This is a genomic window from Nonomuraea sp. ZG12, from assembly GCF_052068115.1.
GTDB lineage: Bacteria > Actinomycetota > Actinomycetes > Streptosporangiales > Streptosporangiaceae > Nonomuraea.
This window is the reverse complement of the sequence record NZ_JBQHCW010000006.1, coordinates 115,344-169,060: the sequence shown is the minus strand read 5'-3', so window position 1 is coordinate 169,060 and position 53,717 is coordinate 115,344. Positions and strand designations below refer to the sequence as shown.

Annotated in this window: 59 protein-coding genes and 1 pseudogene (2 of these 60 cut by a window edge); 24 read left to right on the top strand and 36 right to left on the bottom strand. The window is 70.3% G+C overall.

The window, feature by feature from the left end:
- Positions 1 to 982: the 3' portion of a family 43 glycosylhydrolase gene (locus tag ACTMTF_RS19395; RefSeq protein ID WP_441111940.1), read on the top strand. 359 nt of this gene lie to the left of the window's left edge; the window shows 982 of its 1,341 coding nt (coding positions 360-1,341); its start codon lies beyond the left edge, outside the window; the stop codon is at positions 980 to 982.
- Positions 983 to 1,011: 29 nt separating this feature from the next.
- Here ACTMTF_RS19395 and ACTMTF_RS19390 read toward each other — a convergent pair whose 3' ends face one another.
- From ACTMTF_RS19390 to ACTMTF_RS19380, 3 genes are all read right to left on the bottom strand, one after another.
- Positions 1,012 to 1,980 (bottom strand): endonuclease/exonuclease/phosphatase family protein, encoded by a 969-nt coding sequence (locus ACTMTF_RS19390; protein WP_441111939.1) that lies wholly within the window; start codon positions 1,978 to 1,980, stop codon positions 1,012 to 1,014.
- 72 nt (positions 1,981 to 2,052) lie between these two features.
- The gene (locus tag ACTMTF_RS19385; RefSeq protein WP_441111938.1) at positions 2,053 to 2,694 is read right to left on the bottom strand and encodes an HNH endonuclease family protein; all 642 of its coding nucleotides are present in this window, start codon (positions 2,692 to 2,694) and stop codon (positions 2,053 to 2,055) included.
- A 33-nt stretch (positions 2,695 to 2,727) separates the two neighbouring features.
- On the bottom strand, positions 2,728 to 3,381 hold the full coding sequence (locus tag ACTMTF_RS19380) for a TetR/AcrR family transcriptional regulator (RefSeq protein ID WP_441111937.1): 654 nt from the start codon (positions 3,379 to 3,381) through the stop codon (positions 2,728 to 2,730).
- A 92-nt stretch (positions 3,382 to 3,473) separates the two neighbouring features.
- On the opposite strand from ACTMTF_RS19380, the gene ACTMTF_RS19375 reads away from it, so the two are divergent.
- The 4 genes and pseudogenes from ACTMTF_RS19375 to ACTMTF_RS19360 form a co-directional block, all read left to right on the top strand.
- The gene (locus ACTMTF_RS19375; protein ID WP_441111936.1) at positions 3,474 to 4,865 is read left to right on the top strand and encodes an MFS transporter; all 1,392 of its coding nucleotides are present in this window, start codon (positions 3,474 to 3,476) and stop codon (positions 4,863 to 4,865) included.
- The gene (locus ACTMTF_RS19370; protein ID WP_441111935.1) at positions 4,862 to 5,503 is read left to right on the top strand and encodes an NAD(P)-dependent oxidoreductase; all 642 of its coding nucleotides are present in this window, start codon (positions 4,862 to 4,864) and stop codon (positions 5,501 to 5,503) included. The genes ACTMTF_RS19375 and ACTMTF_RS19370 overlap by 4 nt, the downstream gene beginning before the upstream one ends.
- A 106-nt stretch (positions 5,504 to 5,609) precedes the next feature.
- A complete protein-coding gene (locus ACTMTF_RS19365) occupies positions 5,610 to 6,086 on the top strand; it encodes a hypothetical protein (protein ID WP_441111934.1) in 477 nt (158 codons plus the stop codon).
- A 42-nt stretch (positions 6,087 to 6,128) separates the two neighbouring features.
- Positions 6,129 to 6,239 (top strand): annotated as a pseudogene (locus ACTMTF_RS19360) (YxiG-like protein); the annotation flags it as partial.
- An 18-nt stretch (positions 6,240 to 6,257) separates the two neighbouring features.
- On the opposite strand, the gene ACTMTF_RS19355 reads toward ACTMTF_RS19360, so the two are convergent.
- On the bottom strand, positions 6,258 to 6,737 hold the full coding sequence (locus ACTMTF_RS19355) for an Rrf2 family transcriptional regulator (RefSeq protein WP_441111933.1): 480 nt from the start codon (positions 6,735 to 6,737) through the stop codon (positions 6,258 to 6,260).
- Positions 6,738 to 6,865: 128 nt separating this feature from the next.
- Between ACTMTF_RS19355 and ACTMTF_RS19350 the strand changes: the two genes are divergently transcribed.
- A complete protein-coding gene (locus ACTMTF_RS19350) occupies positions 6,866 to 7,618 on the top strand; it encodes an SDR family NAD(P)-dependent oxidoreductase (protein ID WP_441111932.1) in 753 nt (250 codons plus the stop codon).
- Between the two features lie 176 nt (positions 7,619 to 7,794).
- On the opposite strand, the gene ACTMTF_RS19345 is transcribed toward ACTMTF_RS19350, so the two are convergent.
- Positions 7,795 to 8,646: a helix-turn-helix transcriptional regulator gene (locus ACTMTF_RS19345; RefSeq protein ID WP_441111931.1), complete on the bottom strand. Its 852-nt coding sequence runs from the start codon at positions 8,644 to 8,646 to the stop codon at positions 7,795 to 7,797.
- 86 nt (positions 8,647 to 8,732) lie between these two features.
- Between ACTMTF_RS19345 and ACTMTF_RS19340 the strand changes: the two genes are divergently transcribed.
- The gene (locus tag ACTMTF_RS19340) at positions 8,733 to 9,515 is read left to right on the top strand and encodes an SDR family NAD(P)-dependent oxidoreductase (RefSeq protein WP_441111930.1); all 783 of its coding nucleotides are present in this window, start codon (positions 8,733 to 8,735) and stop codon (positions 9,513 to 9,515) included.
- 14 nt (positions 9,516 to 9,529) lie between these two features.
- Here the strand turns inward: ACTMTF_RS19340 and ACTMTF_RS19335 are convergent, their stop codons facing one another.
- Complete coding sequence (locus ACTMTF_RS19335) at positions 9,530 to 10,525, bottom strand: aldo/keto reductase (RefSeq protein ID WP_441111929.1); 996 nt, start codon at positions 10,523 to 10,525, stop codon at positions 9,530 to 9,532.
- 132 nt (positions 10,526 to 10,657) lie between these two features.
- Between ACTMTF_RS19335 and ACTMTF_RS19330 the strand changes: the two genes are divergently transcribed.
- The 3 genes from ACTMTF_RS19330 (at position 10,658) to ACTMTF_RS19320 (ending at position 13,096) form a co-directional block, all read left to right on the top strand.
- Positions 10,658 to 11,518 carry a helix-turn-helix transcriptional regulator gene (locus ACTMTF_RS19330; RefSeq protein WP_441111928.1) on the top strand — a complete coding sequence of 287 codons (861 nt, stop codon included), beginning with the start codon at positions 10,658 to 10,660 and terminating at the stop codon, positions 11,516 to 11,518.
- Positions 11,519 to 11,608: 90 nt separating this feature from the next.
- The gene (locus ACTMTF_RS19325) at positions 11,609 to 12,448 is read left to right on the top strand and encodes a helix-turn-helix domain-containing protein (protein ID WP_441111927.1); all 840 of its coding nucleotides are present in this window, start codon (positions 11,609 to 11,611) and stop codon (positions 12,446 to 12,448) included.
- A 66-nt stretch (positions 12,449 to 12,514) separates the two neighbouring features.
- Complete coding sequence (locus ACTMTF_RS19320; RefSeq protein WP_441111926.1) at positions 12,515 to 13,096, top strand: dihydrofolate reductase family protein; 582 nt, start codon at positions 12,515 to 12,517, stop codon at positions 13,094 to 13,096.
- An 89-nt stretch (positions 13,097 to 13,185) separates the two neighbouring features.
- On the opposite strand, the gene ACTMTF_RS19315 is transcribed toward ACTMTF_RS19320, so the two are convergent.
- The gene (locus ACTMTF_RS19315) at positions 13,186 to 14,076 is read right to left on the bottom strand and encodes a pirin family protein (protein ID WP_441111925.1); all 891 of its coding nucleotides are present in this window, start codon (positions 14,074 to 14,076) and stop codon (positions 13,186 to 13,188) included.
- An 88-nt stretch (positions 14,077 to 14,164) separates the two neighbouring features.
- Here ACTMTF_RS19315 and ACTMTF_RS19310 point away from each other — a divergent pair, with 88 nt between their 5' ends.
- Positions 14,165 to 14,509: a winged helix-turn-helix transcriptional regulator gene (locus tag ACTMTF_RS19310; RefSeq protein ID WP_397008373.1), complete on the top strand. Its 345-nt coding sequence runs from the start codon at positions 14,165 to 14,167 to the stop codon at positions 14,507 to 14,509.
- Between the two features lie 619 nt (positions 14,510 to 15,128).
- Here ACTMTF_RS19310 and ACTMTF_RS19305 read toward each other — a convergent pair.
- The gene (locus ACTMTF_RS19305; RefSeq protein WP_441111924.1) at positions 15,129 to 15,521 is read right to left on the bottom strand and encodes a MiAMP1 family antimicrobial peptide; all 393 of its coding nucleotides are present in this window, start codon (positions 15,519 to 15,521) and stop codon (positions 15,129 to 15,131) included.
- Between the two features lie 25 nt (positions 15,522 to 15,546).
- Here ACTMTF_RS19305 and ACTMTF_RS19300 point away from each other — a divergent pair, with 25 nt between their 5' ends.
- Positions 15,547 to 15,999: a tyrosine-type recombinase/integrase gene (locus ACTMTF_RS19300; RefSeq protein WP_441111923.1), complete on the top strand. Its 453-nt coding sequence runs from the start codon at positions 15,547 to 15,549 to the stop codon at positions 15,997 to 15,999.
- Between the two features lie 102 nt (positions 16,000 to 16,101).
- Here the strand turns inward: ACTMTF_RS19300 and ACTMTF_RS19295 are convergent, their stop codons facing one another.
- On the bottom strand, positions 16,102 to 17,013 hold the full coding sequence (locus ACTMTF_RS19295; RefSeq protein ID WP_441111922.1) for a hypothetical protein: 912 nt from the start codon (positions 17,011 to 17,013) through the stop codon (positions 16,102 to 16,104).
- A gap of 358 nt (positions 17,014 to 17,371) precedes the next feature.
- On the opposite strand from ACTMTF_RS19295, the gene ACTMTF_RS19290 reads away from it, so the two are divergent.
- A complete protein-coding gene (locus ACTMTF_RS19290; RefSeq protein WP_441111921.1) occupies positions 17,372 to 17,572 on the top strand; it encodes a hypothetical protein in 201 nt (66 codons plus the stop codon).
- Positions 17,573 to 17,734: 162 nt separating this feature from the next.
- Here the strand turns inward: ACTMTF_RS19290 and ACTMTF_RS19285 are convergent, their stop codons facing one another.
- Positions 17,735 to 18,898: an acyl-CoA dehydrogenase family protein gene (locus ACTMTF_RS19285; RefSeq protein ID WP_441111920.1), complete on the bottom strand. Its 1,164-nt coding sequence runs from the start codon at positions 18,896 to 18,898 to the stop codon at positions 17,735 to 17,737.
- A gap of 123 nt (positions 18,899 to 19,021) precedes the next feature.
- Here ACTMTF_RS19285 and ACTMTF_RS19280 point away from each other — a divergent pair, with 123 nt between their 5' ends.
- A complete protein-coding gene (locus ACTMTF_RS19280) occupies positions 19,022 to 20,335 on the top strand; it encodes a UDP-glucose dehydrogenase family protein (RefSeq protein WP_397008367.1) in 1,314 nt (437 codons plus the stop codon).
- A gap of 60 nt (positions 20,336 to 20,395) precedes the next feature.
- On the opposite strand, the gene ACTMTF_RS19275 is transcribed toward ACTMTF_RS19280, so the two are convergent.
- From ACTMTF_RS19275 to ACTMTF_RS19265, 3 genes are read right to left on the bottom strand one after another with little or no spacing between them, the layout of a single operon-like run.
- Positions 20,396 to 21,319 carry a GNAT family N-acetyltransferase gene (locus ACTMTF_RS19275; protein ID WP_441111919.1) on the bottom strand — a complete coding sequence of 308 codons (924 nt, stop codon included), beginning with the start codon at positions 21,317 to 21,319 and terminating at the stop codon, positions 20,396 to 20,398.
- 34 nt (positions 21,320 to 21,353) lie between these two features.
- On the bottom strand, positions 21,354 to 21,860 hold the full coding sequence (purE, locus tag ACTMTF_RS19270) for a 5-(carboxyamino)imidazole ribonucleotide mutase (protein ID WP_397008363.1): 507 nt from the start codon (positions 21,858 to 21,860) through the stop codon (positions 21,354 to 21,356).
- Positions 21,857 to 23,005 (bottom strand): 5-(carboxyamino)imidazole ribonucleotide synthase, encoded by a 1,149-nt coding sequence (locus ACTMTF_RS19265; protein ID WP_441111918.1) that lies wholly within the window; start codon positions 23,003 to 23,005, stop codon positions 21,857 to 21,859. The genes purE and ACTMTF_RS19265 overlap by 4 nt, the downstream gene beginning before the upstream one ends.
- Positions 23,006 to 23,138: 133 nt before the next feature.
- Here ACTMTF_RS19265 and ACTMTF_RS19260 point away from each other — a divergent pair, with 133 nt between their 5' ends.
- Positions 23,139 to 23,621 carry a GtrA family protein gene (locus ACTMTF_RS19260; protein WP_441111917.1) on the top strand — a complete coding sequence of 161 codons (483 nt, stop codon included), beginning with the start codon at positions 23,139 to 23,141 and terminating at the stop codon, positions 23,619 to 23,621.
- Here the strand turns inward: ACTMTF_RS19260 and ACTMTF_RS19255 are convergent.
- From ACTMTF_RS19255 to ACTMTF_RS19220, 8 genes are all read right to left on the bottom strand, one after another.
- Entirely contained in the window at positions 23,605 to 24,882 is a 1,278-nt protein-coding gene (locus tag ACTMTF_RS19255; RefSeq protein ID WP_441111916.1) for an ATP-binding protein, read from the bottom strand. The two genes, ACTMTF_RS19260 and ACTMTF_RS19255, sit on opposite strands and share 17 nt — an antisense overlap.
- Positions 24,883 to 24,884: 2 nt before the next feature.
- Positions 24,885 to 25,553 (bottom strand): response regulator transcription factor, encoded by a 669-nt coding sequence (locus ACTMTF_RS19250; protein WP_043620820.1) that lies wholly within the window; start codon positions 25,551 to 25,553, stop codon positions 24,885 to 24,887.
- A gap of 280 nt (positions 25,554 to 25,833) precedes the next feature.
- A complete protein-coding gene (gene bfr, locus ACTMTF_RS19245; RefSeq protein ID WP_397008355.1) occupies positions 25,834 to 26,316 on the bottom strand; it encodes a bacterioferritin in 483 nt (160 codons plus the stop codon).
- 16 nt (positions 26,317 to 26,332) lie between these two features.
- A complete protein-coding gene (locus ACTMTF_RS19240) occupies positions 26,333 to 26,509 on the bottom strand; it encodes a bacterioferritin-associated ferredoxin (RefSeq protein WP_397008353.1) in 177 nt (58 codons plus the stop codon).
- 112 nt (positions 26,510 to 26,621) lie between these two features.
- Positions 26,622 to 27,242, bottom strand: a complete 621-nt coding sequence (locus ACTMTF_RS19235; RefSeq protein ID WP_441111915.1) for an MBL fold metallo-hydrolase — start codon at positions 27,240 to 27,242, stop codon at positions 26,622 to 26,624.
- On the bottom strand, positions 27,242 to 28,327 hold the full coding sequence (locus ACTMTF_RS19230; protein ID WP_441111914.1) for an S-(hydroxymethyl)mycothiol dehydrogenase: 1,086 nt from the start codon (positions 28,325 to 28,327) through the stop codon (positions 27,242 to 27,244). Before ACTMTF_RS19230 ends, ACTMTF_RS19235 begins: the two co-directional genes overlap by 1 nt.
- A gap of 63 nt (positions 28,328 to 28,390) precedes the next feature.
- On the bottom strand, positions 28,391 to 28,903 hold the full coding sequence (locus tag ACTMTF_RS19225; protein WP_441111913.1) for a PH domain-containing protein: 513 nt from the start codon (positions 28,901 to 28,903) through the stop codon (positions 28,391 to 28,393).
- Between the two features lie 33 nt (positions 28,904 to 28,936).
- On the bottom strand, positions 28,937 to 29,758 hold the full coding sequence (locus tag ACTMTF_RS19220) for a biotin--[acetyl-CoA-carboxylase] ligase (RefSeq protein WP_441111912.1): 822 nt from the start codon (positions 29,756 to 29,758) through the stop codon (positions 28,937 to 28,939).
- 66 nt (positions 29,759 to 29,824) lie between these two features.
- On the opposite strand from ACTMTF_RS19220, the gene fdhD reads away from it, so the two are divergent.
- From fdhD to ACTMTF_RS19200, 4 genes are all read left to right on the top strand, one after another.
- A complete protein-coding gene (gene fdhD, locus ACTMTF_RS19215) occupies positions 29,825 to 30,679 on the top strand; it encodes a formate dehydrogenase accessory sulfurtransferase FdhD (RefSeq protein WP_441111911.1) in 855 nt (284 codons plus the stop codon).
- Between the two features lie 57 nt (positions 30,680 to 30,736).
- Positions 30,737 to 31,813 carry an epoxide hydrolase family protein gene (locus ACTMTF_RS19210; protein ID WP_441111910.1) on the top strand — a complete coding sequence of 359 codons (1,077 nt, stop codon included), beginning with the start codon at positions 30,737 to 30,739 and terminating at the stop codon, positions 31,811 to 31,813.
- Between the two features lie 53 nt (positions 31,814 to 31,866).
- Complete coding sequence (locus ACTMTF_RS19205; protein ID WP_441111909.1) at positions 31,867 to 32,163, top strand: hypothetical protein; 297 nt, start codon at positions 31,867 to 31,869, stop codon at positions 32,161 to 32,163.
- Between the two features lie 112 nt (positions 32,164 to 32,275).
- Positions 32,276 to 33,424, top strand: a complete 1,149-nt coding sequence (locus ACTMTF_RS19200; protein WP_441111908.1) for a DUF418 domain-containing protein — start codon at positions 32,276 to 32,278, stop codon at positions 33,422 to 33,424.
- 20 nt (positions 33,425 to 33,444) lie between these two features.
- On the opposite strand, the gene ACTMTF_RS19195 is transcribed toward ACTMTF_RS19200, so the two are convergent.
- The 3 genes from ACTMTF_RS19195 to ACTMTF_RS19185 all read right to left on the bottom strand — a co-directional run bounded on the left by ACTMTF_RS19195 (position 33,445) and on the right by ACTMTF_RS19185 (position 38,479).
- Entirely contained in the window at positions 33,445 to 36,066 is a 2,622-nt protein-coding gene (locus ACTMTF_RS19195; protein ID WP_441111907.1) for a phosphoenolpyruvate carboxylase, read from the bottom strand.
- Positions 36,067 to 36,134: 68 nt separating this feature from the next.
- Entirely contained in the window at positions 36,135 to 37,712 is a 1,578-nt protein-coding gene (locus ACTMTF_RS19190; protein ID WP_441111906.1) for a hypothetical protein, read from the bottom strand.
- Positions 37,709 to 38,479: an ABC transporter ATP-binding protein gene (locus ACTMTF_RS19185; protein WP_397008331.1), complete on the bottom strand. Its 771-nt coding sequence runs from the start codon at positions 38,477 to 38,479 to the stop codon at positions 37,709 to 37,711. The genes ACTMTF_RS19190 and ACTMTF_RS19185 overlap by 4 nt, the downstream gene beginning before the upstream one ends.
- Before the next feature lie 37 nt (positions 38,480 to 38,516).
- Between ACTMTF_RS19185 and ACTMTF_RS19180 the strand changes: the two genes are divergently transcribed.
- The 5 genes from ACTMTF_RS19180 to ACTMTF_RS19160 all read left to right on the top strand — a co-directional run bounded on the left by ACTMTF_RS19180 (position 38,517) and on the right by ACTMTF_RS19160 (position 43,546).
- Entirely contained in the window at positions 38,517 to 40,103 is a 1,587-nt protein-coding gene (locus tag ACTMTF_RS19180; RefSeq protein ID WP_397008329.1) for an acyl-CoA carboxylase subunit beta, read from the top strand.
- Positions 40,100 to 40,300 carry an acyl-CoA carboxylase subunit epsilon gene (locus ACTMTF_RS19175; protein ID WP_441111905.1) on the top strand — a complete coding sequence of 67 codons (201 nt, stop codon included), beginning with the start codon at positions 40,100 to 40,102 and terminating at the stop codon, positions 40,298 to 40,300. The genes ACTMTF_RS19180 and ACTMTF_RS19175 overlap by 4 nt, the downstream gene beginning before the upstream one ends.
- A 107-nt stretch (positions 40,301 to 40,407) precedes the next feature.
- On the top strand, positions 40,408 to 41,349 hold the full coding sequence (locus ACTMTF_RS19170) for an NYN domain-containing protein (protein ID WP_189144546.1): 942 nt from the start codon (positions 40,408 to 40,410) through the stop codon (positions 41,347 to 41,349).
- A 161-nt stretch (positions 41,350 to 41,510) separates the two neighbouring features.
- Positions 41,511 to 43,049: a DNA-3-methyladenine glycosylase 2 family protein gene (locus tag ACTMTF_RS19165; RefSeq protein WP_441111904.1), complete on the top strand. Its 1,539-nt coding sequence runs from the start codon at positions 41,511 to 41,513 to the stop codon at positions 43,047 to 43,049.
- On the top strand, positions 43,046 to 43,546 hold the full coding sequence (locus tag ACTMTF_RS19160) for a methylated-DNA--[protein]-cysteine S-methyltransferase (RefSeq protein ID WP_441111903.1): 501 nt from the start codon (positions 43,046 to 43,048) through the stop codon (positions 43,544 to 43,546). The genes ACTMTF_RS19165 and ACTMTF_RS19160 overlap by 4 nt, the downstream gene beginning before the upstream one ends.
- A 48-nt stretch (positions 43,547 to 43,594) precedes the next feature.
- Here ACTMTF_RS19160 and ACTMTF_RS19155 read toward each other — a convergent pair whose 3' ends face one another.
- The 12 genes from ACTMTF_RS19155 to ACTMTF_RS19100 all read right to left on the bottom strand — a co-directional run.
- Entirely contained in the window at positions 43,595 to 44,554 is a 960-nt protein-coding gene (locus ACTMTF_RS19155) for a hypothetical protein (protein ID WP_441111902.1), read from the bottom strand.
- A complete protein-coding gene (locus ACTMTF_RS19150) occupies positions 44,554 to 45,153 on the bottom strand; it encodes a hypothetical protein (protein WP_441111901.1) in 600 nt (199 codons plus the stop codon). The genes ACTMTF_RS19155 and ACTMTF_RS19150 overlap by 1 nt, the downstream gene beginning before the upstream one ends.
- A complete protein-coding gene (locus tag ACTMTF_RS19145; RefSeq protein ID WP_441111900.1) occupies positions 45,150 to 47,879 on the bottom strand; it encodes a BTAD domain-containing putative transcriptional regulator in 2,730 nt (909 codons plus the stop codon). Before ACTMTF_RS19145 ends, ACTMTF_RS19150 begins: the two co-directional genes overlap by 4 nt.
- Before the next feature lie 114 nt (positions 47,880 to 47,993).
- The gene (locus tag ACTMTF_RS19140) at positions 47,994 to 48,386 is read right to left on the bottom strand and encodes a flp pilus-assembly TadE/G-like family protein (protein ID WP_441111899.1); all 393 of its coding nucleotides are present in this window, start codon (positions 48,384 to 48,386) and stop codon (positions 47,994 to 47,996) included.
- Positions 48,387 to 48,406: 20 nt separating this feature from the next.
- On the bottom strand, positions 48,407 to 48,808 hold the full coding sequence (locus tag ACTMTF_RS19135; protein WP_397008313.1) for a TadE/TadG family type IV pilus assembly protein: 402 nt from the start codon (positions 48,806 to 48,808) through the stop codon (positions 48,407 to 48,409).
- Positions 48,805 to 49,233, bottom strand: a complete 429-nt coding sequence (locus ACTMTF_RS19130) for a TadE/TadG family type IV pilus assembly protein (protein WP_397008311.1) — start codon at positions 49,231 to 49,233, stop codon at positions 48,805 to 48,807. Before ACTMTF_RS19130 ends, ACTMTF_RS19135 begins: the two co-directional genes overlap by 4 nt.
- Positions 49,230 to 49,457, bottom strand: coding sequence for a hypothetical protein (locus tag ACTMTF_RS19125; RefSeq protein WP_397008309.1), 228 nt, complete (start codon positions 49,455 to 49,457; stop codon positions 49,230 to 49,232). Before ACTMTF_RS19125 ends, ACTMTF_RS19130 begins: the two co-directional genes overlap by 4 nt.
- Complete coding sequence (locus ACTMTF_RS19120; protein ID WP_441111898.1) at positions 49,457 to 50,374, bottom strand: type II secretion system F family protein; 918 nt, start codon at positions 50,372 to 50,374, stop codon at positions 49,457 to 49,459. Before ACTMTF_RS19120 ends, ACTMTF_RS19125 begins: the two co-directional genes overlap by 1 nt.
- Positions 50,367 to 51,209, bottom strand: a complete 843-nt coding sequence (locus ACTMTF_RS19115) for a type II secretion system F family protein (RefSeq protein ID WP_441111897.1) — start codon at positions 51,207 to 51,209, stop codon at positions 50,367 to 50,369. The genes ACTMTF_RS19120 and ACTMTF_RS19115 overlap by 8 nt, the downstream gene beginning before the upstream one ends.
- Before the next feature lies 1 nt (position 51,210).
- Complete coding sequence (locus ACTMTF_RS19110; protein ID WP_441111896.1) at positions 51,211 to 52,506, bottom strand: CpaF family protein; 1,296 nt, start codon at positions 52,504 to 52,506, stop codon at positions 51,211 to 51,213.
- Complete coding sequence (locus ACTMTF_RS19105) at positions 52,503 to 53,219, bottom strand: hypothetical protein (RefSeq protein ID WP_397008301.1); 717 nt, start codon at positions 53,217 to 53,219, stop codon at positions 52,503 to 52,505. Before ACTMTF_RS19105 ends, ACTMTF_RS19110 begins: the two co-directional genes overlap by 4 nt.
- 1 nt (position 53,220) lies before the next feature.
- Positions 53,221 to 53,717, bottom strand: the 3' portion of a protein-coding gene (locus ACTMTF_RS19100) for a hypothetical protein (RefSeq protein ID WP_441111895.1). It continues 172 nt past the right edge of the window; the window shows 497 of its 669 coding nt (coding positions 173-669); the start codon falls outside the window, past its right edge — the gene reads right to left on this strand; it ends in the stop codon at positions 53,221 to 53,223.

Genomic DNA, 53,717 nt, shown 5'->3' with positions numbered 1-53,717 from the left:
CGGCCCGTGGAACGACGGCATCTTCGTGTGGGTATCCCCCTCTTTGCGGGGGCCGTGGAAGCTGGTCGACACCACGGGCATCCGGCCCGACGCCGAGAAGGGCAAGGTGTGGTCACCCGAGTTCGCCGGCGAGAACCGGCCCGGGCGCATGGTCGTCGCCCCCTGGCAGGAGTACTGGCACGACGAGCGGTTCGGCAAGCGGGGTCAGGCCTGGGCCCCGGAGGTGCACTACTTCCGTGGCAGGTGGCACATCGTCGCGTGCATGGGCGACCATTCCCGGAAGGTCGGCTCGTTCATGCTCGTGAGCGAGGGCGGAATCGAGGGCCCGTACCGGCTCGTCGAAGGCAACCACGAAAAGCCGTTCGGCGACCCGGTCATCGGCGGCCCCAAGTTCATCGAGCCCGGCGCCTACCACCATATTGACGGCAGCCTCTTCACCGAGGGCGACGATGCGTGGCTGGTGCTGCACAACGACCTGTACGCGAAATTCCGGGATGACATGGAGGACATCATCCCGACGACCGGCCTGCCGAGGTTCCAGCAGAAGCCGTACTCGCCGGAGCCGTATCTCGAAGGCGCCTACATGTTCAAGCACGGAGGCAAGTACTACCTCCTGCACGCCGCATGGAACCGGACGTCGGACAATTCCGACGGCAGCAAGCGATACGCCTACGACCCGCCGGGCCCCGGCCGCACGCAGTATCAGTACGACGCGATCGTCGCCGTCTCGGACAATTTCGAAGGCCCGTATTCCGAGCGGTGGACCGCCGGGGTCGGCGCCGGCCACAACAACTTCTTCGTGGATCACGGTGGCCATCTGTGGGCGACGTTCTTCCGTAACCCGAACTTCGGCTACTGGTCCGACCCGTCGCGGATCGATGACACGGCCGTGCCCGGTGTCGTACGCCTGGAATGGACCGGCCCGCGAGGCAATCGCCTGTACGTCGAGCGCCGGAAGCGTGGGCACGCGATCCGCGACTGACCGCCTACCGGCAAGCTGACCGGCGGAGGTCACCGGGAGGGGCCGAGGTCCAGGCCGACCGCGATCGGCAGGTGGTCGCTGCCGGTGGCGGGCAGAGGCCAGGTGGCGGCAGGGGTCGCGGCGCGGGTCATGACGTGGTCGATCCGGGCGAGAGGGAACTCGGCGGGCCAGCTGAAGCCTCCCTCCGCCGGGGTCAGCCGGGAGGTGACCGGGGCCAGGCCCCGGTCATCGAGGGTGCCGTTGAGATCGCCCAGCAGGATGACCCTGTCCAGCCGCTCCGCGGCGAGGGCCGCGCCCAGCGCGGCGGCGCTCTCGTCCCGCCTGCCGGAGGTGAGGCCGTCCGGCAGGCCGAGGCGGATCGAGGGCAGGTGCGCGACGTACACGGCCACGTCACCGGACGGCATCCGCACGGTGGACCGTAACCCGCGGTTCCAGTCGGCCTTGAGGTCCGCGGGTTTGATGTCCACCGGCCGGGTGTCCGTGATGGGGTGTTCGGACCACAGCCCTACGGTGCCCACGACAGCATGGTGCGGGTAGCCGGACGCCAGGACGGCCTGGTAGGCGGGCAGGGCGTCAGGGGTCAGCTCTTCGAGGGCGATCAGGTCGGCTCCGGCCGTGGCCAGGGCTCGCGCGGTGCCCGCCGGGTCGGGGTTCTCGTCGTCGACGTTGTGCTGAAGCACCGTCAGGTCGTGTGCCGCCCCCGGGCCGGCGGGCAGCAGCAGCCCGCCGAAAACAACGGCCCAGACCGTCGCGGGCAGCGCCACGGCCACCGCCCCCAGGGCTGAGCGCCGTAACAGTGACAGGCCGAGCAGCACGGGAACGGCCAGGCCGAGCCAGGGCAGGAACGTCTCCAGCAGGCTGCCGAGATTGCCCACCGCGTTGGGCACCAGACCGTGGAACAGCAGCAGGACGGCGACCAGCACGGCGAGCGCCGCGAGGAGCCGCCCCCGCGCCCAGCTCCCCTCGACGGCCGCCGCACGGCTGTCCACGTGTTCCATCACGCTCCTTACGCCGGCTGATCACGGGTCGCGTGTCAGTCTGACGTCCGGAACATCAGGATTGTTCGCCTATCAGCAGGTGCGCAGCATGTTGAGCAAGGCCACCTTCTCCTTCCGGGTCACGAAGAGCCGGTAGTGGCGTTTCACGGTGATCCATGAGCTCGCGTACCGGCACCAGTGGGCGCGCCGCTGCGGACGCCAGCTCTGCGGGCCCTGGCCGCCTTTGGCGATGTTGGCGGAGTGGCTGACGGTGAGCAGTTCGGGACGGGTGAGGTCGTTGGCGAAGGCACGCCGCTTGGCCTGGCTCCACCGCTTGGCGCCCGACCGCCACGCGTACGCGAGCGGCACCACGTGGTCGACGTCCACACGCTTCTCGCTCTTCAGCCGCTTGCCGTCGTACGGGCTGTACCAGCTCCCCTTGACCGGGTGGCAGGCCGCGTTCCGGCGCACGCGCCGCCCGTCGCGAGCCAGGACCGTCTCCCGCGTGTCGCAGGTGCCCTTGTACGGTGCCCACCGGGGCTGGAACCTCTTGCGGCTGTAGCCCCGGATGGACAACGCCCTGGCGACCTTGAGCTGCGCCAGCGTGCGCCGCGCCTCGGCCTGCGAGCGCTTACGAGGCTCGGCCGCCGCCGGTGGGGCGGCGATGGCCGCGGTGATCGGGATGACCACGAGCGTGAGTAAGCCGATGTGCGCTGCCCGTCTCAGGAGGATCATGCCCAGCGTCATCCCCATCCGCGACGGCGATATTCAGACCGCTTGGAGCTCGCCCGATGGGGGCTGGGCCAGAATCCCGTCGACCAGGACCCGCAGTTTCCAGGCCGCCCTGGCCGCGGGGTCACCGCTGGTCAGCAGGGGCGCGAGGGCACGCATGGTCGGGTGGTCGGCGGCGGAGACTCCGTGGTGCGGCGGTGCGGCGCGGGACCGCCTGCCGCCCTCCAGCGCCGATGAGGCGATGTACTGCCCGAACAGGTCGACGGCCCAGGCGCACGCCTTGTCGTCGACGCCGCCCATCCGCAGCAGTCGCAGGATCTCCTCGATGATGCGCAGGGAGTGGGGGCCGGGGGCGAGATCCGTCAGGCCGACGGCGGCGATGTCCGCGTGGGCCGCCAGCGCGTCCACCGTCCGCTGGACGAGCAGCTCAAGGCGGGTCCGCCAAGGACCGTCGGCGTCGGTGGGCAGCTCCACGTCGGCCACCGCGCGATCGTGCACGAGCGCCATCAGCTCACGGCGGTCGGAGACGTAGACGTAGAGCGCCCCGGGCGATGTGTCCACGGCCGTCGCGACCCGACGCATGGTCACGGCGTCCGACCCGAACTCGTCGACCAGGTCGAGAGCCGCGGCGATGATCGAATCCCGGCTCAGAGCCGGCTTCGCGGGACGCGTTCTTGGACTTCCTCGCATGCGCCCACCCTACCTTGACGAACAAAGTTCGCTAAGAACGCTGTTCTTGGCGTACGGTGTTCGCTACGAACGCTGTTCACCAGGAGGTAGGCGTGATCGACGTACGACAACCTGTGGCGCACCGCCGGCGGTGGCGGGTGCTGGCCATCGTCCTGCTCGCGGGGGTGATGGACCTGCTCGACGCCACCGTCATGCACGTCGCGGCGCCTTCCGTGCGGGCCGGCCTGGGCGGCAGCGAGACCACCCTGCAGTGGTACGCCGCCGGCTACACCCTCGCCTTCGGCGTGCTGCTCGTGGTCGGCGGACGGCTCGGCGACCGCTGGGGCCGAAGAAGGCTGTTCCTCATCGGAGCCTGCGGATTCACCCTCGCGTCGGCCGCGTGCGCGCTGGCCGTGGATCCGTCCATGCTGGTCATGGCCAGGATCGCGCAGGGCGCTCTGGGCGCCCTGATGATCCCGCAGGGTTTCGGCATCCTCACCTCCGTCTTCGCGGAACCGGAGCGCGGTCGCGCCTTCGCCCTGTTCGGGCCGGTGATGGGCCTGGCCGGGATAGGCGGGCCGATCCTGGCGGGCGGCTTGATCAGCCTGAACCTGGGCGGGCTGGACTGGCGGCTGATCTTCCTGATCAATGTGCCGCTCGGCCTGCTGACCGTGGCCGGCGCGCTGCGCTGGATGCCCGCGGATCCGGGCAGTCCTGACGCCCGGATCGACCCCGTGGGCGTCACACTGGTGACCGCGGGATCGGCCCTCCTGGTCCATCCGCTCATCCAGGGGCGCGAGGCCGGTTGGCCGTGGTGGAGTTTCGTCCTGCTCGCCGCGGGCGTACTCGCGTTCGTCATGCTCGGCCGGCGTCAGCGGACGAGTCCCGCACCGATCCTGGTCCCGAGCCTGCTGGCCAAGCGGCCCTTCGTCGGCGGGCTGACCGTGGCGGTCGTGTTCTTCACCGGCCTGGGCGGACTGCTGCTGGTCCTCTCCCTGCACCTGCAGATCGGGCTCGGCCACACCGCGCTGAAGGCGGCCTTGGCGCTGTCGCCGGTCGCCGCCGGCATCATGCTCGGCTCACTCGCCGCCCCGGCCCTGAAGGCGAAGATGGGACGGTCGAGTCTGCACCTGGGACTCGCGGTCGAAACCCTCGGACTGCTCGCCATGCTCGTCATCGCTCAGCCGTCCGCTCCGGCCTGGGCGTCCGCGCCGCCGCTGCTCGTGGTCGGCCTGGGTCTCGGCCTGCTCTTCGGCCCTCTCATCCAGGTGATTCTCACCACCGCCGACCCCCACGAGATCGGCAGCGCCTCCGGCAGTCTCAACGCCGTACAGCAGCTCGCCACGGCCCTGGGAGTGGCCGCGGCCGGAACCCTCTACTTCGCACTCGGCGACAGCGGCGGCCTGACCGCCGGCCTCCTCCTCGCGGTCGCCTCCTGCCTCGTCTCCGCCGCTCTCGTGCCCCTCATCCCACGCTCGCCCATCGCGGAAGGAAACAACCGATGAGCTCCCTCGTCGTGTTCGGCGCCAACGGCGCGACAGGCCACCTGATCGTCCAGGAGGCGCTGCGCGCGGGGCACGGCGTCACCGCCGCCGTGCGCGACCCCAGCGCCTTCCGTGCGGTCCCCGGCGAGCTGCGCGACGCACCGCTCGCCGTCACCCGGGCGGACATCCGCGACCTCGGCGCCGTACGCTCCGCCGTCACCGGCCACGACTCCGTCATCTCCGCCATCGGCCCTCGCGGCCGGCACGCCGACAAGCTGTACTCCGAAGGCGCCCGTACCCTCGTCACCGCCATGCGCGCCTGCGGCGTCCGACGGCTCGTCGCCCTCTCCTCCAGCGGCGCACGCCGAGACGACCCGAACCACCCGCTGTGGTACCGCGTCGTGGCCCGTACCGTGATGAACGAGCTGTACGGCGACATGCGCCTCATGGAGGACATCGTGCGTGACAGCCCACTGGACTGGACCTTCGTGCGGCCGGGCCGCATCGTCGACGAGCCTCCGGCCGGGACCTACCGGGTCCTGGACGGCGCGAACCCGGAGGGAGGCACCAGCATCCCCAGGATCGACCTCGCTCGGTTCGTCATCCGAGCGACAGGCGACAAGCGCTGGTCACACCGCCTCCCGACCATCGTCCGATAGCCAGTGGGCCGGCCGCGCCCGCGCCGGCGAAAACGGTTCGATCATCGTGCTGAGCAGGGGCTACGCTTCTCGCTGATTCTGTACGTCCACCAGCTCGGAGGCGACCGTGGCGATGCCCAAGAAGGGCTCCCGGCTCATCACCGTCGACGGCGCCGCCTTCCGCTGGCGTGTCAGCCACCGGCCGACCTACAGCGAGGACCGCAGCTGGAGCCCGCTCACCTTCGTCGCCGAGCGGGCCGAGGAGCCGGCGAGCGCCCTCGTGGTGTCGCTCCCCTGCGCCCGGCCGGACAACTGGCTGGGAAAGCGAACGATCGCGGTCCGTCCCGTCCTCGTCGCCGGATGCATCCGGCAAGCCCTGGCACAGGGCTGGCGGTCGAGCCGCCGGGGCCCCGGATTCACCCTCACCATCACCGAGGACGAACTGGCCGACCTCCTGGACGGACCACCTGAGTACCTGATCCCCTTCCTCTGGGGCATGATCCCGGAAGGCGGCGACATCAGAGACCTCCCACGAGCCACCCAGATCTGGAGCCGGGACAAGCCGGGCACCGGTCACGGAGAACCAGGCTCATGGACCCGGTGAAGCTGCAACAGGCCCTCGACGACATCTTCGACCTTCCACGAAGTCCGGATCGAAACGAACGCGCACGACCTCACCCTCGTCTTCTCCGACCTGCGGATCGAAGAAGTCCCGTCCCGATCCCAGGGCCCAGACCACAAGTTCCCGATTCGCTAGGCACCGGTCGCGTACGGCTCACACCCGCTCCTGCTCGCCGGCCTCTTGTGGTGAGGTGTCGGGCCGGCGAGGCGCCGCGAGGACGTCGCTGAGCACGTCCTCCAGCGTGACGCGGGCGAGCTCGCGCCTCAGGGTCTCCTCGATGCCCTGGTAGATGCCCTGCATCGCCGGCTGGATGCCGTACCCCACCACGCACCCCTGGTCGGGGGTGGCGCGGTGCATCGCGAACAGCGGGCCGGGTTCGACCGCCTCGTACACGTCGAGCAGGGTCATCGACTCCAGCTCTCGCGCCAGCGACCAGCCCGCGCCCACGCCCCGCCGGGACTCCACGAGCCCCGCCTTGCGCAGTTCGCCCAGCAGCCGCCTGATCACCACGGGATTGGTGTTCGCGCTGGTCGCGATCTGCTCGGACGTGGCGACCTCATGGCCCTGGCGCTGGTAGAGGCTGATCCAGGCCAGCGCGTGGGCGGCGATGGTCAACCTGCTGTTGGCGCTCACGAACCCCTCCTCTCGCCGTAACAGTCCATGTTACGACAGCTCTGTCGTAACAATAAATGTTGCAATGGGAGTGTTGTAACTATTAGTGTTACGACTGAAGGAACGAACCGATCAGTGAGGTGGGAACAATGGACAAGCCGCTCACAGGCAAGGTCGCCCTGGTCACCGGCGGGTCCCGAGGACTGGGAGCCGCGACCGTACGACTGCTGGCCGAGCAGGGCGCCGACGTCGCGTTCACCTACGTCAGCTCCGACGAACTGGCGCAGGCCGTCGTCGACGAGGTGCGCGGCAAGGGGGCCAAGGCCGTCGCCTTCAAGTCCGACCAGGCGGACATGAGCCGGGCGCCGATACTGATCGACGAGGTGGTCGCGCACTTCGGCGGTCTGGACATCCTCGTCAACAACGCGGCGATCTCGACGGGGGGCCGCACGGTGGACGACCCGGACGCTGACACTGCCGCGCTGGACCGGATGCACGCCACCAACTACCTCGGTGTGATCGCCGTCATCCGGGCCGCCTCCCGGGTTCTGCGCGAGGGCGGCCGTGTCATCACGGTGAGTTCCGGCCTGGGCTCCAGGGTCGGTCTCCCCGGCCTTGCCGACTACTCGGCGACCAAGGCAGGGGTCGAGAGGTACACGATGGGCGTCGCGCGGGACCTCGGGCCCCGGAACATCACGGCCAACGTGGTGGAGGCCGGGCTGATGGAGAGCGGGATGGAGCCGCCGGACCCTGAGACGCTCAAGGCCCTGCTCGGCTCCCTGTCCCTGCAGCGCATGGGCCACCCCGACGAGATCGCCGCGGCGATCGCCTTCCTGGCGAGCCCCGCCGCGTCGTACGTCACGGGCGCGGTGCTGGACGCCCACGGGGGCTACAACGCCTGACCCGCTGAGCCTCGCGTCCAGATCGACCGCGCCGCCGACCGCACGGTTGAGCTGCTGGACGCGCCGTCGGGCGCCGTCGTCATCACCGACGACGGCACTGACCGTCCTCCTCGCGCTCATGAGCCTCATCGCCCGGACCCGCATCGAACGCCGAGCCCGCAGGTGATGCGCGACTGCTACCGCAGATAATCACCGGCCTCGGCGCCAAGGACGTTCAGAAGAGCCAGGGCCTCGGCGTCATGGGATCCTGGCGGCGCGCTGTAGAGCACGAGGCGCTGGTCGCGGTCCGTGAGCGTGAGCGCGTCACAGTCGACGGTGATCTCCCCGACGAGCGGGTGACGGAAAGTCTTCGTGAGCATCGGCGCAGGCTGCACGTCGTGCCGTTCCCAGAGCCGGGCGAACTCGGGGCTGCCGTCACGGAGCTCGTCGACGAGTTCGGTCACCGCGGGGTCGGACGGGTACCGGGCGAGGGCGAGCCGGAGCTCCATGACGACGTTATGCCGGAACTGCGCGGCGTCGGAGATCCCGTACAGCGTGGCGTCGGCGCGGGCCGGCGCGAGGAATGCCCGGCGCGCGAGATTGCGGTCCTCCGGGGCGAGCTCAGCGAAGTTCTCCATGAGCGCGGCCGCGAGATCGTTCCACGCGAGCACCTCGAACGCGGCGGACACCACGATGGCGGCCGACTGCGGCAGCCGTTCGAGGAGCGCGAGGATACTCGGGCGGACGTCGCGCCGGTGCAGTCCGGTACGGCTCGGCGCGGTGCCCGCGAGGACGTGGAGGTGATCGGCCTCGGCATCCGTGAGCCGCAGGGCGCCTCCGATCCCGGCGAGGACCCCGCCTGACGGGCGCGGCGCCCTGCCCTGCTCGAGCCGGACGTAATACTCCGTGGAGATGTGCGCGAGGACCGCCACCTCCTCCCGGCGAAGGCCCGGTGTCCGGCGTCGCGGGCCCGAGGGGAGGCCGACGTCCTCCGGCCGGAGCCGCTCGCGACGGCTACGGAGGAACGCCCCCAGCTCCTGTTTGTCCATACCCCCAGTCTGCACGCCACACGGCGGCGCATCCTGGTACTGCCTGTGCCTGCATCCGGCCTGGAGGCCGGCCTGACACTGTCGTCATGACCAACGACATCGACATCGCACCCATCGGCCTGCTCACCGGCAAGGTCGTGTTCATCACCGGCGCCAGCCGCGGCATCGGCGCAGCCGCCGCCCGGCTCTTCGCACGGGAGGGCGCCGCTGTCGTGCTCGCCGCCCGCAGCGCCGACGCCCTCGACCGCATCGTCACCGAGGTCCGCGCCGACGGCGGCGTCGCCGACTCCGTCGCCCTGGACCTCGCCGACCGGGCGGGCATCCGTGCGGCGGTCGACCGCGTCGAAGAGCTGCACGGCCGACTCGACGGCGCCTTCAACAACGGCGCGGCGATCCAGCGGCCAGGCCCGCTCGACACGACGACCGACGAGGACATCGACGAGCAGTTCGCCGTGAACTTCCGCTCTCACTGGACCGCCATGACCGCCCAGGCCGCACTCATGCGGCGCAACGGCGGTGGGGCGATCGTCAACACCTCCAGCATCGGCAGCCGCCGCGCCAACCCCGCCCTCCCCGCATACGGCGCCATGAAGCGCGCGCTCAACAGCATCACCGAGACCGCCGCGGTGAGCTGGGCCCGTGATGGCATCCGGGTGAACGGCATCACCCCCGGCGGCACCGCCACGGAGATGTTGGACGCGTGGGAGGCGGCGACCCCCGGCATCCTTGACCAAGTCAAAGCATCGACCCCGCTCGGCCGGATGGCCGAGCCTCGCGAGGTCGCCGAGGTGGCCGCGTGGCTGCTCAGCGACCGTGCCTCGATGGTGACCGGCGCGATCGTGCCGGTGGACGGCGGCGCCGGCGCCTGATGGGAGAGCCGGGCTCAGTTGCCCACGCCGAGGTCGGACATGAACATGGACGGGTACCGGTCACCCTTCGCCTCGCCCGGCGGCACCGCCTTCTCGATCTCGGCCAGATCGTCCGCCGTGAGGACCAGGTCCATCGCGGGCAGCGCCTCGGCCAGCCGCTCGCGGGTGCGGGCGCCGGCCAGCGGCACGATGTCCTCGCCCTGCGCGGCCACCCAGGCGATGGCCAACTGAGCGACGGTGCAGCCCTTGGCCTCGGCGACCCGGCGCAGCGCATCCACCAGGGCGAGGTTGTGCGCCACGTTCTCGCCGGAGAAGCGCGGGCTGAGGCCACGCATGTCGCCGGGGCCGGCGGTGTCGCCGGCCCTCCAGTGCCCGGAGATGAGGCCGCGGCCGAGCACCCCGTACGCGGTCAGGCCGATGCCGAGCTCCCGCAGCGTGGGCAGAACGTCCACCTCCACCGCGCGGGACATCAGCGAGTACTCGATCTGCAGGTCGGCGATCGGGTGCACGGCGTGCGCCCGCCGGATCGTCGCCGCATCGACCTCCGACAGCCCGATGTGCCGCACGTATCCGGCGTCGACCATCTCCTTGATCGCGCCCACCGTCTCCTCGATCGGTACCGCCCGGTCCAGCCGGGCGGGACGGTAGATGTCGATGTGGTCGGTGCCCAGCCGGGTCAGCGAGTAGGCCAGGAAGTTCTTCACCGCCTGGGGACGGCCGTCCTGCCCGCCGAACTCCGAGCCCGGCCCTCGCATCTGGCCGAACTTGACGCTCAGCTGGTAGGTGTCGCGATCCCGGCCGCGCAGCGCCTCGGCGAGCAGCAACTCGTTGTGGCCCATGGCATAGAAGTCACCGGTGTCGATCAGCGTGACGCCGGCCTCCAGCGCGGCGTGCACGGTGGCGATACTCTCCGCGCGGTCGGCCGCGCCGTACCCGCCCGACATACCCATCGCACCCAGACCCAGCGCGGAAACGGCCGGTCCGGTGCGGCCCAGGGTTCGTAGCTGCATCACATTCTCCCTCGATGCCGATGTCATTTCTCTCCAACCCTGAGCCCAGGCCGGGACGGGCGGAAGCGGAGCGTTCATCCTGGGAGAGCCGCTCCCTGGCTCGGCCGACGGGCCGCGAGACAGGATGAAGCCATGCACCGTGACCAGCTCGCCGACTTCCTTCGCCGCCGCCGCGAGGCGATCCGGCCGGCCGAGGTGGGCCTGGCCGACAGCCCGCGCCGCCGCACCGCCGGCCTGCGCCGGGAAGAGGTGGCCATGCTCGCCGGCATGTCGGTGGACTATGTCGTACGTCTTGAGCAGGGCCGCAGCAGCCAGCCGTCGACCCAGTTGCTCGGCGCGCTCGCCCGGGCGTTGCGCCTGTCCGACGACGAGCGCGACCACCTGTTCCACCTGGCCGGCCACCATCCGCCGCCCGCCGACGGGGCGGCCCGCCTGGCCCGCGCCGGCCTGACGCGCATGCTCGACCTGCTCGGCGACACCCCGGCTGTGGTGCTGTCCGACCTGGGCGAGGTCCTCGCCCAGAACCGGGCGGCCCTCCTGCTGATGGGCGACCACAGCCGCTTCTCCGGCGACCGGCGCCACATCGTGTACCGCTGGTTCACCGAGCCCGCCGCCCGCGCCGTCCATCCGCCCGAGGAACAGGAGCATCAGGCCCGCCAAATGGTGGCCGACCTGCGCGCGGCCGCCGGCCGCCGGTCCGGCGACCCCACGGTCGACGGACTCGTCGACCGGTTGCAGACCGCGAGCGCCGACTTCCGCCGGCTCTGGGCCGAGCACGAGGTGGCGATCCGGCGCGCCAACCGCAAGACCCTGCTGCACCCGCGAGTAGGCCGCCTGACCATGGACTGCGAGACCCTGATCACGCCCGACCAGAGACAGCAACTGCTGGTGCTCACCCCGGCGGACGCCGAGACCCGCGAGCGGCTGGAGCTGCTGCGGGTGCTCGGCATCGAGGAGTTCCCCACGAGGGCGGCGGGGACGCCCGTACGGTGACGCTGCGGAGGCCGTGGCCCGCCTCGGTTCCGCGACTGACGGCGTACGACGACCTGGCGGTCCACCCGCGCATCGGCGATGCTGTGACGCGTGGAGTACGTGTCCAGAGTGCCGCGACCGCCGCTGGACGGGCTGATCGACGACCTCTACTACCTGGAGGGCGCGTCGCCGTACGCCCGGCTGACGCTGCCGCCGGCGCCGTCGGCGTTGCTCATCGTCAACCTCGGGGCGCCGTTCCGCATCCGCGCCGGCACCGACATCGAGACGGCCGAGTACGCCGACGGCTGCGTGGTCACCATGCCCACCCGCGCCTTCGAGTTCGGCTACCCACTCCGGACCCGGTCCGTCGGCGTGCACTTCAAGCCGTGGGGGCCGGCGCCGTTCCTGCCGATGCCCGCGGCCGAGCTGTGTGACCGGCCGGTGACGGTGGAGCAGGTCTGGGGCCGCCCAGCCACCGCTGAGCTGCGCGACCGGCTGGCCACGGCGGCCGGCCCGCACGAGATGCTGACGCTGCTCGAGGAGGAGCTGATGCGACGGCTGTGCGAGACCGCCGGCCTGGGGCTGGTCCGCCATACGAGCAGCGTCATCGCGGCGACCAGCGGGGCGGTGGCGATCGGCGACCTGAGCGTGGCAGCCGGTGTCAGCAGCACTCATCTGGCACAGCGGTTCAAGGAGCTCATCGGCGTCACGCCGAAGCGGCTGGCCCGCACCTACCGCTTCGCCGCCACCGTGTTCGCGATCAACCCCGCCGAACCGATCGACTGGGGCGACCTCGCCGGTGGCGCAGGCTACTTCGACCAGGCCCACTTCGGCCACGAGTTCCGGGCGTTCACCGGGCTCACGCCGACCCGGTATGTCGAAGTCCGGCGGCGGTTCCTGCGCGAACATCCCGGCCACGCGCTGGACGGCTGGCCGCTGCCGGCCGATTGATTTCTTACAAGAGCGACAGCTCACGACACGCTAATTTGAGGGCATCCCAAAGCAGAGGAGAGCCCTGTGGGCAAGGTGGTCATGTACAGCTCGGTGTCGGTGGACGGCTTCGTCGCGGACGAGAACGACCAGCCCGGACCGCTGTTCGACTGGTTGTCCAACGGTGACGTCCCGTTGGACGAGAGCGGCGAGGTGAAGGTGTCGCAGACGTCCTACGACTACACCCGGGCGTACTGGGACCAGATCGGAGTGACGGTCGTCGGCCGCCACGTCTTCGACCTGACGGACGGCTGGGGCGGCAAGCCCCCGGGCGGGATCGACCACGTGGTCGTCGTGTCGCACCGGCCGATGCCCGAGGGCTGGGACCCCGAGGCGCCGTTCCACTTCGTCGACGGCGTCGAGGCAGCCGTGGCCAAGGCGCAGGAGCTCGCGGGCGAGCGAACGGTCGAGGTCGCCGCCGGTGACGTCGGCGGCCAGGTGCTGGCCGCAGGCCTGATCGACGAGGTGCGCATGGACGTCGTACCCGTCGTGTTCGGGTCCGGCAAGCGTTACTTCGGGTCGGTGCACGCGCAGCACCTGTTGGAGGATCCTGACGTGGTGATTCAGGGCGACCGGGTGCTTCACCTGCGCTATCGGGTGCGCCGATGACCGATCTGAGCGGGTAGCGAAGCACCCCGCCGGCCTTGGCCGGCCGACGAGGCGCGGTTGCTTTCCGGTCCAGCAGCGTGTCCGGCCGATCATGCACCGGCGGGCAGGCGTGTGTGCCGGGGGATGCTGCCGAACTTGCCGGAGTGGAAATCGCGGTACGCCTGTTCGATCTCGGCGCGAGTGTTCATCACGAAGGGACCGCTGGCGTACACGGACTCACCGATGGGCCGCCCGGCGAACAGCATCACCTTGGTCTGTTCGTCACCGTCACCGGTGGCCAAGGTCAGCGTGGTCGGGTCGCCCGGCCGGGACACCGGATCGGACCAGGCGATCTGCCCGGCGTGCACGGTCCGGCCGGCGATCGTCAGCCGACCCGAGATCACGTACGCGAACGCGCGCTGGTCCCCGTCGAGCACCTGCCGGTACTCGGTCCTCGGGTCGAGTGTGATCAGCGTGCCCAGAATCGGCCAATGATTGAGCGCCAGCCCGCGCGCCGTCCCGGTCTCCCCCGAGATCAGCTGGACCAGCACACCGGGCTCGGTGTGCACGGCGTGCATGCCGGCCCGCAGGTCCTGATAGCGGGTGGGTACGAGCTTCTGACGCGCCGGCAGGTTGACCCACATCTGGATCACATGGGCCTGCTCCGAGCGGGCGGCGACCTCACGGTGGATGATGCCCCGCCCCGCGGTCATCCACTGCACATCCCCCGGTCCGAGCACCCCGGCGTTACCCATGCTGTCGCCGTGCTCCAGGGCCCCGTCCAGGATCAGGGTCACGGTCTCCATCCCACGGTGCGGATGCCAGTCGAACCCCGGCTGATTGACCAGCTCCTCCCCCATCACCAGGAATGGATCGGTCCAAGCGCTGTTGCCCGGCGCGATGATCAACGCACTGTGATCGGACATCGGGGTCGGACCGATGTCCATCTTGTCGAGAACCCGGTCCACTTGCCGGGTCGCTGGCGCGGTTTGCGCGGTCATGATGACCTCCCTTTTCGTCGGTCAGGGCAAGTGTCCGCCCGCCGATCCGCGTTTGACAAACGCCACCAAAGTTACTTACTTTGAGCAAGTGACCAAGCCGCCCGACACCCCGGTCGACGAGGAAAGCTGCCACCGCATCCTGCGCGCGATCGACATCATCGGAGTCCGCTGGACCGGACCGATCCTGCTCGCCGGGGCCCGGGGCGCCCGCCGGTTCAAGGAGTACCGCGCCATGGTGCCGGGCATCTCAGACCCGCAGCTCACGCTGCGACTCAAGCAACTACAGGCCCGCGGGCTCATCGAACGCACGGTGATCCCCAGCACGCCGGTCCAGATCACGTACGCCCTCACGCCCGACGCCGAAGAGCTGATCTCCGCGCTTCAGCCGTTGTCCCACTGGAGCGAGCGACATCTCCCGCACCATGACGCATGACCTGGAGCAACTCCCCGCCAAGGCCTGAACGCCGCGTAACCAGGGTCACTGTGCGCAGTGGACGACGCGCTCAAGGCCCCTGACAAGGCCGAACCAGCAACTGTCGAGCCATCACCATGCTGGATCTGGTTGGTGCCCTCGTAGATCTGGGTGATCTCTGATACTGGTTACGTCCGTCTCAGGCGCAGGCGACCCAACTCCCCGTAGGTCCGAAGGCCTGGCATGCAACGAGCCTCTACCGGCGCGGACCGCATCCCTCCCGAGGACTGCGAGTTAGTCTGCGAGCCGCTCAACCTCAAGGACCACGGTCGGAGGAAGCCCAGCGATGACGTGCTCTGCCGCGCCGCCTGCTCTGTCGCGCCCGTTGGCTCAGCTCTGTCACCCTGGGTGACAGAGCTGCCTAACGGCATGGCTTCGGTGAGTGCCGGTGACGTACGGCGGGATCCCCAGCCCTCGGGGTCCGCCGCCGAGTCGCTGACGCACCAATGAGGTGACCGCCAGAGGACCGCACACATGCGCGCCGGCCGGAACCTGCTGGGCACCTCAGAGCTAATGGCGCGACAATCCGATATGAATCGGGTTGTCGCGCCAGGTTGTCCTTTCGGGGCAGGATCAGGGATCAGCAGACGATCAGAATGCTTCTCCACGCGAAGCCGCTTCGGGACTCCGCGTCATCGTCGGAGGCGAGTCGGGTGTGGGGGACGCCACTGGTATCGGAATTGTTGAACAAGTGCCCGCTCTGCCCGTTCGCGTACCACTTGTAGGACCCGTGGTACCTGATGGTGTGGCTCCCACAGCCCTGGATGCCCTGTGAGTCTCCGCTGAAGCTGCCCCCCGAGTAGGCGACGAAGGTGGAAGTCGCAGAGAGTACGAGACGAGCGGGGGCTGGTGCGGCGTTGGCCGGGGACGCAATGGCCACTGGGGCTGCGATGGCCGCGGCTCCGAGTAGCGCCAGGCAGGTAGCCCGCAGTCGGGTCCGTGATCGGGGGCGCCGCCGAAGAGAGTGCTCCATGTGAGTCGGTCCTCCTTGAACTGGAATGTGCAGCGGTCGGCTGTCTGTCTATCGCCGCGTTCCTGTTCGGTGCCGGTGGCGCCCGCCGAACAAAACAAATGACGAACAAACGTTCCCGACGCGGAATGGCTTGACCGGCTCTACGGGGGCGGGGACGTGTCACGACGGCTGGGCCGCCGAGGCCATGAAGCCGCCTCTGGTGGCGGCGGGCGTGATCCGAGCACTGAATAAGGACGTCCGTCGACGTAGCCGCTACGCCACCTCTCGCAGAGAGCGGCTGCACCAACTCCGGCACTACTATGCGAGTGTCATGCTGGCTGGCGGTGTCTCAGCCAAGGAACTCGCCGAATACCTTGGCCATGCCGTCCCCGGCTTCACCCTCCGCGTGTACGCCCACATGATGCCCGGCTTTCACGATCGCGCCGGTCAAGCCGTGGACGACCGCCTGTTCCGTCCGAGGACTGCCAGTCGGAGATAGGACAAGGTCTCGCTCGGAGAGATGAGCAGAGCGACCCGCCCTTTGTGTCCATCGGGCGGGTCGTCTCCGTACACCTGGCCTCGACGAGTTCCACGCTTCCTGTTACAGCCACGCCTCATCGCGAGGATCGGCCACAATGAGATCATCGGCACTGGCGCTAGCAGGCGTCGAATTCAGGCCGCTCACGGAAGTTTCCGCCTGCATAGCAGCAATGAAGAAGTCCTTCGAACCAGCCCTGCACGCTTTCTTGTACGTGATGGCCAGCTCGTATGCCGCGTTGACCAGTTGGAGACCTTGCAGTCGTAGAGCGGCAGCTTCAGGGATTTTGCCCGTGGCCCGCCCCTTCCACAAAGACGCCTTGTCTCGCCAGAACGTCACCTCCTCCGGAGGTGTGCCATTACTTTCCAGCTCGATTGCCTCGCATGCCAGCAGCACAGCTACCTCGTAGGCAGCCTGAGCATCTCCATCCTCAGCCTGCTTGAGTCGCCGACTGCCCAGCCGACCCCAACTACCAGGAATGCGCTCATCGGGCGGTGTGGTCCTGCGCGAAGGGCTCTCTCCTGGAGCCGGTTCCAATACATCACCAGCGACCTGATCGCCCGCGAGTTCTTTGCTGCGACCATGGACCGCAGCGTATGTCTGCGGAGCGGATAAGCCACCTTCCTCGTCCGCTTTCGCTGCCCGCCAGAGCTGACCGAACTCTCTCACCAGGGCCTCTTGGGGAGCAATGTCGAGGTTCGACTTGGTGGCGATGCGATGGCAGACAACTACCAGCATGCGCACAAGCAACCAGTCGGGAGTCCTTTTGGACTTTCCGCTGATCAGATCACAAGCAGTGGCCCGTGGGAGAGGCCGCAGCCAGTCACTCTCCTCGTCGTCAGCCTCGGCGATGATGCGGTCGGCCTCCCTGGAGAGCATCGGATATGACGGCTGTCCCGCTTCGACGTAGTACAGCTTCCTTATGCGCGTCGCGAGCGACGCTAGGCGGGTGCCGCCTGGGCTGGCTCCATTCATGATCCAACCTGTTCAGGATCGTGTGCCCGTAGTGGGCGGAAGAGGGCTGGGCCGAGGCAGAGGAAGGTGCACCCCACCCTGGGCCCGAGAAGTAACTATGGTCCCACAGGTCAGACTCGTGAACGTTAGCCACACCGTGCGCGCCATACCCAACTTGTCTCAATTGCCCAAAGCTTCCGTACGCGTCCGATCACGTCCGGAGCATGAGCCTGTCCATCCAGAGAGGACGCGACGACGTCCGGGTCTGATCAACGTTGAGTGCGCACGGCTTACGCTCTGCTACTCGTACTCCCATGAGCTTCTACACAGAGCCCAGAGACAGCAGATGCTGGGCCATCACTCAAGAGGGGAACGAGGCGTGAGCAAGGCAAACCTCATCTGGTGGGCCATCGTTGGCACCCTGCTCTCACTCTTGATCGGCGTTGCCGGCTCCTTGCTTGCCCTGGGCAACGGGGACGCGGTCGCCGAAGCCATCATCTTCGGCGCAAAGGCTACGGGGGGATGCGCAGGACTTTGGATCGCAGCCACTGCTGCCATACATACGTTGATCAAGCGGTAGGCCGGAGACGCGTCATGCATGTATGCGCCAACTGAGAGTCCGCTCTGCCCGCTTGGCAACCTACGAAACGAGCACGGAACAGGGCCCTTCTCTTGCTGCACGCCATGACTGAGACACCCTCGCCTGCGTTCTTCAACAGGCGGGGGTATCCCAGGTAAGAGGCTATTTAAGGAGCTGCCTGGCCATCACCATGCGCTGGATCTGGTTCGTGCCCTCGTAGATCTGGGTGATCTTCGCATCGCGCATCATGCGCTCCACCGGGAAGTCCTGCGTGTACCCGTACCCGCCCAGCAGTTGCACCGCGTCCGTAGTGATCTCCATGGCCGCGTCCGAGGCCGCGCACTTCGCCGCACTGGACAGGAACGTCAGGTCCTTCTGCGGCTGCCCGTGCATGGCGAGCTCCGACTTGGCCGCCGCGTGATAGGTCAGCTGCCGGGCCGCCTCCAGCTTCATGGCCATGTCGGCGACCATGAACTGCACCCCCTGGAAGTCAGCCACCGCCCGCCCGAACTGCTTACGCTCCTTGACATAGCCGACGGCATAGTCGAGCGCCCCCTGGGCGATCCCCAGGGCCTGGGCGGCGATGGTCACCCGGGTGTGGTCCAGGGTCGCCAGGGCGGTCTTGAACCCGGTCCCCGGCTCGCCGATCAGCCGCGACTCGGGGATCCGTACGTCGTCGAGGATCACCTGGCGGGTCGGCGACGCCCTGATGCCGAGCTTCCGCTCCTTGGGCCCGAAAGACACACCTTCGTCAGACTTCTCCACCACGAAGGCAGAGATCCCACGGGCACCCGCGGACGGATCCGTCGTCGCCATCACGGTGTAGTACTCCGACACACCCGCGTTCGTGATCCACATCTTCGCCCCGTTGAGGACATAGTGGTCGCCGTCCCGCACCGCGCGGGTCTTCATCGCGGCGGCGTCCGAGCCGGCCTCCGCCTCCGAGAGGGCGTACGAGAACATGGCCTCACCCCGGGCCACCGGCGCCAGGTAACGCGCCTTCACCTCTTCCGAGGCCGACAGCAGCAGCGGGACCGTGCCGAGCTTGTTCACCGCGGGGATCAGCGAGGACGAGGCGCAGGCCCGCGCCACCTCCTCGATCACGATCACGGCGGCCAGCGCGTCGCCCCCGGCTCCTCCGTACTGCTCGGGCACGTGGATGGCGTGCAGGTCGGCCGCGACGAGCGCCTTGTAGACGTCCCACGGGAACTCCCCGGTCTCGTCCGCCTCGGCGGCACGCGGGGCGATCTTCTCGTCGGCGATGGCCCTGACCGTTTCCCTGAGCATGTCGTGCTCTTCGGCGGGCGCGTACAGAGGAAAGTCCATGCGTCGAATACTAGGACGTCCGACTACTTTGTTACCAGACAGTACCGTTTGTGCCGACAGCCAGGTGGCACGAAGGAGGTAACGAGGAGCCGGTAGCATTGCGCGATCGGAAGGAGCTCACTCGTGCCATATCGCCTCACGGTGATCGGGACCGGATACCTGGGCATCACCCATGCGGCGTGCATGGCGGACCTCGGTTACGACGTTCTGGGTCTTGACATCGACGCTGACAAGATCCGCCGGCTCAACAGCGGTGACCTCCCCATTCATGAGCCCGGTCTGGAGCCGGTGCTGCGCCGGGGGATCGAATCCGGGCGCCTTCGCTTCACCACCTCCTACGAAGAGGTCGCCGCCTTCGGAGACGTGCACTTCGTCTGCGTGGGCACTCCTCAGAAACGCGGCGAGTACGCCGCGGACGTCTCCTACATGGACAACGCCATCCAGTCGCTGGCCCCCTTCCTGGATCGCGAGTGCCTGGTCGTCGGCAAGTCGACGGTGCCGGTGGGCACCGCGGGCCGGCTGGCGGAGATGCTCGTCCAGCTCGCCCCGGCGGGCGCCCAGGCCGAGCTGGCCTGGAACCCCGAGTTCCTGCGTGAGGGTTTCGCCGTGCAGGACACGCTCAACCCCGACCGCATCGTGCTCGGTGTCCGCACCGAGCGTGCCGAGAAGGTGCTGCGCGAGGTGTACGAGCCGCTGGGCGAGGTGCCCGTGGTCGTCACCGACTTCCCCACCGCCGAGCTGGTCAAGTCGGCCGCCAACTCCTTCCTCGCGACCAAGATCTCCTTCATCAACGCGATGGCCGAGGTCTGCGAGGCGGCCCACGCCGACGTGCAGCAGCTATCGCTGGCCCTTTCCTACGACGACCGCATCGGCGGTCGTTTTCTCAATCCGGGCCTCGGTTTCGGCGGCGGCTGCCTGCCGAAGGACATCAGGGCGTTCATGGCCCGCGCGGGCGAGCTCGGCGCGGACCAGGCGCTGACGTTCCTGCGCGAGGTGGACATGATCAACATGCGCCGCCGCGCCCGCATGGTGGACCTGGCCCGTGAGCTGGCCGGCGGCTCCTTCCACGGCTGCACCGTGGGCGTGCTCGGCGCCGCCTTCAAGCCCAACTCCGACGACATCCGCGACTCCCCCGCACTCGACGTGGCGGTCACCATCGGCCACCAGGGCGGCCAGGTCACCGTCTACGACCCGATCGCCCTCGACAACGCCCGCAAGGCCCACCCCGAGCTCAAGTACGGCGACTCCGCCATCGAGGCGGTCCGCGGCGCGCACGTGGTGCTGCTGCTGACCGAGTGGCAGGAGTTCGTGGACCTCGACCCCGAGGAGCTGGGCGCGGTCGTCGCCACCCGCAGGATCGTCGACGGCCGCAACGCCCTCAACTCCGAGGCGTGGCGCTCGGCCGGCTGGCACTACCGCGCACTCGGCCGCCCGTAGCACCTGTCCTCACAAACACCCCAAAAGGCAAAAGCACCTCCTGTACGACGAGCAGCCGGCTCATCGAGGCGGCAGGTGGCGCACCCACTGGGTGAGCACCGGCCGGTAGCCCTGCCGTGCCCAGAACGGCGCCGACAGCGGATTGGGCACGGCATGGTGGAGCACCGTCGTCGCCACGCCCGCGGCCTCTATGTGCGTGTGCGCCGCGGCCGCCATCGCCGCGCCGACCCCCTGCCCCCGGACGGCCGGGTCGGCGTACATCGCGCTCAGGTAGGCGACCGGCGCGCTCCTGACCGCCGGCGCGATCCATCGCGCCAGCGTCGGCGGCTCCACCATGACGATGCCCGCCGCCGCGCCGTCCACCTCCGCCACCCAGCACCACGAGCCCTCCCCGCGCAGCACGGGTGCCAGGCTCTCGACGATCCTGGCCCGGGTCGACGATCGCATGGTGACCCACCCGAACTGGGCGTCATAGGCCACCAGAGCCTCGTACAGGCGCGCGACGACCGCCATGTCGGCGGGGACGGCGGCGCGCATCCGCACGCGGCTCGCGGCGGCCGGCGGGCCGCTCGGCGCCGCGCCCCGCACCCTGGCGGCGGTCGCCACCATGGGGGCGAAGCCGCGCAGCGTCAGGGCGCGGACGGCGGCGGTGTCGCGGCTGGGCCACTGCACCGCCAGCGCCCTGTCAGGGCCTCGCTCGCCGCCGAGACCGGCCAGCCACTGGTCGAGCAGCGCGCCCAGCGCCGCCTCCGGGTCACGGCCGCCGGCCCGGCCCCACAGACGGTGCACGATCAGCGGGCTCCAGGTGGCGTTCATCGCGCCGGGGTCGAGCCGGTCCACCGAGGTCAGGCCGAGAGCGTCCACGACCTCGATCGCGCCCTCGTTCGGGCCGGGGGCGGGCAGCCCGTCCTGCCCTCCGGCCAGCGGGTCGACGGCGCGGATGCGGGCGGCGTGAGCTTCGATCACCGGGTGCACAGCGGTCACGCTAGTCCCACCCACCGCCGCAGAGAAGGGCCGGTCAGCCCGCCGAGGCCAGCGTGGCGGCCTCCGCGCGCAGGCGCTCGCCCTTGGCGTGGGCCTGCTCCTTCAGCCGCACCTGGAACTCCTCCATGCGGGCGCGCAGCCCCGCGTCACTGGCCGCGAGGATGCGTACGGCCAGCAGCCCGGCGTTGCGGGCGCCGCCGACGGCGACGGTCGCGACCGGCACCCCGGCGGGCATCTGGACGATCGACAGCAGGGAGTCCATCCCGTCGAGGTACTTCAGTGGCACGGGCACGCCGATGACCGGCAGCGGCGTCACCGAGGCCAGCATGCCGGGCAGGTGCGCCGCGCCGCCCGCCCCGGCGATGATGACCTGGACGCCGCGCCCGGCCGCCTGGCGGCCGTACTCGATCATCTCGGCCGGCATCCGGTGCGCCGATACCACGTCGACCTCGAACGGCAGGTCGAACTCCGCGACGGCCTCCGCCGCCGCCCGCATCACCGGCCAGTCGGAGTCGCTGCCCATCACGATGCCGATCGTCATACGTACTCCCCGGTGGTCAGGTGGACAGCGGCGTGGCGGGCGCGGGCGCGTACCTCTTCGAGGTCGTCGCCGACCGCGGTGACGTGGCCGATCTTGCGGCCGGGGCGCACCTGCTTGCCGTAGAAGTGCACCTTGACGGCCGGGTCGTGGGCCATCACGTGCTCGTAGCGCTTGAACAGGTCCGGGTCTTCGCCGCCGAGCAGGTTGACCATGACGACGACCGGCGCGGTCATCGTGGGCGAGCCGAGCGGCAGGTCGAGCACGGCGCGCAGGTGCTGCTCGAACTGGGAGGTGAGCGCGCCCTCGATCGTCCAGTGGCCGCTGTTGTGCGGGCGCATGGCCAACTCGTTGACCAGCAGCCCGCCGGCCGTCTGGAACATCTCCACCGCCAGCAGCCCGGTCACGCCGAGCTCGTGCGCGATGTTCAGCGCCAGGCGCTGGGCCTGGGCGGCCTCTTCGGGGTCGAGCCCGGGGGCCGGGGCGAGCACCTCGACGCAGATGCCGTCCTGCTGCACGGTCTCCACGACGGGGTAGCTGACGCCCTGGTCGTGCGGCGAGCGGGCGACGAGGACGGCCAGTTCGCGCTCGAACGGCACGAAGGCCTCGGCCATCAGCGGGATCCCGGCCGCGAACGCCTCGGCGACCTCGGCCTCGGTGCGGCACATCCAGACGCCGCGGCCGTCGTAGCCGCCCCGGACGGCCTTGAGCACCACCGGCCAGCCGTGCTCGGCGGCGAACGCGACCGCTTCCTCCGCGTCGGACACGCGGGCCCAGGCCGGGCACGGCGCGCCGATCGAGGTCAGCCGCTCGCGCATGACCGCCTTGTCCTGGGCGTGCACGAGCGCGTCGGCGCCCGGGTGCACCTGGACGCCGTCGGCCGCCAGGGCCCTGATGTGCTCGGTGGGGACGTGCTCGTGGTCGAACGTGATCGCGTCGCAGCCCCTGGCGAAATCGCGCAGGTCGGACAGGTCACGGTAGTCGCCGAGGCGAGTGTCGACGATCACCCGGGCGGCGCTCTCGTCAGGCGCGCCCGCCAGTACGCGGAGCTCTATGCCGAGGGCGATGGCGGACTGCTGGGTCATCCTGGCGAGCTGGCCGGCGCCAACCACGCCGACGACCGGTCCGATGGGGCTGTATGCGTTCACGTAAGGTGAGCATACCCGTCCGCTTCCAGGAGGGTTCGAGCGAGATTCCGGCAGGTGTTCGTACCGGCCACCCGGGGCAGTAAGGTACCTCGGTACGCTGAAATCGTGTCTAGGGGAAGGCCGAGTAGGAGACGTGCGGTTCCTGAAAAGCCTCTACCAGCGGTTCGCGGACTTGGTTCATGAGCTGACCAAGTTCGGCACCATCGGTGCCGCCGCGTTCGTGATCGACACCGGCATGTACAACCTGTTCCTGCTGGTTCTCGACTGGGGGCCGATGACCTCCAAGGTGCTGGCCACGGTCATCTCGGCGTCCTTCGCCTACGCGGGCAACCGCTTCTGGACCTTCCGGCACCGCGAGCAGAGCGGGCTGGGGCGCGAATACTTCCTGTTCTTCCTGCTCAACGGCATCGCCCTGCTGTTCGGCCTGCTGGTGATCGGCTTCACCAGCCTCACCCTGAAGTTGAACGACCCCGTGAGCCTCAACATCGCCAACATCGTCGGGGTCGGCCTGGGCACGCTGTTCCGCTTCTGGTCGTACAAGAAGTGGGTGTTCCTGGAGGCGACCACGCCGATCCCGGTGGAGCTGCCCGAGGCCGGGATCAGGCAGGACCGCTGACCACCCGGTTCCGGCCGTTGTCGTCGGCCGGTCGCAGGAAGAGCGCGAACTTCGCGGGACGCCGCCGTACCAACTCCAGCCGTCCGCCGTCCGCGGCGGCCAGGGCGCGGGCGAGCGTCAGGCCGAGACCGGTGCCGCCGCCCCCGCTCACGCTGCGCTCGAAGACTTTGGGCGCCAGGTCGTCCGAGATGCCCGCGCCCTCGTCGGAGACCTCGATCACCACGTAGTTGTCGCCGCAGGTCGTCGACACCGTGACGGTACCGGCGCCGTGGCGCAGGGAGTTCTCCAGCAGGGTGGCGATGACCTGGCCGAACCCTCCGGTGGTGGCCAGCGCCTTGAGGTCGCGGGTGCCCGCGAGCACCAGCGTGCGGCCCACGCCGCGGAAGACCGGCTGCCACTCGGTCACCTGCTGGATGAGCACCTCGTCGATGGCGACCGGCTCCGCCTGGGCGTGGCGCTGCCTGCGGGCCGCCGCGAGCAGCTCGTCGATCACCGCGGTCAGCCGCTCGGCCTGCACGATGGCCGCCTCGCCCTCCTCCCGCACCACCTCGGGGTGGTCGGAGGCCGCGACGATCTCCTCCAGCCGCATGGTGAGCCCGGTCAGCGGGGTGCGGAGCTGGTGGGAGGCGTCGGTCGCGAACTCGCGTTCGCGGGTGAGCAGGTCGGAGATGCGGGTGGCGCTGCGGTCCAGGACCTCGGCGACCTGGTCCAGTTCCGGGATGCCGTAGCGGTGCTTGCTCGGCCGGGCCTCACCCGAGCCGAGCCGTTCGGCGATCCCGGCGAGGTCCAGCAGGGGCAGGGTGAGCCGGCGGGACTGCACGATGGCCAGTCCCACCGCCACCGCGAGAGCCGCGACCGCCAGGGCCACGATCAGCAGCAGGCGGGCGTAGACGTCCTGCTCGATCTGGGCCCGGTCGCGGCTCACCCGGACGAAGATGCCGCTGTCGGACTCGGCGTCCTCCGTCATCTGCTCCCCGGAAGACGGTGGGGCGCCGACGATGGTGGCCTTGGGAGGGTTGCCTCGTTCGAATATCTGTATGTACCGGTCCGGATATTTCTGCTCCAGCTGCTTGGGATCGAGCGGCGTCTCCTGAATGCGGGCGTACTCGACCTCCCCCACCAGGCGGGTCGCCTCCGCCCTGAGCTCCTGTGCGGCCTCGTCGACGATCAGCCGGCTGACCACGATGCCGAGCGGCACCCCGAGCAGCAGGACGGCGATGGCGGCGACGACCAGGGTGGAGGAGAGCAGTCGTCGGCGCATGCCTACTCGCGTTCGAAGCGGAAGCCGACTCCTCGGACGGTGGTGATGTATCGAGGCTTGGCCGCGTCGTCGCCCAGTTTGCGGCGCAGCCACGAGATGTGCATGTCGAGTGTCTTGGTGGAGCCCCACCAGTTGGTGTCCCACACCTCCCTCATGATCTGCTCGCGGGTGACTACCTTGCCCGCGTCGCGGACCAGAACTCTGAGCAGGTCGAATTCCTTGGTGGTCAGGTGCAGCTCTTTCTCTCCCATCCAGGCCCGGCGGGAGTCGGCGTCGATGCGGACCCCTTGGACCACCGGGGTCTCCGAGGTGCCGCGGCGCAGTAGCGCCCGCACTCTGGCCAGTAGTTCGGCAAGCCGGAACGGCTTGGTGACGTAGTCGTCGGCGCCGGCGTCGAGGCCGACGACGGTGTCCACCTCGTCGACGCGGGCGGTGAGGATCAGCACCGGGGTGCCGTGCCCTTCGGCACGGATCCGGCGGGCCACCTCCAGGCCGTCCATCTCAGGCAGGCCAAGGTCAAGAACGATGAGGTCGATGCCCCCCGACAGAGCCCTCTCCAGGGCCTGCGGGCCGTCGGGGCTCACCTCAACCTGATAGCCCTCTCGGCGCAGCGCACGCGCGAGCGGCTCGGAAATCGAGGTGTCATCCTCGGCGAGAAGTACGCAGGTCATGAAGCGATCGTAGGACCTTAGAGGATCGTTTCCCGGGCACAGCGCACGGTTTGACTCGTCGTTGACCTATCCATTGACCTGGCCAAACACGGCTAAACATCGGTTAGTCGTGATTAAATTACCGCGATCATCGGGGGGAAAAGCAATACGTGACCATGCCCGGTGGTGGCATGCCCAATCCTGCCGCCGGGCGTGTCGGGTGTGTCGGGGGCCGAAAGCACGTCAGCCCGCCTGAAAGAGCGCGATGACGCTCCAAACAGGACGGGCGGCGGGCGGGACTTCAGTCCCCGGACGGCGGCTCGGCGTAGCGGGCGAGGTAGAGCTGCTCACCCAGGGTCTCCATGAGGCCCAGCTCGGTTTCGAGATAGTCGATGTGCTTCTCCTCGTCCTCCAGGATCTCCTCGAAGATCCGGGCCGAGGTCACATCGCCCTTCTCCCTCATCAGCTCGATGCCCGGCCGCAGCCGCTGCACCACCGAGAGCTCGACCTCCAGGTCGGCACGGAGCTGCTCACGGACCGTCTGGCCGATGTGCAGGGTGCCGAGCCGCTGATAGTTGGGCAGCCCCTCCAGGAAGAGGATGCGGTCGGTGAGGCGTTCGGCGTGACGCATCTCGTCGATCGACTCGTCGCGGGTATAGTCGGCGAGCTTGGTGTATCCCCAGTTCTGCTGCATCTTGGCGTGCAGGAAGTACTGGTTGATCGCCGTGAGCTCGGCCGTCAGCTGCTCGTTGAGCAGCTCGATGATCTGCTTGTCGCCCTGCATGAACGGGCCCCTTGTGCTATGCGGTGGTCAGTTCCTGAGACCTTTTCAGGATTGCACAGATCTTCCGCACACAAGTGGCACAGTCCCCGCCGGCCCCCGTGGTGTCGCGAACCTGCTTGGCGCTGGTGGCCCCGCTCGCGATGCAGTCGTGGACGTCGTTCTCGGTGACGGCGCGGCACACGCACACGTACATTCGGGGGCCGGCCTCTCGGAAGCAGGGGATCTTTGGTAAGGCATACCTAACATAGCTTACTTAAGTAAGGCTTGCCTATGTCAGATACGCCACAGATCCACAGATCCCCAGCTCAGTGCCCGCGTGTGAGCCACTCCTCCAGGTGCGGCGCCTCGGCCCCGATCGACGTCGACTCGCCGTGCCCGGTGTGCACGACCGTCTCGGCGGGCAGCGTCAGCAGCCGGTCCCTGATCGAATCGATGATCGTGCCGAACGACGAGTAGGAGCGCCCGGTCGCCCCCGGGCCGCCCTTGAACAGCGTGTCGCCGCTGAACAGCACGCACACCTCGGGCGCGTACAGGCAGACCGCCCCCGGCGCGTGGCCCGGGGTGTGCAGCACCTCCAGGGAGATCCCGCCGGTCTCGATCTTCTCGCCGTCGGCCAGGGGGACGTACGGCACGCTGTCGCCGTACACCTGCGACCACAGGACCTCGTCGGCGGGGTGCAGCCGGATCGGCGCGCCGGTCAGCTCGGCGAGCTCGGCCGCCGCGTTGATGTGGTCGTTGTGCGCGTGGGTGCAGACGATGGCCTTGACCTCGCGCCCGCCCACCCGCTGGGCGATGGCCCCGGCGTCGTGCGCGGCGTCGATGACGACCACCTCGCGCGCGTCGCCCACCAGCCAGACGTTGTTGTCGACGTCCCATGTCCCGCCGTCGAGCGAGAACGTACCGGACGTGACGACCCTGTCGATCATCAGAGGACCACCACCGAGCGCAGCACGTCACCGCGGTGCATCTTGGCGAACGCCTCCTCGACCTGGTCGAGCGCGATCGTCTCGGTCACGAACTTGTCCAGCGGCAGCCGATGCTGCAGGAACAGATCGATGAGCATGGGGAAGTCGCGGCTGGGCAGGCAGTCGCCGTACCACGACGACTTGAGCGAGCCGCCGCGGCCGAACACGTCGAGCAGCGGCAGCTCCAGCCGCATCTCCGGGGTCGGCACGCCGACCAGGACGACGGTGCCGGCCAGGTCGCGGGCGTAGAAGGCCTGGTTGTAGGTCTCGGGGCGGCCCACCGCCTCGATCACCACGTCGGCGCCGTGGCCGCCGGTGAGGTCGCGGATGGCCTCGACCGGGTCGCTCGCGCCGGAGTTGACGACGTCGGTGGCGCCGAACCCGCGCGCCCACTCCAGCTTGCGGTCGTCCAGGTCCACCGCGATGATCTTGGACGCGCCGGCCAGCGACGCGCCGAGGATCGCGGCGTCGCCGACCCCGCCGCAGCCGATGACCGCCACCGTGTCGCCACGGGTGACGCCGCCGGTGTTGATGGCGGCCCCGATCCCGGCCATCACGCCGCAGCCCAGCAGCCCGGCCACCGTCGCGGGCGCCTCGGCCGACACCTTGGTGCACTGCCCGGCGGCGACCAGCGTCTTCTCCAGGAACGCGCCGATGCCCAGCGCGGGTGAGAGCTCGGTGCCGTCCGCGAGAGTCATCTTCTGGGTGGCGTTGTGGGTGGCGAAGCAGTACCACGGCCGACCGCGCAGGCACGCCCGGCACTGGCCGCACACGGCCCGCCAGTTGAGGATGACGAAGTCACCCGGCTCCAGCCCGGTGACGCCCTCGCCGACCGCCTCCACCGTGCCCGCGGCCTCATGCCCGAGCAGGAACGGGAACTCGTCGTTGATCCCGCCTTCCCGGTAGTGCAGGTCGGTGTGGCAGACCCCGCAGGCCTGGACGTTCACCACCGCCTCGCCGGGACCCGGATCCGGCACGATCACCGTCTCGATGGAAACTTCCTGGCCCTTGCCCCGGGCGATGACGCCCTGCACTTCGTACGGCATGGCAGCCATCTTGGGTCAGAGCGGTGATCTCCGCAAGACATGAGGCCGCACCACGCCGAAACCTCAGTGGTTGTCGGGCTCGCCGTCGGAGGCGTCTTCCACCAGGCGGAACAGATCCATGCGGACGTCCTGGATCTTGGGGATGTCGCGCAGCACGATCTGGCCCCGGTCGCCCGCCGACTCCACGACCAGCGTGCCGCAGCCGAGCATCCGCTCGGCGAAGGTCTGGTCGGAGCTCACGGTGTTGACCTTGGCCATCGGGATCTCGTCCGTCGACTTGTTGAGCACCCCGGTGTTGATCGTGAAGCGGTGCGTGGTGAGCACGTAGCCGGTGTTCTTCCACTGCAGGTACGGGACGAACGACCAGATCACCAGCAGGAGCAGCGCGATGACGCCGATGGCGATCCTGGCGTAGGAGGAGTACTCCCAATCACCCGGGATGAAGTAGATCGCCGCACCCGCGCCACCGGCGATGAGGACGAGGGCGACGAAGGGGACGATGAGCCGCTTCCAATGAGGGTTGAAGGAGCGCACGCGTCGCTCACCCTGCGTCAGATGGTGGTCGGGAATGGTCATGGGCAAATGGTGCCACCCAGTCGTCCTTGAGGGCTATGCCGTCGGCCGAACATGCACGACGTCACCCGCGCTCAGCGTCGACGTCACGCCGCCCGCCGCCACCTGGAGGTGGCCGGCGGCGTCGATGCCGGTGGCCTGGCCGGCGAGCGCCGCGCCACCCGGCAGCTCGACCCTGACCTGGCGGCCGACCGTGGCGGAGATCGCCAGGTAGGCGGCGCGCAGCCCGCAGGCGTCGGCGTCGCCGCCGGACTCCACCCACTCGCGGTAGTGCACCTCCACCTCCCTGAGCACCGCCCTGAGCAGCGGATCGCGGTCCAGGCAGGCCGCCTTCTCGATGGCCAGCGAGGTGGCCGTCTCCACGGGGAGCTCCTCCTGCTTGACCGAGACGTTGAGGCCCATGCCGACGACCACCGCGCCCTCACTGCGCTCGGCGAGCACGCCGGCCAGCTTGCGCTCGCCGATGAGGAGGTCGTTGGGCCACTTCAGGCGTACGTCCACCTCGGCGAGCCGGCGCACGGCGGAGGCGGCGGCCACGCCGAACAGCAGGGTCAGCCAGCCGAACGCGGTGGCCGGCACCGGCGGCCTGAGCAGGACGGAGAACGTCAGGCCGGCTCGGGCCGGAACGGTCCAGGTGCGGCCCAGCCGGCCGCGGCCCGCGAGCTGCTCCTCGGCGACCAGCACCGCGCCCTCCCCCGCTCCGCCCTGCCCGTGCGCGGCGGCGGCGAGGTCGGCGTTGGTCGAGCCGGTGCTGTCGACGACCGTGATCCCGGTCCACAGCGAGCCCGGCCGCACCAGGGCGCGGTTGAGCGCCGCCTCGGACAGAGGCGGGCGGTCCAGATCCGAGTAGCGCGACATCAGTCCATCCTCCCGCACCTCCGGGCCGGTCACGCCCAGCTCAGGGCCACGGTGGAAGATGGGAGGGTGGGCAAGCCACCGAATACGCGCCCCGGCCCTTCTACCCGCACGCGTGTCCGCCGGCTCACCGGCGCCGTGGCCGTCGACCGCCGCGACGACCTGGCCACCGAGGAGCCGCTGGAGGTCCGCCTCGCCACTCCCGGCGGCGGGCACAGGACCGTCGCCATCACCATGCGCACCCCCGGCCACGACTTCGAGCTGGCCGCCGGGTTCCTGCTCGGCGAGGGCGTGGTGCGGCCGGGCGACATCGCCTCCATCGCCTACTGCACCGACGAGGACCTGCCGCCCGCGGCCCGCTACAACACGGTCACCGTACGCCTGCGTGGCCCGGTCCCCGAGCTGCCCGCGCTGGACCGCCACTTCGTCACCTCCAGCGCGTGCGGCGTCTGCGGCGCGGCCGGCCTCGACAACCTGCACGAGCGCTGCCGCCCGCTCCCCGAGGACGGGCTGCGGATCACCCCCAAGATCCTGTACGGCCTGCCGGACGCGTTGCGGCGGGCCCAGGGGGTGTTCGGCAAGACGGGGGGCCTGCACGCGGCCGGGCTGTTCACCGCCGAGGGCGCGCGGGTGGCGGTGCGCGAGGACGTGGGCAGGCACAACGCGGTGGACAAGCTGGTCGGCTGGGCGGGGCTGAGTGAGCGCCTCCCGCTGTCCGGCCACATGCTCATGGTCAGCGGCAGGGCGGGCTACGAGATCTTGCAGAAGGCGCTGGCGGCGGGCATCCCCACGGTGTGCGCGGTCTCGGCGCCCTCCTCGCTCGCCGTCGACCTGGCCAGGGAGTTCGGGATGACGCTGGTCGGGTTCCTGCGCGGCGAGGGCTGCAACGTCTACGCCGGGCAGGAGCGGATTTCCGTGGAATGAATCGTTCCGTTCTGCTATATTTGGAACAGAACAAGCCGTTCCAACTTAGGAGCCTCCGTGATCCACCCCTTCCGCGTCGAGATCCCTCAGGCCGACCTCGACGACCTCCAGGCCCGCCTGGCCCTGACCCGCTTCACCGACGAGATCCCCGGCGCCGACCAGGGCGTCTCCGTCGAGCGGGTCAGGCGGCTGGTCACCCGCTGGCGTGACGGCTTCGACTGGCGCGCCGTGGAGGCCGGGCTCAACGCCCACCCCCAGTTCACCACCGAGATCGACGGCCAGAACATCCACTTCCTGCACGTCCGCTCGCAGAACCCCGACGCGCTCCCGCTCATCCTCACCCACGGCTGGCCGGGCTCGATCGCCGAATACCTCACCGCCATCGAGCCCCTGTCCCAGCACTTCCACCTGGTCATCCCGTCGCTTCCCGGCGCCGGCTTCTCCGGCCCGACCAAGGAGCTCGGCTGGAACACCCAGCGCATCGCCCGCGCCTGGGCCGAGCTGATGTCCCGCCTCGGCTACGAGCGGTACGGCGCGGCCGGCAACGACGGCGGCTCGATGATCTCCCCCGAGATCGGCCGGATCGACCCCGACCACGTCGTCGGCGTGCACGTCACCCAGATCTTCTCCTTCCCCTCCGGCGACCCGGCCGAGTTCGCCGCCCTCACCGAGGAGGACCAGGCCGGCCTGGCCGTGCTCGACTGGTTCTGGAAGGAGAAGGGCGCCTTCAACATCCTGCACTCCCAGCAGCCGCAGACCCTCGCCCACGCCCTCGCCGACTCCCCCGCCGGGCTGGTGGGCTGGCTCGCCCAGCTCTTCGACGAGGACCTGGACGACGACTTCGTCCTGACGAACGCCGCCATCCACTGGCTCACCGGCACCGCCGGCTCCGCCCTGCGCCTGTACTGGGAGAACGCCCGCGCCGAGCAGCCCACGGAGCCCACCACCGTGCCGCTGGGCCTGGCGATGGCGGAGGGCGACTTCAAGTCCATCCGGCCGTTCGCGAACCGCGACCACACGAACATCGTCTCCTGGCACACCCTCCCCGCCCCGGCGCGCGGCCACTACACCGCCCACTCGGCAACCGACGCCCTGACCACGGACCTCCGCACCTTCTTCGCCGCCCTCACCTGATCGCCCCGGCGGCTGGCATGCTGGGAACCCGGCGCCCACAAGGAGATCACGCGATGACCCAGCAGCCCACGGTCCGACGCACCCCCCTCAACGCGGAGGAGCGGGCCCGGAGCGAGGCGAACTTCGCTCCCCTGGTCGCCGAGCACCTGGCCACCAGCGGCCGCTTCCGGGTCAGCGCCGACACCCCGGAGCTGGTGGAACTGTTCCAGGCGGTCGCCCGCCGCGTCGGCGAGATGCTCCAGCGCCCGGTGGTCAGCTACTCGAACGGCCGCTACATGGTGATCACCTTCGCCCCGGGAGGCCACACCCCGGGCCTCACCGGCGAAAGCGCCCCCTCAGCACAGCGGTGACCGCCAGGGCGGCATCGCCCTGCGCCTTCCTCCCTGCCGCGCGACTTTGGTCGCAGGCGTCGGATGCCAAGGATCGATGCCCGGGCCGACGGTGATCCCTAGTGTCGTGGGAATGACACAGACCGATCGGCCGGCCCCCGGCCGGGTCCGCGAAGTCGATGCCGTGCGGGGGTTCGCGCTGGCGGGGATCCTCGTGGCGAACATCGGCTTCCTCGCCGACCCCGGGCACGCGATCAGCGGCGGCATCCCCCTGCCCGAGGGCCCGGTCGCCTACACGGTCAACGCGCTCGTGCTGACGAAGTTCTACGTCATCTTCTCGTTCCTGTTCGGCTACTCCTTCACCCTCCAGATGCGGGCCGCCGAGCGGGCCGGGGCGAGCGTGCGGGCCCGCACGCTGCGGCGCTGCCTCGGTCTGTTCGTCATCGGCGTGCTGCACGGCCTGCTGCTCTGGATCGGCGACATCCTCACCCTGTACGCCTTCCTCGGGCTGATCCTGCTGGCCCTGCGCGATGTCCGGCCGCGGACCGCCGTTCGCATCGGGATCTGGATCATCGGCGTCCTCACCGTGTGTTACCTGCTGCTGGCCGCGCTGACCACCCTCGACCCCACCGCCGGCGGCGCCCCCGCCACGGACCCGGCCGAGGCCGCCCGGGTGCAGGCCCTGGCCACCGGCGGCCCCCTGGACTTCCTGACGCTGCAGGTGGAGCTGTACCCGATGCTCGCCCTGGCCATCTGGGGCTTCCAGGGGCCGACGGCCCTGGCGCTGTTCCTGTTCGGGCTGGCGGCCGGCAAGTCCAAGCTGCTGGAGGAGCCGGAACGGTGGGCTCACCTGCTCCCCCGGATCCAGTGGATCGGCTTCGGCGTCGGCGTGCCCAGCGCGATCTTCTACGCCTGGAAATCCGCCGGCGAGGACGCGACGGCCCTGATCGCGCTGGCCCTGAACAACGTGACGTCCCTGCTGCTGGCCGCCGCGTACGTGGCGACCCTGCTCCGGCTGCTCAAGCGCTACCCGGCCCTCGCCGGCGCGCTGACCCCCGCAGGCAGGATGGCCGCCTCCAACTACATCGGACAGTCCATCCTGGTCTGCATGGTCTTCACCGGATACGGCCTCGCTCTCGCGGGAAGCGTCCCACCTCTGGCCGTGATGGGCATCGCGGCGGCCATCTACACGATCCTGCTGGCACTCAGCACCTGGTGGCTACGCTCCCACCGATACGGACCGGTAGAGTACGGCCTACGCCGGCTGACGAACTGGAGTTGACGCCAGCCGGCCACTGCTGGTCAGCCTGTGTTCTGCAGGCCTGCTGCCACCCCGTTGACCGACAGCAGAAGCAGTGTCGACAGCCGGTCCCGCTCGCGCTCCGACGGGTCGCCGGTGCGGAGGGCCGTCAGGGCGCGTAGCTGCAGGTGGGAGAGGGCGTCCACGTACGGGTCGCGGAGTTGGACGGCGCGGGAGAGGACCTTGCGGTTCTCCAGGAGGCGCCGGTGCCCGGTCACCTTGAGCACCAGGGTGCGGGTGAGGTCGTACTCCTGCAGGACCTGGTCGGCGAAGTCCTTCCTGCCGCCGAGTGCCAGGTAGCGCTCGGCGATCGAGCGGTCGGTCTTGGCCAGGGACATCTCGGCGTTGTCCAGCAGGGCGTTGAACAGCGGCCATTCGGCGTAGGCCGCGCGCAGTTCGTCCAGGGAGTCGGCCGCGGCCAGGCCGGTGCCGAGGCCGTACCAGCCGGGGAGGTTGACGCGGGTCTGGGCCCAGGCGAAGACCCAGGGGATGGCCCGCAGGTCGTCGAGCGAGCGGGGGGCGCCGAGGCCGCGGCGGGCGGGGCGGGAGCCGAGGCGCAGGGAGCCGATCTCCTCCAGGGGGCTCACCAGGGCGAACCATTCGGGGAAGCCGGGGGCCTCGGTCAGGGCGCGGTACGCCTGCTCCGAGGCCGAGGCGACCTGCTCGGCGAGGGAGCGGAAGCGGTCGGCGGCCGCGGCGGTGCGGGAGCCGATCGTGGGGGACGAGGCCATGAGCACGGCGTTGGTGACCTGCTCCATGTGGCGGCGGGCGATCTCGGTGTGGCCGTAGCGGGCGAAGATGACCTCGCCCTGCTCGGTGACCTTGAAGCGGCCGGCCACCGAGCCGGGGGCCTGGGCGAGCACGGCACGGTTGGCGGGGCCGCCGCCCCGGCCGAGCGCGCCGCCCCTGCCGTGGAACATGCGCAGCTTGACGTCGTGCTCGGCGGCCCAGGCGGTGAGCTGCTCCTGCGCTTCGTACAGGCGCAGGGTGGCGGCGGCCGGGCCGAGCTCCTTGGCCGAGTCGGAGTAGCCGAGCATGATCTCCAGGCGTCTGCCGGTGTCGGCGAGGCGCTGCTGGATCTGCGGGATCTCGAGCATGCCGGCGAGCACGCGCGGGGAGTTGGCCAGGTCCTCGCCCGACTCGAACAGCGGGACCACGTCCAGGACGACGCTGCGCGAGCCGAGAGCGTGGCCGGCGAGCTCGTAGACGGCGGCGACGTCGTCGGCCGAGCGGGTGAAGGAGACCACGTAGCGGGAGCAGGCGGTGACGCCGAAGCGCTCCTGGATCCAGGCGATGACCCGGATCGTGGCCAGCACCTCCTCGGTGCGCTCGGACAGCTCGCCGCCGGCTCGCAGCTCCTCCAGCGCGGCAGCGTGCACCTGGGAGTGCTGGCGGACCTCCAGCTCGGCCAGGTGGAAGCCGAACGTCTCCACCTGCCAGATGAGGTGCTGCAGCTCTCCGTACGCCTGCCGTACGGCGTGCTGGGACAGCGACTCCTGGGCCAGCCGCAGGTCGGCGAGCAGCTCGGCCGGGGCGCGGTAGCCCAGGTCGAGGTTACGGCGGCGGGTGGCGGCGATGCGGGTGGCCACGAACAGCATCCACTGCCGGTGCGGTTCCTGCGGGGAGCGGGTGGCCAGCTCGGAGACGATCTCGGGGTGGGCGTCGACGGCGGCGGCCAGCGCGGCGCGCAGCTCCGGTGAGGCAGGGGCGAACTGAGCGGAGGCCGTGAGCGTGCGGGCGATGCGGGAGCAGGCGGTCTCCAGCGCGGTGAGCACGTGCTCGGACTGGATCTGGACGGTCTCGCGGGTGACCTTGGAGGTCACGTTGGGGTTGCCGTCGCGGTCGCCGCCGATCCAGCTCCCGTAGCGGATGAAGGGCCTGGCCAGCGGCGGGCGGGTGCCGGTCGCGTCGCTGAGCGCGGCGTCCAGCGAGCGGTAGACCTGCGGCACCACGCGGAACAGCGTCTCGTCGAAGGCGGCCATGGCGGTGCGCACCTCGTCGAGCGGGTCGAGCTTGGTGTTGCGGAGCTGGGCCGTACGCCAGAGGAGGTCGATCTCCTCCAGCAGGCGGCGGGTGTCCTCGGCGCGTTCGGCGGCGCCGCGGCCGGGCGCGTTGTAGTCGGTGAGCCGGCCGCTGACGCGCTGGATGGCGGTGACGACGGCGCGACGGCGCGCCTCGGTGGGGTGGGCGGTCAGGACGGGGTGCAGCTCCAGCTCCTCGACCAGCTCGGCGACCCGTTCCTGGCCGAGCTCGTGCACGGCCTCGGCCAGCGACTCGCGCAGTACGTGGTCGCCGGTGTCGCGTTCGCGCAGGATGCGGATGCGGTAGTGCTCCTCGGCCAGGTTGGCCAGGTGGAAGTAACAGGTGAAGGCGCGGGCGACCTCGACGGCGCGGTCGATCTCCCATTCGGCCGCCATGGCGGCGATCTCGTCGCTCGACACCTCTCCCCTGCGGGCGGCGATGACCGCTTTGCGGAGGCGTTCGACGTCGGCGAGCAGGTCCTCACCGCCCTGCTCGGCGATGACCTGTCCGAGCAACTTTCCGAGCAACCGCACGTCGCGGCGCAGCTCGTCCGGCATCTCGGTCACGGCAGCGCTGCGATGCTCAAAGCCCTGGTCAGTCATGCTTCGAAGCGTACAGAGTCACCCAGAACCGCTGAATACCGGTCTCGCCCACTGGACTAGACCATTGCTCACGTGGGCTTCGACACCGCCGCGAGCACTTCGGGCAACCGAGCGTAGCCGATCTTCGAGCCGAGCCTGCGGCCGAGCACCTCGGCGAGCAGACCGTAGAAGGGGGCGAACGCGCACACCCACAGGGCGCCGAAGGCGGCGGCCACCACGAACGGCACGGACAGCAGCACGATGCCCACCAGCGCCACCATGGAGGAGGCGAGCGCCTGCCCGCCCTGCCCGGGGGCCGCGCCGGTGAAGGCGTTGAGCCGCTCGGGCACGGTGTAGGGGATGACCACGCTGGTCACCGAGCCGATGCCGAACCCGACGCCGAGGGTGCCGAGACCGGCGCACAGCGCCCAGACGATCGCTCCCGGGCTGCCGGTGAACACGCCTGCGGCGACGGCGACCGCCAGCAGCAGCGGGGCCGCGACCAGGGCGTTGGCCAGGTGACGACCGGCCAGGTCGGTGCTGAGGCCGCGCTCGGAGCCGATGGTCACGGCGTTCATCCACAGGGAGCGGCCGTCGATGCCGAACGCGTTGCCGAGTTGGAGGGCGATCATCAGCCCGGCCATCGCGGCCAGCGCGATCGGCACCCCGGCGCCGGACGGGCCGTCGCTCTGGTTGCCGATTGAGAACGCCAGCAGGGCGGTGACCACGACCGAGCTGAACCAGACGACCCGGTAGCGGGGCTCGCGCCGGATGTACTTGAGCTCCTTGGTCACCACGGCCGCCAGCGGCCCGTCGGGCAGGAACCGGTCGACCAGGCCGCTCCCCTGGCCCACGGTGCCGCCCTGGGTGGAGACGTCGGGCGTGACCAAGGCCCGGCCCAGCGCCTTGATCCACAGCCAGGCGACGGCGACCACGACGAGCGCCAGGACGGCGAGCTCGGCCAGGCCGGCGAGGCCGCCGTCGGCGATGGCGTGCGCGGCCAGCCCGGACGGGGTCCAGCGCAGCACGCTCGCCGCGCCGTGCAGCAGGGCCAGGGGGTCGCCCACGCCGCTGTTGATCAGCAGGTTGGGGAGCTGGAAGACGAGCACGGCGCCGATCGCCGCCACGGCCAGCACGTCGCGCCCGCGTCTGGTGCGCAGCGCGCCGGACAGCGAGGTGGTGACGAGCCTGGAGGCGACCAGGCAGAGCGCGAACTGCAGCAGCACCGCCGGGATGCCGAGCAGGACACCGCCCGCGCCGGAGGCGAGCCCGGCCAGCGCGCCCGCGGTGACGATCAGGGTGACGAGAGGCCACACGCCGGTGGCGGAGGCGGTGAACATGCCGACCGCGAGCCTGCCCGTGGACAGCGGGAACAGCGACAGCCGCGACGGGTCGAGCGTGTCGTCCAGGCCGAACGCGAGCAGCGGCACGATCATCCAGCTCACCAGGAAGACGGTGAACACCACGATGACGATGTCGGCCGCGACGTCGGCGGGCGCCAGCCGGACCAGGCTCATCAGGAAGAACCCGAGCACCGCCGTCCCCGCCGCCATGACCAGCGTGAAGGCGAAGCCGAGCTTGCGCGCCAGGTCGCCGCGGAGGTTCCCCGCCAGCAGGCGCAGCTTGAGCCCGGCGAAGAGCGTGACCGTACTCACCACTGGGCTCACCGCTGGTCCCCGGAGCCCAGCCAGGTCAGCCCGGCGTCCCCCTGGTCGGGCGAGCGGCCGACGAGATCCAGGAAGGCCTGGTTGAGGCTGCGTCCGGCGCGTACCTCGGCCAGCGGCCCCTGGGCCACGATCTGCCCGCGGCTCATCACCGACACCCAGTCGCACAGGCGCTCGACGAGGTCCATGACGTGGCTGGAGAAGATCACGGTGGAGCCGGAGGCGGTGTAGCGCCGCAGCACCTCGGTGAGCGTCTGGGCGCTGACGGGGTCGACGCCTTCGAACGGCTCGTCGAGGAAGAGCACCGACGGGTTGTGCAGCAGCGCGGCTGCCAGGCCGATCTTCTTGCGCATGCCGGTGGAGTAGTCGACGACGAGCTTGTCGGCGGCCTCGGCCAGGTCCATCACCTGCAGCAACTCGGTGGCGCGCCGCTCGACCTCGGCCTTGGGGATGCCGCGCAGCCTGCCGTTGTAGATGAGCAGCTCACGGCCGGACAGCCGCTCGAACAGCCGCAGCCCCTCGGGCAGCACGCCGATGCGCGCCTTGACCGCTAAGGTGTCGCGCCAGACGTGCAGGCCGTCGATCTCGGCCTGGCCGCCGTCGGGGCGGAGCAGGCCGGTGATCATGCTGAGGGTGGTCGTCTTGCCCGCGCCGTTGGGCCCGACGAGACCGGCGAAGCTGCCGGCCGGGACGACGAGATCGACTCCCGCGACCGCGACCTGTGCGCCGAATCGCTTGACCAGGGCCGTGGTGCGAACCGCATCCGTCATGGAGCCACTCTACGGAGCAGGGTTTACCCTTGCGCGCATGAGTGCTCTTGACTCCATGCCAGACGTGCCGGACATTCATACGACCGCAGGAAAGATCGCCGAGCTGGAGCGTCGGCTCGACGAGGCAGCGCACGCCGGATCGGCGGCGGCGGTGGCCAAACAGCATGCCAAGGGCAAGATGACAGCGCGCGAGCGGGTGCTGGCGCTGTTGGACGAGGGCTCGTTCGTGGAGTTCGACGAGTTCGCCAGGCACCGCTCGACGATGTTCGGCCTGGACAAGAAGCGACCGTACGGCGACGGGGTGATCACCGGTCACGGCACCGTCGACGGGCGGCAGGTGTGCGTGTTCTCGCAGGACGTCACCGTGTTCGGCGGCTCACTCGGCGAGGTGTACGGCGAGAAGATCGTCAAGGTGCTGGACCTGGCACTCAAGACCGGGTGCCCAATCATCGGGATCAACGAGGGCGGTGGCGCGCGCATCCAGGAGGGGGTCGTCGCCCTGGGCCTCTACGCGGAGATCTTCAAGCGCAACGTGCACGCCTCCGGCGTCATCCCGCAGATCTCGCTCATCATGGGCGCGGCGGCCGGCGGGCACGTCTACTCCCCCGCGCTGACGGACTTCGTCGTCATGGTGGACCAGACGTCGCAGATGTTCATCACCGGCCCCGACGTGATCAAGACGGTCACCGGCGAGGAGGTGACGTTCGAGGAGCTCGGCGGCGCCCACACGCACAACACCAAGTCGGGCGTGGCCCACTACCTCGCCGCCGACGAGGCCGACGCGCTGGAGTACGTCAAGGCGCTGCTGTCCTATCTGCCGTCCAACAACCTGGACGAGGCCCCGGAGTTCGAGGGGGCCGAGGACCTGGAGCCCGACCCGGAGCTGGACGAGCTGATCCCCGACTCGGCCAACCAGCCGTACGACATGCACCGGGTCATCGAGCACGTGCTGGACGACGGCGAGTTCCTGGAGGTCCACGGACTGTTCGCGCCCAACATCGTGGTGGGGTACGGCCGGGTGGACGGGCGTCCGGTGGGGGTGGTGGCCAACCAGCCGATGCATTTCGCCGGCTGCCTGGATATCGACGCCTCCGAGAAGGCCGCGCGATTTATTCGAACATGTGATGCTTTTAATATTCCAATCCTGACTTTTGTTGATGTACCGGGTTTCCTCCCCGGGACGGATCAAGAATGGAACGGAATCATCCGCCGGGGCGCGAAGCTCCTGTACGCCTATGCCGAGGCCACCGTGCCGCTGGTCACGGTGATCACCCGTAAGGCGTACGGCGGGGCGTACGACGTCATGGGGTCCAAGCACCTGGGCGCGGACGTCAACCTGGCCTGGCCCACCGCGCAGATCGCGGTGATGGGCGCGCAGGGCGCGGTCAACATCCTCTACCGGCGTGAGCTGGCCGCCTCCGACGCCCCGGACGCCGAGCGCGCCCGGCTGGTGACCGAGTACGAGGACACGCTGGCCAATCCGTACATCGCGGCCGAGCGCGGTTACGTGGACGCGGTGATCCGCCCGTCGGAGACCCGGGCCCAGGTCGTCAGGGCGCTGCGGGCGCTGCGCAACAAACGCGCCTCCCTGCCCCCGAAGAAGCATGGGAACATCCCGCTATGAGCGACCACCTGCGCATCGTCCGCGGCGACGCGACCCCGGAGGAGATCGCCGCGCTCGTCGCGGTCCTCGCCGTCCGGCAGGCGCCGCCGTCACCCCCGCCACCCCGCCGGGGCCGAACATGGCGAAACCCGGCGAGAAGGATGCGTAACCCTCTCGTACCAGGGAAGTCGGCTTGGCGGATGAGCGCCCTGCCCTAGATAGATCCCGGGAATCGGGTGTCAAGTTCCCCGGGAGTTGGGACTATCTAGAGAAAGTAGGCGTATATAGTCGGCCGATCAACTAACGCCGCGGCCTGGAGGACATCATGGCTATCCCAGACCTCATGCCGCATCCTGTGGCAGCAAAGTACGCCATCCTGGTGGATGTCGGTTATCTCTACGCTGCCGCAGGTGAAGTGCTGCTTGGTGCCAAGGAACGCAAGGAATATCGAGTTGCCGCCGATGAGCTCATCCAGAGTCTACAGAAACATGCAGAGGAACGTATTTCTGGAGAGCTCCTGCGGATCTATTGGTATGACGCCGCCCGTGACCGCGTGCCCACCGTCGATCAGCGAGTCATCGCCCAGCTTCCCTGGGTCAAGGTCAGACTTGGCAACCTCAACGCGCGCGGCCAGCAGAAAGGCGTGGACGCACAGATCAGGAGCGACCTGGAGGCTCTGGCCCGGCACCACGCGGTGACCGACACCATTCTGCTGGCCGGCGATGAGGACATGGTTCCGGCGGTGGAGGCGGCCCAGGCGTTCGGGGTGCGCATCCACCTCTGGGGGGTCGAGCCGCCTTACGGCACCAACCAGGCCGAACGCCTGGTCTGGGAGTCCGACACCGTGGAAGTGATCACTGCTGAGTTCCTGAGGCCCTTTTTCAGCCGTGCTCCCCAGCCTGTCGCGGTCACCCCGCCGGCCGCCGCGCCGTCGCCCGCCCAGGTGTTCGCCGGTCGCGCCCCGGTCAAGCCGCACGTCAAGCCCGGCCAGGTGGCCAAGCTCGGCCCGAGCAGGCCGCGCGTGGAGGACGTGGGCGAGCACGTGGCGCAGAAGTGGATCCTGACGCGCGGCCGCGACAACATCCGCGACCTGCTGCCGGGCCCGATCCTGCCGACGGTGATCGACACCGAGCTGCTCATCGAGGCGGAGAAGGAGCTGGGCCACTCGCTGCGCCCCTACCCGGAGGCCCGGGTGTGGCTGCGCGACGGGTTCTGGGCCCGCGTCTACCGCGAGTTCGACCTGGGAGTCGGCGTCTCGTCCAAGTGACACGGCCGCCGCCGCCCAGGGGGGCCGGTCGCCGTCGAGCGGCCCCGCACGCCTGGTCCGATTCCCGCCGGTCACCCGCTCCGACCTGCTGACCAGCGGTTTCACGGTGAGGTCCGATTCCCGCCGGTAGCGACCGCTGACCAGCGCCTATTCTCGGAGGCATGTCACCCACAGAGCTCGACTTCGACGCCTGCTACCGGGCCGTCTCGGCCAGGGACGCCCGGTTCGACGGGCGGTTCTACACGGCGGTGACGACGACCCGTATCTACTGCCGGCCCATCTGCCCGGCGCGCACACCCGGCGCGCGCAACGTGCGCTTCTACCGGCACGCCGCCTCTGCGGAGGCCGCCGGGTTCCGGCCGTGCAAGCGCTGCCGTCCCGAGCTCTCCCCCGGTGACCCCGGCTGGGACCTGCGCGGCGACCTCATCGGCCGGGCGCTGCGGCTGATCGACGACGGCGGCGCGGACGAGGACGGCGTGGCGGGCCTGGCCAGGCGGCTGCACATCACCGAGCGCCACCTGCACCGGCTGTTCGTCGCCGAGCTGGGCGTCGGGCCGCTGGCCGTGGCCAAGACCAGAAGACTGCTGCTGGCCAAGCAGCTGCTGACGGAGACGGCGCTGCCGGTGACGGACGTGGCGTTCGCCGCCGGGTTCGGCAGCGTCAGGCAGTTCAACGCGACCATGCGGGAGACGTACGGCTTCACCCCGAGCGAGCTGCGCGCCACGGCCGGCGGCCTGACCCGCGCGGCCCGCCGCGAGAACGCGGCTCCTGCCACCGCAGGGAGTCCCAACGGCACGCAACAGGCGCACACCGCCGGAGGGAGTCCCGACGGCACGGATGCGGCGCAGGTCGCCGTGGGAGGTATCGGCAGCGGGAAGCCGGCGCCCGCCGCGCTCCGGCTGCGCCTGCACCCGCGGGAGCCGTACGACGTCGAAGGCGTTTTCACGTTTCTCGCCTCCCGTGCCATCCCCGGCCTGGAGGTGGCGGACGCGACCTCCTACAGCCGGGCCGTCCCCGGCGGCACGATCACCCTCACCCCGCAACGCGGCCATCTGGCGCTCGACGTGTCCGTGGACGACACCCGGCAGCTCGCCCGCATCGTGGCGCGCTGCCGCCGCCTCCTCGACCTCGACGCCGACCCGGCGGCCATCGCCGAGGCGCTGGGCCAGACCTCGCTCGCCCCGCTCGTGGCGGCCCGGCCCGGACTGCGGGTGCCGGGGACGTTCGACGGGTTCGAGCTCGCGGTGCGGGCGGTGGTGGGCCAGCAGATCTCCGTGGCGGGCGCGCGCACCCTGCTCGGCCGGATCGCCGCCACGGCCGGCCGCGCCACGGCGGCGGGCGGCCACCTGTTCCCCACCGCCGCCGAGCTCCTCACGGCCGAGCTCGACGGGCTCGGCCTGACGAACCGCCGGATCGCCACGCTCAAGGAGCTGGCGGGCCGGGTCGACGGCGGCCTGATCGACCTGGACGGCGCCCAGGACCCCGCCGAGGCGGTGAAGGAGCTGCTCGCGATCCCCGGCATCGGGCCGTGGACCGCCAGCTACATCGCCCTGCGGGCCCTGCGCGACCCCGACGCCTGGCCGACCGGCGACCTGGTGCTCGACAGGCGCATGGCCGCCCTGGACATCCCCAAGGAACACCTCGAGCGGTGGCGCCCCTGGCGCGCCTACGCCGCCCTTCACCTCTGGAGTCACTCATGATCAACGCCCAGATCCTGCCCACCCCGATCGGCGAGCTGTCCGTGCTCGCCCGCGACGGGGTGCTCGTCGCCGGCGGCTTCACCGCCGACCCGAAGGAGATGTACGTCCGCCTCTCGCCCGCGCTGCAGGCCGAGGGCCTGGACGTGGTCGACGACCTCGGCCCGATCGCCCGGGCGGTGCGCGACTACTTCGACGGAGACCTCGAAGCGCTGGACGCCATCGAGGTCGAGCAGCCGGGCACGCCCACCCGCAAGCGCCTCCACCAGGTGCTCCGCGAGGTCAGGCCGGGCACCACGGTGTCCTACGCCGAGCTGGCCGTACGGGCGGGCCTGCCCAGGACGGCGGCCCGCGCGGCGGGCTCGGCCTGCGCCCAGAACCTGATCGCGCCGTTCGTGCCCTGCCACCGGGTGCTGCCCACCACGGGCGGCTTCGGCGGCTACTACTACGGCGTCCCGGTGAAGGAGTGGCTGCTCGCCCACGAATCCGGCAAGCACTGATAGTTCAGTACGAAGGGCCGGTCCGGAGGGCCGGCCCTTCGTCACGCCTCACGGCTTGACGTTGCTCTGCACCTCGCCGACCGGCACGTCACGGGTCACTTCCGCCTGGACGGGGTCGAACTGGATGTTCTGCGCCCCTCCGGTCACCTCGACCGGCCAGACGCTCGTCACGGTCAGCTCGTAGACCTGGCGCGGCTGGTCGATGGAGGCACGCTCGTAGCGCACGCCGCAGGTGAAGTCGGCGTCCTTGGTGTACGGCTTGCCCGACGGGCCGCACCCCTTCTGCACCACCTCCGCCCGATCCGTACCCGCCTCGATCTTGATGTCGGACAGGGTGGCCACCACCGTGGCGCTCATCACGCCGGGCAGCGTCGCGGTGACCGTGCGCCGGGGCTCGCCGATGTCCTCAAGCCAGACGAACGTGGGCAGGTTGACGTAGCTCTTGGCGTCCGGGTTGAGCTTGATCGTGCCCTCGGGCACGGTCAGCGCGGCCCTGGCGACCTCGGCGAGCTCCTGGAAGGTGATCCCGCTGGGCGGGGTGGTGTTGGGCGGCACGAACACGAACAGTTCGAGCCCTGCCCAGCAGGCCGCGCCCTTAGGATCGCCCGCGTTGTAGGCGGGTGTCCACCACAGTCCCGGCTGCCCCACCTTGTCCTTGAACTGCTTGATGAAGGCGTTGAAGCCCTCCTCGTCACGCTGGATCCTGGAGGCGTTGGCCCGCGCGTCCGACATGAACGCCAGCATCTTCTCCGCGTCCAGGCCAGGCTCGTACCAGCAGGGGCTCTTGAGCTCGTAACCGTCACTCTTGCCGCCTTTGGCGCCGTCGCCGGTGATGCGGATCTTGGAGTGCCGCAGGACGAGTTCTCGCGTGTTCCTGTCCTGGAAACCCTCCGCCTCCACGCCTTTCGGGGGGGTGGTCGGAGGCGCGGCGTGAGACACGGCATGAGACACGGTGCCGCCTGCGAACAGCAGCGATCCGGCGACGATCACGGGAAGCAGGCCTTTCATCAGCTGCATCCTTCCTTGCTGTGGCTGAAGTTCCTGATGCGCCACACCCCGTCGTCGTCGCGGTGGGCGAGCACGATCTGGAGGTAGGGGGCGCGGCTGGAGGCGGGCTGTGGCGTGATGGCCTCGCCGGTGCTCGTGGAGATCACCTTCATCTTCGTCTCGTCCACGCACACGTTGAGCTCGGCGCCCCGGCCCACCACCGCCTTCACCCGCAGGCGGAAGAGCCGCACGACGCCGCTGACCGACTGCTTCTTGCCGGTGAAGTTGCGCACCCAGTCGGCCGCCTCGCCCGCGTAGGCGGGCTCGACGTGGCGCAGGTAGCGGTCATCGCCGGACATGACCGCCTCCCACGCCTGGGCGTAGTAGTCGGGGAAGAGCCGCACCAGCGCGTCGTCCCGCTCCGGCCACCGCACCCGCACCTCCAGCTCACCGCCGACGTCGATCGTGTCCGGCCGCGCGCCGGCGGTGGGCGTGCTCTCCACCGCGTTCGTGGGCTCGCTCGCGGCGGCGGCCGGGGCCTCCTTCGGCCGGTAGGGCTGCACGGCCTGCCCGCATCCCGCCAGCAGCAGGAGCGCCAAGCCGACTGTCATCCGTTTCATGCCGTGGACTCCCTGACGACGTGGAGACGCCACGACGGCAGCAGCTCGTCGATCAGCGCCTCGGTTTCGGGGGCCATCCCACCGCCGTGCGGATGGGAGGTGGATCGCCTGGTCAGCCCCTCGACGACGGCGCGCAACCGGCCCAGGTCACCGGTGGCGTGGGTGGCTCGCAGCAGGTCGCGCCAGAGACTCTCGTCGTCGGTGGCGAGCAGCAGCGCAGCCCGCACGGCGGCGATGGCGGCCTCGGGCGCGCCGTCGGCGAGGCGCAGCTCGCAGAGCCGGTGCGCGGCGTCGGCGACCTCGGCCGCCACGTCGTACTCCAGCTCGTCGCCCGCCAGCCACGCGTAGCGGCCCTCCGGCCGCCCGCTCAACAGCGGGCCTCTGACCAGGCCGAGCGCCTTTTCCAGCAGGACGGCACGGGCCGTCGGATCGCCCTGCGAGCGACGTACCAGCTCGCGGAAGAGCACCCAGTCCGTGCGCACGTCCGGCCCCAGCGTCAGCCTGCCGGCCTGGTCGATCCGCAGGTGGCGCGGGCCCAGCCAGTCGGTGACCCGGGCGATCGTGGCGTCCCTGACCATGGCCTGCACGCCGCGCGGCCACAGCACGCCGCCGAGCACCACCGGATGCACCCCTCCGGGATGCGTGGCGAGGTAGACCAGCAGCTCGGTGGCCAGCGCCATCCGCCCCTGCTCCATCGGCTCCGGCCCGACGACCTCCAGCGGGCCGAGCAGCCTGATCTCCACCGCGGGCGGGTGCAGGTCCGCCAGCGGCTGCGCCTCGGGGATCGCCTCGCCGTCCATCCGGTCGGCCGTACGGAACAGCTCGATCAGCGCCCGGTAGTGGCGGCGGGGCAGCAGCTGCGCCGTCACCTCGAAGCCCAGCTCCGGGATCTTCGCCAGGCCGTCCTCGGTGATCTCCCAGGTCCAGGTGGCGTGCGGCACGTCGCCGGTGACCACGTACCCCGCCGTGTCGTTGCGGGCGAGCAGGGCCAGCCTGCGCGCCTCGTCGTGGGTGGGTGCCACCGCCGACAGCAGGTAGTGGGCGTCGCGAGGGCGGCCGGTGATCCTGCCGGTGAGCACCTCCTGGCGCGGCGCGGCCGTCGCCTCCAGCTCGGGCAGCGCCGCCGCCAGGCTGCCGACGGCCCTGATCCGGTCCGGGGCGATCGCCGTCAGCTCCTCCCCGAAGCCGACGAGCGTGATCCGCATGCGGTCGGACCACCGGTTCGTGGCCAGCTCCACGGCGAGCGCGGCCAGCGCCGCCGTCGTCTGCGGGCCACGGATGTTGATCAGGCCCTGTGCCGCCTCCAGGTCCACGAGCACCCGGCCGCTCTCGTCCGTGCCGATCGACACCAGACCTGGGTACGGGGCCCCGCCCGGCTGATCCTCCAGCAGGCGGCCCTCGTGCGCCGCCAGCCGCCACACCTGCCCGCCGTCCTTGACCGTCCAGGGAGCGGGCGGGTCGCCGTCCGGCGGATGGATCCACAGATCGAGCGTGCGCGGCGACAGGTGCGCGCCGTAGACGGTCGGCGGGGTGCGGCCGGCCGCGGCCAGCTCCGCGCCGAGCAGCCTCAGGCCGATGTCGAGGATGCGGGCGCCCGGGGCGTCGGCGCCGAGCCTGAGCGCCACCTCCACCTCCGCCGCGTCGCCGCGTGGCCGTACGACGCGGTGACCGAACAGGCGGTGCCAGAGCTGCTCACGGCGCCTCCTGCCGAGCACCGCCAGCAGGCCGGCGGCGGCCAGCGACGCGCCGGCCAGGAAGTCGACGAGCTCCAGGCCGTCGGCGGCCGGCTGCATCCGGACACCGTCCTCCTGGAGGGCGTCTCTGACCTCGGGCTTGGCGACGTCCTGTTTCTGGGTGACCGACTGGTCCACGCGGTCCCTGACGATCGCCCGCTCGCCGCCCGCTTTGGCCGGATGCTCCTCCAGCGTCTGGGCCCTGGCCTGATGGGCGGGGACGACATGGGTGTTGCGCGCGTCGTCGGGCATGTCGAGCACCCAGCCGGGCCTGATCAGGTCGGCCATCCGCAGGCGGGCGCCGTCGGGCTGCTCCTTGTGCTGGTTGAGCTTGAAGATCTCCGGGTAACGGCGCCCGTCGCCGAGGCACTTCTCGGCGATCTCCCACAGGCTCTCGTGGTGACGGCCGTGCGGCGGCTGCACGACGTACACCTTCTTGGACTGCCGTGTCTCCTCCTCCTGCTCCGCGACCGGCGCGGTGAACGCGACGGCGGTCATCGGGGGCGGGGCGGGCGGCGTGGCCATCGACGCGATCGGCACGACCACGGCCCCCGCTGTGAAGAGCAGCAGCACGGCGCTGACGAGCTTGTTGGCCAGCGCCTGCGTGCCGCCGGACAGCGGCACCCTGGCCGGCATCCCGACCCGGCGCACCCCGGCGTACACCTCGACCACCACGCACACGGCGAGCTGCAGCCAGGCCAGCCAGACGAACACCACCAGCACGGCCATGATCGTGCTCGGCCCGACGCTGCTGGTGAGCAGATCGAGGTTGAGCAGCTCGGGGCTGATCGGCGGCCCGGCGAACCTCAGCAGCGCGTACGGGACACCGCCGACCAGCGCCACCAGCAGGAGCAGCGCGCCGAGCCCGGCCAGCACGTCGCCGGGGCGGCGCCGGGGCTGGATCCGCGCGGGGGCCTGCCTGAGCGTGCGCGGTCGCCCCTGCCCGGCCGGATACGCCGGACGTCGTGCGCGCGCGGGCTCTCGCGTCGGCATGGCCTCTCCCCTCCTACGTCCAGCGTGCTGATTCGCCGCTCTGTCATCCACTGACCCGCCCGATTCGGTCTGGGTCTTCTCGCCGGCTCTGCTCGCTCGGCTCTGCTCGCCGGCTCATCTCGACTCGGGCGCGGCACTCGCCTCGCCCTCCATCTCCGACCCGGAGAAGCCGATCGCCGCCAGGAAGAAGGCGGTCCAGCGGACCCGCACGTTGACCGTCACCTGGGCCTGCCCCTGCTCGACGGTGCAACCGGCCGTGGTGATGCCGTCGCCGCCGTGCGCCGCGACGATCTCCTCGGCCCTGGCGCAGACCTCCCCCTGGCCCAGCATCCGGACCTCACCGGTGGTGCGCAGGTGGTCGACGTCGATCTGGTCGGCGCCGGCGCGTGCGGCCTGCTCGGCGATGTCGTTGGCCCGCAACCGGGCGTTGATCGCCGATCCCCCGTCGACGAGCAGCCCGGCCAGCAGGAACACCACCACGGAGAACAGCACGGTGAACACCGACATGGACCCGCGCTCCCCCCGCCTCACTTCTCCACCCTCCTGAACTCCTCCAGCGGCACCACGGCCGTGCCGGTCATCCGCTTGGCCGCGCCGAAGCCGAGAAAGGCGAGGTCCAGCTCGCACGTCACCTCCGCCCGCACCTCGCCGCCCTGCTCATAGGCGTCGCCGTCCAGGGTGACGGCCGGGTTCGCGCACCCGTCCTGCAGCGCGTCGGTGGCGACCTTCTCCGCGGCGGCGGTCGCGTCGTCGAAGGTGCGCTGGACCGAGGCGGCCCGCGCGGCGTCCCTGACCGCGGCGTTGACCTCACCCTGCGCCTCGACCAGGCGTCCGGCTCCGGCGAGGAAGAGCAGGAACAGCAGGAAGACCGGCGCCAGCATCACCGTCTCGACGGCCATGGAGCCTCGCTCGCGCGCGCGGCGGTTCATTCGCAGTCCTCGCCGCCGTCGTCCGGGCGGAAGCACTCGATCGGGCCACCCGCCGTGGCCGTGATGGTGAAGGCGAGCTCCGGGAGCAGGGGGATCACCTGGACGGCGCTGCCGGTGACGGTCACGTGACGCTCGTCCGGGTCCTTCTCGGCGGTGTTCACCGACGCGCCGTCGAGCAGCTGGGGGCCGATCGCCGCCAGCACGTCGCGGGCCTTGGCCTGCGCCTCCTGCTCCCAGCCGCCGGAGTCGGCGGGAGCGGCCCTGGCGACGCGGGCTCCCTCCCTGGCCGCCGCCTCGGCCACCTGGCGGCCGTGGAACCAGAGTGTGACCTGCACGATGAGCAGCACGGTGGCCAGGATGACCGGCATGAGCAGGGCCAGCTCGATCACCGACACGCCTCGGTCATCGCGCTTGGAGCGTGTCACGTGTCCCCGTCACCGCCGCCACCGCCGAACGAGTCCTGGATGTCGCCCTGCTTCTCCGTGACCAGCTGACTGATCAGCGTGGCCAGGCCGAGGGCGACCCCGGCGATGATCGCCGTGATGATGACCCACTCGACGGCGGAGGCGCCTCGGCTCGGCGCGGTGCGGGCGCGGTGGATGCGCACACTCAGGAACGCGACCAGGTAAATGATCCACGGATGGTTCATCAGGACCCCAACATCTTCATAGCGGCCGGAAAACTGAGAAAGATGACAAATCCCGCGCAGAGGAGGAGCTGGGCGACCAGCATCGACTGGGACCGTTCGCCGGCCCGGCCCTCGATCTCCGCCAGCTCCCGGCGGCGGAGGGTGGCGGCCCTGGCGGTCAGCGAGGTGCGTACCTTGGCGCCGTCGTCGGCGACCAGGCCGAGCGCGGCGGACAGGTCCCGCAGCTCGTCGATGTTGAGCTCCTCGCCGAGCTGGCCGAGCGCCTGCCAGGGCGTGATGCCGACGATCCTGGCCCCCTGCAGCGCGTCCCGGATGCGGGCCATCGCCCAGTTGGGCTGCTCGCCGCTGATCGAGACGGCCATCATCAGCGCCTCGGGGACGCCCCGGCCGCCGGCGAGGTTCATCGACACCAGGTCCAGGAACGCGCCGACGACGTGCCGGAAGTCGCGTCTGCGCGCCGTGGCCTCCTTCTTGATCTGCAGGTCGGGCAGGAAGAAGAAGACGACCGACGCCAGCACGGCCACCCAGAACGGGATGGTCGGCGAGGCGCCCCAGCCCATCAGCAGCAGCCAGCCGAACAGCACGGGGAAGGCCAGCAGCCCGCTGGCCGCGAGCAGCGCCTTGGTCGCCAGGAAACCCTCGAACGAGCGTCCTACGAGCGCCAGGTCCGCCTTGGTCGAGCGGACGTGCCAGCCGCGGGTGCCGTAGAGGCGGGCCAGCCGGACGCCGAGCTGCCGCCGGAAGGCGCTGACCTCCTCCTCCGGCAGCAGGAGGATGCGGGGCGAGTCGGAGCTCTCCCGCACCTCGTCCAGCGCGAGCAGCCTGGCCACCAACCCGGGCCGGGCCGGGAACAGCGCCTTCAGCAGCAGGAACAGGCCCAGGCCCGCCACGCCGCCCGCCAGCACGCCCTCAACCATGGTCGCCTCCGACGAGCAGTCGTGTGGGCTTGTCGAACCTGGCCAGGCGCCGCATCCAGGCGAATCCGGCGCCGAACAGGCCGGCCACGATGACGAGCACCGCCTGGCCGAGCAGGTTGTCGTACTCGCCCACGTACTCGGGGTTGAAGACGACCAGCAGCGCGGCGAAGGCCAGGGCGGTGATCACCACGATCTGCACGCTGCGCCTGGTGGCGCGGCGTTCGGCCTCGACCCGGCGGCGCATGTCGAGCTCCTCGCGCGCCGACACGGCCAGCGCGCCGAGCACGTCGCGCAGGCCGGGGCCGCGCAGCCGGGAGTTGAGCACCAGCGCCGCCACCACCAGGTCGGCCGAGGGGTCGTCGAGCTCGTCGGCGAACATGGCGAGCGCGTCCGGCAGCGCCATCCTGGTGTGCAGCCGGTCGATCAACGCGCGCAGATGGGGGCGGAGCGTCGGGGCCGCGGCCCTGATCGAGGACGGGATGGCCTGCTCCAGCCCGGCCGCGCCGGCGATCGTGTCACGCAGCGACTCGGTCCAGGCGGCCAGGCCCTCCAGGCGGTGCATCGCCCCCCGTTCCTCGGCCGCGCCGCCGGACAGGCCGCGCCAGGCGAAGACCAGCAGGACGGTCCCGACGGCCACGACCGGCCAGCCGGTGACGACCAGCACCACGGTGGCCGCGACCCCGGCGATGGCCGCGCGGGTGGACAGCATCTGGACCATGCGGCGCTTGGGCTGCGAAGGGCGGGGGCGCAGGCCGTACAGGGAGAGGAACAGCAGGAAGAGGCCGGCGCCTGCGAGGGCGCCGGACAGCAGCGCCAGCGGGTCGAAAGTGATCATGTCACCAGCCCCCCGGGTTGTAGCCGTAGGCGGCGAGCTCCTCCATGCAGGAGACCGGGGCGTGCGGCAGGCCCGAGCCGTCCGGGCCGGGCGCGAACACCTCGCTCGACAGCACGCGGCCGTCGCAGCCGTTGACCTCGCGGATGCTGGAGACGTAGCGGCGCAGGGTGCCGCCGCGGTGATAGTCGTTGCGCTTCTCGATGAAGACGACGAAGTCGATCGCGCCCGCGATGAGCATGTGCGTGGCCTCGATCGGGAGTCGTTCGCGGGCCTGCAGGGCGTAGGTGGCGATGCGGTTGAAGACTTCCATGCTGGAGTTGGCGTGGATGGTGGACAGGGAGCCGTCGTTGCCCTGGGTCATCGCGTTGAGCATGGTGACGATCTCGTCGCCGAGCACCTCGCCGACGATCACGCGGCTGGGGTTCATGCGCAGGGACCTGCGCACCAGCTCGGCCATGCTGATCTCGCCCTGGCCCTCGGAGTTGGGCAGGCGTTGCTCGAAGGCGACCACGTTCGGATGAAGCTCGGGGAACTGGTCGAGGCCGAGCTCCAGGGCTCGTTCGACGGTGACGAGGCGCTCGCTGGGCATGATCTCGTTGGCCAGGGCGCGCAGCAGTGTCGTCTTTCCCGCATTGGTCGATCCGGCGATCATGATGTTCTTCCGGGCGCCGATCGCCGCCGAGAGAAAACGGCCAATTTCCGGGCTTATCGTGTTATTTCCGACCAAGTCGGAAAGGAAGACTTTGCCGAGGCGAGCACGGCGAATGGAGACGGCGGGCTTGACCGTCACGTCCATCACCGCGCTCAGCCGCGAACCGTCCGGCAGGCGCAGGTCGAGCTGTGGATTGGCAGTGTCGAACGGCCTGCTCGACAGCCCGGAATAGGCGGCCAGGATCTGGATGAGCTCGACCAGCTCCTCGTCGGACTCGGCCACCGGCTCCCGCATGAGCTCCTGGCCGTCGGCATAGCTGACGAACACCTTGTCGCAGCCGTTGATGTCGATGTTCTCGACCTCAGGGTCGTCGAGCAGCGGCTGCAGGCGGCCCACGCCGAACAGGGCCGCGTGAATGCCCGCGGCGAGCGCCTCTTCCTCCTCGACCGTGGGCGGAGTGCGGCCCAGGCCGATCTCGCTGCGCGCGTGCTCCTCCAGCACCTGCGAGATCAGCGCCCTGGCGAACTGGCGCTCGTCCTCGCCCGTCATCGTGGGCAGGCCGTTGGCCTGGTCGAGCCGGCGCTGGTGGGCGAGGCGGTCGCCGACCTCCTGCCGGAATCTCTTGACGAGGGAGTGGTCGATCATCGGGTCCCCACCAGCCGTCCTGCGAGATCTCGTGCGGTACGGACCAGCAACGAGCGGTCCAGCCGGCCGCCCCACTGACCGCGCAGCAGCTCCGCGCCCTTCACGTCATGGGCCAGCCCGTGGACGAAGGAGACATAAGGGCCGACGATCCTGCGCACGTCGTCGATCGAGGAGCGGTAGCTGCGCGGGTCGGCGATCACCACCACGCCGTGCGCCTTGGTGATGCTCAGGCGCTCCCGCAGGTGGGCCACATGGTCCAGGGTCGCCCTGGTGAGCAGGACCACCTGGTCGGCCTCCGCCAGCAGGTCGCCGAGCTGCGGGTGGGAGCCGAGGCGGCCGCAGTCGGCGATCACGTCGGCGTTCGGCATCGCGGCCAGCGACCGGCCCAGCGGGCCCCACATCCAGGTCAGACCGGCGGCCTGCTCCCCATGGGTGATGCCGACCAGCACGTCCAGGCCGCCCACGATCTTCTGGGTGTGCTGGTGGATCTGCGCGGGCTCCAGGCCGCGCCGGGCCGTGGCGCCCAGCGTGAGCAGGCCCTTGCCCGGATTGAGCACCCCGCCGTCGGCGGCGGGCAGACGGTAGGCGAGGTCCCCGCCGGAGGGGTCGCACTCGGCGAGGAGCACGGGCCTGGGCCAGACGGCGGCCAGGGCCGTCGCGGCGGTGGTCACCCCTGGCGCGCCCTTGTCGGCGGCCAGCGCGATCAGCCCCACGTCAGCGCGCCCCTGGAAGCTCGGCCACGGCGACCTCGCCGACGGAGGCGAACTGGAGGATCACCGGCGAGACCTGCGTCTCCACGATCACGGTGATCTGGCCGCTGCCGCCGCTCCTGCCCTTCTCGCCGCCGACGCTGAAGACCAGCGCGCTCTGCGCCAGCACCCGGCTCTCCGCCTCGCCGCCGCGTCCCGGCACGTGCACGACCTGCACGCGGTCGCCGGGATTCAACCCCGCGGGCATCTGGCCCGGTTTGAGTGCCAGCCCCACCTTGGCCTTGCCGGGGCCGAGCTCCTCGCTGGCGGTGACGCCCATGTCGTCGGTGAGCAGGGTGCCGGGCAGGATGGTGACGGCCGCGAAGGTGTCGAGCACCCGCTCCCGCTGCGACCAGCTCACGAAGTCGATGCCGGTGTCGGCGATCTGGACCTCCTCCATGGCGTCCGCGGTGAACTGCTGGCCGGCGCCCACCTGCTGGGTGATCCTGATCGCGGAGATGC

Coding starts and splice junctions, on each gene's coding strand:
- ACTMTF_RS19390 (WP_441111939.1), bottom strand. CDS start 1,980: ATGGAACACGTGGACAGCCGTGCGGCGGCCGTCGAGGGGAGCTGGGCG.
- ACTMTF_RS19385 (WP_441111938.1), bottom strand. CDS start 2,694: ATGATCCTCCTGAGACGGGCAGCGCACATCGGCTTACTCACGCTCGTG.
- ACTMTF_RS19380 (WP_441111937.1), bottom strand. CDS start 3,381: ATGCGAGGAAGTCCAAGAACGCGTCCCGCGAAGCCGGCTCTGAGCCGG.
- ACTMTF_RS19370 (WP_441111935.1), top strand. CDS start 4,862: ATGAGCTCCCTCGTCGTGTTCGGCGCCAACGGCGCGACAGGCCACCTG.
- ACTMTF_RS19350 (WP_441111932.1), top strand. CDS start 6,866: ATGGACAAGCCGCTCACAGGCAAGGTCGCCCTGGTCACCGGCGGGTCC.
- ACTMTF_RS19345 (WP_441111931.1), bottom strand. CDS start 8,646: ATGGACAAACAGGAGCTGGGGGCGTTCCTCCGTAGCCGTCGCGAGCGG.
- ACTMTF_RS19340 (WP_441111930.1), top strand. CDS start 8,733: ATGACCAACGACATCGACATCGCACCCATCGGCCTGCTCACCGGCAAG.
- ACTMTF_RS19335 (WP_441111929.1), bottom strand. CDS start 10,525: ATGCAGCTACGAACCCTGGGCCGCACCGGACCGGCCGTTTCCGCGCTG.
- ACTMTF_RS19330 (WP_441111928.1), top strand. CDS start 10,658: ATGCACCGTGACCAGCTCGCCGACTTCCTTCGCCGCCGCCGCGAGGCG.
- ACTMTF_RS19315 (WP_441111925.1), bottom strand. CDS start 14,076: ATGACCGCGCAAACCGCGCCAGCGACCCGGCAAGTGGACCGGGTTCTC.
- ACTMTF_RS19305 (WP_441111924.1), bottom strand. CDS start 15,521: ATGGAGCACTCTCTTCGGCGGCGCCCCCGATCACGGACCCGACTGCGG.
- ACTMTF_RS19300 (WP_441111923.1), top strand. CDS start 15,547: ATGTGCAGCGGTCGGCTGTCTGTCTATCGCCGCGTTCCTGTTCGGTGC.
- ACTMTF_RS19295 (WP_441111922.1), bottom strand. CDS start 17,013: ATGAATGGAGCCAGCCCAGGCGGCACCCGCCTAGCGTCGCTCGCGACG.
- ACTMTF_RS19285 (WP_441111920.1), bottom strand. CDS start 18,898: ATGGACTTTCCTCTGTACGCGCCCGCCGAAGAGCACGACATGCTCAGG.
- purE (WP_397008363.1), bottom strand. CDS start 21,860: ATGACGATCGGCATCGTGATGGGCAGCGACTCCGACTGGCCGGTGATG.
- ACTMTF_RS19255 (WP_441111916.1), bottom strand. CDS start 24,882: ATGCGCCGACGACTGCTCTCCTCCACCCTGGTCGTCGCCGCCATCGCC.
- ACTMTF_RS19250 (WP_043620820.1), bottom strand. CDS start 25,553: ATGACCTGCGTACTTCTCGCCGAGGATGACACCTCGATTTCCGAGCCG.
- bfr (WP_397008355.1), bottom strand. CDS start 26,316: ATGCAGGGCGACAAGCAGATCATCGAGCTGCTCAACGAGCAGCTGACG.
- ACTMTF_RS19240 (WP_397008353.1), bottom strand. CDS start 26,509: ATGTACGTGTGCGTGTGCCGCGCCGTCACCGAGAACGACGTCCACGAC.
- ACTMTF_RS19235 (WP_441111915.1), bottom strand. CDS start 27,242: ATGATCGACAGGGTCGTCACGTCCGGTACGTTCTCGCTCGACGGCGGG.
- ACTMTF_RS19230 (WP_441111914.1), bottom strand. CDS start 28,327: ATGCCGTACGAAGTGCAGGGCGTCATCGCCCGGGGCAAGGGCCAGGAA.
- ACTMTF_RS19225 (WP_441111913.1), bottom strand. CDS start 28,903: ATGACCATTCCCGACCACCATCTGACGCAGGGTGAGCGACGCGTGCGC.
- ACTMTF_RS19220 (WP_441111912.1), bottom strand. CDS start 29,758: ATGTCGCGCTACTCGGATCTGGACCGCCCGCCTCTGTCCGAGGCGGCG.
- ACTMTF_RS19205 (WP_441111909.1), top strand. CDS start 31,867: ATGACCCAGCAGCCCACGGTCCGACGCACCCCCCTCAACGCGGAGGAG.
- ACTMTF_RS19200 (WP_441111908.1), top strand. CDS start 32,276: ATGACACAGACCGATCGGCCGGCCCCCGGCCGGGTCCGCGAAGTCGAT.
- ACTMTF_RS19195 (WP_441111907.1), bottom strand. CDS start 36,066: ATGACTGACCAGGGCTTTGAGCATCGCAGCGCTGCCGTGACCGAGATG.
- ACTMTF_RS19185 (WP_397008331.1), bottom strand. CDS start 38,479: ATGACGGATGCGGTTCGCACCACGGCCCTGGTCAAGCGATTCGGCGCA.
- ACTMTF_RS19180 (WP_397008329.1), top strand. CDS start 38,517: ATGAGTGCTCTTGACTCCATGCCAGACGTGCCGGACATTCATACGACC.
- ACTMTF_RS19175 (WP_441111905.1), top strand. CDS start 40,100: ATGAGCGACCACCTGCGCATCGTCCGCGGCGACGCGACCCCGGAGGAG.
- ACTMTF_RS19170 (WP_189144546.1), top strand. CDS start 40,408: ATGGCTATCCCAGACCTCATGCCGCATCCTGTGGCAGCAAAGTACGCC.
- ACTMTF_RS19165 (WP_441111904.1), top strand. CDS start 41,511: ATGTCACCCACAGAGCTCGACTTCGACGCCTGCTACCGGGCCGTCTCG.
- ACTMTF_RS19160 (WP_441111903.1), top strand. CDS start 43,046: ATGATCAACGCCCAGATCCTGCCCACCCCGATCGGCGAGCTGTCCGTG.
- ACTMTF_RS19155 (WP_441111902.1), bottom strand. CDS start 44,554: ATGAAAGGCCTGCTTCCCGTGATCGTCGCCGGATCGCTGCTGTTCGCA.
- ACTMTF_RS19150 (WP_441111901.1), bottom strand. CDS start 45,153: ATGAAACGGATGACAGTCGGCTTGGCGCTCCTGCTGCTGGCGGGATGC.
- ACTMTF_RS19145 (WP_441111900.1), bottom strand. CDS start 47,879: ATGCCGACGCGAGAGCCCGCGCGCGCACGACGTCCGGCGTATCCGGCC.
- ACTMTF_RS19140 (WP_441111899.1), bottom strand. CDS start 48,386: ATGTCGGTGTTCACCGTGCTGTTCTCCGTGGTGGTGTTCCTGCTGGCC.
- ACTMTF_RS19135 (WP_397008313.1), bottom strand. CDS start 48,808: ATGAACCGCCGCGCGCGCGAGCGAGGCTCCATGGCCGTCGAGACGGTG.
- ACTMTF_RS19125 (WP_397008309.1), bottom strand. CDS start 49,457: ATGAACCATCCGTGGATCATTTACCTGGTCGCGTTCCTGAGTGTGCGC.
- ACTMTF_RS19120 (WP_441111898.1), bottom strand. CDS start 50,374: ATGGTTGAGGGCGTGCTGGCGGGCGGCGTGGCGGGCCTGGGCCTGTTC.
- ACTMTF_RS19115 (WP_441111897.1), bottom strand. CDS start 51,209: ATGATCACTTTCGACCCGCTGGCGCTGCTGTCCGGCGCCCTCGCAGGC.
- ACTMTF_RS19110 (WP_441111896.1), bottom strand. CDS start 52,506: ATGATCGACCACTCCCTCGTCAAGAGATTCCGGCAGGAGGTCGGCGAC.